We start from the raw sequence: 56,948 nt of genomic DNA on the forward strand, positions 1-56,948 counted from the left end.
CTGACCGGCGACGGCGACGCCGAGGGCCGACTCGGCGTGCTCGCGGAGCAGGCCGGGCTGCTGCACCCCGACGGCGGCAGTCCGGTGTGGTACCGGTGCCATCCGCTGCTGGCCGACCTGCTGCACCGCGAACTGGCCCGGCTGCCCGCCGAGGAACAGCGTGACCTGCACCTGCGCGCGGCGAGCTGGTATGCCGGCAACAGCCGCCCGGCCGACGCACTGCGGCACGCGCTCACCGCCGGCGACTGGTTGACCGCCACCGACCTGTTCGTGACCGGCTGGCCGGAGCTGGCGTACGAGCGGAGCGGCCCGACCGGGCCGGCGCCGCCGCCCCCGGCGGAGGCGGTGTCGCGTGACCCGGAACTCGCGCTGGCCTGCGCCGCCCAGCGGGCTCTCGACGGCGACGCCGACGCGGCCCACCACCACCTGCGGCTCGCCGCCGGGCACGCCCGCGCCCTGCCGGAACCGCGCCGCAGCCGGTTCGCCCGGCTGGTCGCCGCCGTCGAGCTCACCCTGGCCCGGCTGGCCGGCGACCCCGAGGCGATACGCGCCGCCGCCGCCCGCCTGCTCGCCACCCGCCCGACCGCCACGCCGCGCGACCCGGACGGCTCAGCGGTCCGGCCGCCGGACGAGGGCGCGGCGGTCCGCCCCGACGGGCTACGGGCGGCCGCCGGGGACGACGCCGACGTGCGGACGGTGGCCGGTACCGCCTCGGCGCTGGCCGCCCTCGACGCCGGTGACCTGGCCAGTGCGGCGGGCGGGTTCGCCGCGGCCCTGGCGGCGGCGCGGTCGGCGCGACGCCCGCGCACCGAACTCGTCTGCGCCAGCCGGTCGGCGTTGCTCGCGGCGCTGCGCGGGGAGCTGCGCGCGGCCGAGGAGGCGGCCCGTGCGGCGCTGGCCCTGCCGCCGTGCCAGGGCTGGTCGGCGCAGCTCGACTGCGGGTACGCCTACCTGGCATTGGCCCTGGTGGCGCTGCACCGGGACCAGCCCGCGGAAGCCGAGGCGAACCTGGTGCTGGCGACACCGGCGGGCCACGAGGCGGTGGCCGGCGTGGTGGCCGCCTGGTGCCGGGCGTGCCTGCGGCACGACGAGGGGGATCTCGCCGTGGCCCACCGCCTGCTGGTGGAGGCCCGGGGCCACTGGTCCGGCCGGGGCGGTGAGCTGGAGTCCTGGCTGCGGGCGGCCGAGACGGATCTGCACCGTGCCCGGGGTGACGTGGCGACGGCCCGGGACCTGGCCGGTGACCACCCGGACGCGCCGACGGCGGTGGCCGCCGCCCGGGTCGAACTACGGGCCGGTGACCCTCGCGCCGCCGCCCGCCTGCTGCCGGACTGGTCGGCGCCGTCGTCGGCCGACTGGCCGCTGCCGGTACGCCTGGACGCCGCACTGCTCGACGCGCTGCTCGCCGCCAGTGGCGGCGACGAACGCCGGGCCGGCCGGACGGTGGAGCAGGCGCTCGACCTGGCCGCACCGGACGGGTACCGGCGACCGTTCACCCGGGCCGAGCCGGGCCTGCGGGACCTGCTCGCCGCCCACCTGGACTCCGGTACGGCGCACTGGCCGACGGTCAGTGACCTGGTCCGTGCCGTCGACGTGCCGGACGGGCGGACGCCGGCGGGCGCTCCGGGGGCGGCACTGGACGAGCCGTTGACCGAGCGGGAGCTGACCATCCTGCGGTACCTGCAGAGCATCCTGTCCAACGTGGAGATCGCGGCCGAGCTGTCCGTCTCGGTGAACACCGTCAAGACGCACGTCCGCAACATCTACCGCAAGCTGGACGCCACCCGTCGCCGGGACGCCGTCCGCCGGGCCCGGCAGCTGCGCCTCATCTGACCCGCGAGCACGGCGGTGGCGGGTGGGTCGACGCCCACCGGCCACCGTCGGACCGCGCCCGGCCGGTGGTCAGCCGGTGGCGTCGTCGACCACGGTCAGGAGGGTGCCCGGGTCGAAGTCGCCGTCGTGGCGGTCGCCATTGACGAACAGGGTGGGACTGGCGTCCACGCCGCTGCGGATCGCGCCGACGAAGTCCTGCCGGATCCGGTCACCGCCGGCGTGCCGCCCGATCTCCGCCTCCACCTCGTCGACCGGCAGGCCGAGCTGCTCGACGCCCAGCGTCAGGTGCACCGGGTCGAGTTGGTCCTGGTGCTCGTAGAGCCAGTCGTGCATCTCCCAGAACCGCCCACGCCGGCCGGCGGCCTCCGCCGCCTCGGCGGCCCGTTCCGCGTACGGGTGGATGTTCGCGATGGGGAAGTGGCGATAGACCAGGCGTACGGCGTCGGCCCGCTGCCGCAGCACCTCCCGCAGATTGCGGTGGGCCGTGCCGCAGAACGGGCACTGGAAGTCGCCGTACTGGACGACCGTCACCGGCGCGTCCACCGGACCCCGGACGTGGTCGTGCTCCGTGACGGGTGTGCGGAGCCGCGCAGTGACCTGCAGTGGCGTGGTCAGCCGATCGGTCATACCCGCCAGTCTCGTGCCCGGCCGGGTGAGGGTGGGTCACCCGGCCGGGGTGGTTGCCGCCGCGGCCGGACACCTCGGCCCGGCACGGGGCGACTCAGCTCAGCACCGGGGCGACCGCGATGTGGTTCTGCACCTCGCGGATGCCGGGCGCGGACCAGACGACCCGTTCGACCTCGGCGCGTTCCGGCATCGAGTGCGCCAACCCGCTCAGCAGCACCGTGGCGCCGTGTACGCGTACCGTCACCTGCTCGGCGGCGCGGCGCTGGTACTCCCACTCGACCTCGCCGTGCAGGGTGACCCAGCCCTGCGAGACCGTCACGTCGATCTGCTCTACCGGCACGAACGCGTGCCACTGGAGGGCGTGCGCGACGGCGGCGGCGATCTCCGGGTCGGTGCGCTCCGCGCCGGTGGCCGTCCGCAGGGCGAGGTCGTTGGCGACCGCCCGGACCTGCGCCACCCGGTGGGCGGCCCGCTCCGCCGCCCACTTCTTGGCGTAGCCGTCCACCCGTCCGGTGAGCGTCACCACGCCCTCCGCGACGGTCACCCCGATCTCGTGCGGCTGGACCCGGGGCTCCCAGTCGAGTTCGTCGCGCACCGCGGTCCGGATGTGCTCGTCGGTGCGGTGGATCGTCGAGATGCCGACCATCTCCTCGCTCCTCTCGTGGCGGCGGGGTGCGGACCGGATCCGGGTCCGCCGGGACCGAGCCTGGTGTCGGCCCGGATGATCCGGCATCACCCGGCTCGGACGAGATGCCCGGAGCGATGTTAGGAAGGGTCCCCTGCTATGCACGAGGCGTTGGCAGGGGACCCTTCCTAACACATTCGCCGGTCGGGACGGCGTCGTCAGGTGAGCGGGTCGGCGGGGGAGTCCGGACGCTCGACGTCCACGAACTCGATGTCGTCGACCGCCTGGTCGCGGCTGCCGACGGCCCGCGCGGCACTGCCGGCGGCCCAGCCGATCGCGGCACCGACCAGGGCCGCGCCGATCAGCAGGGTCCAGGGCAGCGCGGGGCGGCGCCCGGTGAGCGCGTCGAAGGCGAGGCTGGCCCGGTGCCGCGCCTCCTCGGCGGCCGAGCCGACCAGGTCACCGGCGTCGTCGGCGAAGCCGGCTGAGGTGTGCCGGGCCGAGCGGGCGGCGTCCCGGATGCTGTCGCCGGCCGAGACGAGGTGTTGCCACGCCTGGTCCGTGATCTGTTCCGGCTTGCTGCGACGGGCCAGCAGGTTGCTTCCGAACATGTGGTTCCCTCCTCGACAGTGCCGAAGCCGGTGGCCGGGGCAGACCTCGGACGTCGGCGGTTCGCCACCGACGCTGTGCCCCGCCGGACGCCACCGCAAACCGCGAAGCATCGTGTCGTCCCTTCGTCCTGGTCGTCGTCGGTGATGCTGGGCACACCCCGCCATCGGCGCCCGCCGGGACGCAGGTCAGATCGTCGGCCGAGGGGCACGCCGGGTGCCGGACATCGGACGGGCGAGCCGATGCCCGCTACCCTGGTTCGTCGGTGCGGGCCTCGGCTTGCACCGAGCAATAGGACGCATAAGTCCGGATATGGGTGATTTGACGCGCCGATGTCCGCGAATTGCTCATCCCGAGGGGTGGCGACCGAGGCCGTCGGAGGAATACTCTCGGTCGCGGCCCGCGTACTGATGAGGCGCCCGTCGTACGGGCGAGTGGAGGTGCTCGCGTGAGCCTGTCGATCCTGCAGACGGTTCGGCCTGGTGGTGTCATCGAGATCGCCCCTCGGGGCGAGATCGACGTCGACACCGCGTACGAAGTGAAAGAGGCCATCGCCGAAGTGCTGGCCAAGGGGCGGCCGACCCGGATCGAGCTCAACATGCGGCTGGTCACCTTCATCGACTCGGTGGGCATTAGCGCGATGGTCGCCGGCTTCCAGACGGCAGAGGTCAGCGGCGTGAAGCTGATCGTCACCCAACCCAGTCGGTTCGTGCACCGACAGCTCTGGGTGACCGGCCTGCTCGGCCTCTTCGGCGCACCGGAGCCGTACTACGCCGGTGCCGCCGCCACCCCCGAGGTCCTCCCCGGCGGCTGACCGTCAGTCGCCGTCGAGGCCGGACAGGTTCACGTCGGCCACCTCGGTGACGGCGCGCACCGCCGTCACCGTCGCGTACCCGTCAGCCAGCCACGCCAGGTCGGTACCCGGCTGCACCGCCTGACCGGGTTCCTCCAGCGCGGTACGCACGAAACCGTGGCCGGACTCGGCGACGGTCATCTGCACCTGACCGAAGGTGGCCAGCCCGGCCCGGCGTACGCCACGCAGCCGGCCCAGCGGCACGTCCGGCGAGTTGACGTTGAGTACGCTCTCCACCGGCCCGGCGGTCAGCCGGGGGAGCAGGTCCAGGGCCACGTGTGCGGCGGTGGCCCAGTTCCGTTCGGCGTCGCGTACCCGGGCTGCGGCGGCCACCGCGGCACCCCCGCTGACGGCGGTGGCCTCACCGGCCGAGAGCACGTCCAGTGACACCGCCAACGCCCGGCAGCCGTTGGCGGCAGCCGTGAACGCCGCGCCCACGGTGCCGGAGTGCAGCACCGCCCGGCCCGCGTTCGCTCCCCGGTTGATGCCGGAGAGCAGCACCGACGGCGGCGGCCCGAACGCGCCGTGCACGGCGATCAACGCGATGAAGCCGGGCGATCCGCCGACCCCGAAGGCCGGCACCCCGTCCAGCTCCGCCAGCGGGTGCTCGCGGACCACCACCTGCCCGTCCTGCTCGATCGCGCTCATCGCGGCGCTGGTGCCGCTCGCCTCCTCCAGCGGTGCGGCGACCACCACGTCCAGCCCCCGGTCGACCGCGGCCCGGGCCAGCGCCTGGATGCCCGGCGCGGCGATCCCGTCGTCGTTGGTGATCAGCACACGCAAGGTCATGCGCCACCCACCCGCTGGGCCAACTCGTCCGGGGTGGTGCGTTCCTGCGGGCGGATGCCGGCCGGCTCCAGGCGCACCCGGTCCACCAGCCCGGTGATCGAGTCGAGCCGACCGGTGCCCAGCCCGTGCCGGGTGACGTTCAGTGCGCCGGCCGCCGCGCCGGTCCGGATCGCCGTCCGTACGTCACCTCCACGGGCCACCACGGCGGCCACGCTGGCGGTCATCGAGTCACCCGCGCCGCGTGGGTCAGCCGCCTCCAAGCGGGGCATCCGCACCTCGAACACCTCGCCGTCGACGAGTGCCAGCGCCGGCTTGTCGGCCCGGCTGACCACCACGTTCTCGGCACCGGTGGCGTGCAGGTCGTAGATCGCCCGGGTGAGCTGCTCCTCGTCGTCCTCGGCCGCGCGGCCGTCGGCGATCAGCTCCTCGTGGCTGACCTTGACGAAGAAGACCCCACTCTCCAGCACTGCCGTCAGGTGGTCGCCACTGAGGTCCACCACCACCCGGCTGCCGTTGGCGCCGAGGTCGGCGGCGAAGCGCCGGTACAGGTCGGCGGGGACCAGCGACGGGTCGTTCGGGCCGCTGAGTACGCTCACCGCCGCGCGCAGCCCCTCGCCGAGCGCCAGGTTGTAGAGCTCGTCCAGCTCGTGCCGGCTCAGCGGCTGCCCGGTCACGTCGACGATCTCCTGGCGGGTGCCCTCGCGACGGTCGTGCACGTACCCGCCGCTGCCGCCGGAGTCCCGCGCCACCACCTTGAGGTCGACGCCCTCGCTGACCAGCAGCGGCTCCAGCACCTGCCCGATCTCGCCGCCGAGCGCGGTGCAGAGCACCACGTCGACGCCGTGCGACAGCACCATCCGGGCCTGCCAGATGCCCTGTCCGCCGGGGTGCAGGTGTAGCTCCGGAGTCTCGTTGGGCTGGTCGATCGTGACCGTGAGCAGGGGCGTCGGCGCGAAGACCATCACATGTCCGGTCGTGGCGCTCATGACGCACCGTCGCACTGGGCCCGTTGCGGTCCACTCATAACCGTTCCTCCCGCTCGCCCGCGAAATGTCCGCTTCGATGTCGACGGTAACGAAGGTGGCGCGAGAACGCGCGGCGACGGGCGGGGCGCGCCCGAGGCGACCGGGCCGGGGGCGGGAACGACGACGCCGGGTGGGTCGACCCCGTGGGGGCGCTCCACCCGGCGTGCGCGGGTCAGTACACCGACAGGTGCACGTGGTTGGTGTGGTCGCTGGACGGGTCGCCACGCGCGCCGCTGTACGTGCGCCAGCCGCTGCTCGGCAGCCAGATCTGCTTGTACCAGATCACGTAGAGCACGGCGAGACGGTCGGCGTTGTTGACGTAGAACGCCGCCAGGTTGTTGCCGTACGTCCGGTCGCCGCCGGTGGCGACCCCGCCGAAGCCGTTCTTCTGCGCCGCGAAGTCGCAGGCCCGACCCTTCGGGTGCTCACCCGAGCCGCCCGCGCGGTAGCAGGAGACGTACCGGGTGAAGCCGGCCGCCTTGGCCTGGTTGAGCGCGTGCAGGGTGCGCGGGGTGATGCAGCCGTTGGCCGGTGTGGGGTCGTTGACGCTGCACGACTCGGCCGGCCAGGATCCGTTGGCGTTGCGCGGCGCCGGCTTGGCCGTGGGGCTGCTGGAACCGCTGCTGCGTGCGGGAGCCCGGCTGGCCGCCCGCTCCTCCGCCGCGGCCCGTTCGGCCCGCTCGTTGGCCACGGTCAGCGAGCGCTCGGCCTGCTCCTTGCGCTTGGCCATCACGGCCACCTGCTTGCGCTGCTCCTGCACCTCGACGTCGAGGGCCTGCTTGGTCTTGCTGACCTCGTCCCGGGTGGTCCGCAGGTCGTGCAGCGCGCGTTCCTCGTTGGCCGCCACCGCGTCCAGGGCCGCCGCGCGGTCCATGAAGCCGGCCGGGGAACCGCTGTTGAGCAGCGCCGACGCGGCACCGAGCCGGCCACTGCGGTACGCCTGCGCGGCGATCTCAGCGACCTTCGTGCTGCGTTCGGTGAGCTGACCCTCGGTCGTGGTGAGCTGCTCGGCAAGCTTCTTCTGCCGGTCGACCGAGCGGTCCAGCGCGGTCTTCGCGTCGAGGTAACCCTTGCTGGCCGCCTCCAACTGGGCGCGGAGCGCCGGGGTGCCGCCCTCGTCACCGACGTCACCGGGTGCCGCGGAGGCGGCGCTGAACGGTGCGAGCGCGGCGCCCAGGGCGAGGGCGAGCCCTGCGGCGATCAGGGCCGCCGTACGGGCGGCCGGTCTCACGGTTGCCACTGCTGGCATGCACATGTCCTTCCGTCAGCCGCCGACCGGGTTAGCTGACGGGTTCGGGACGGAAGATCCCTACCGCTGGACGCGGATGCACCCCTGGAACATGGTTCCCCGGTTCGCCCTCGCGGGCGATTAGGCGGCGATCACCGCCGGCACCGGTGGGTGCCGCCTGGCGGAGACCGGGTACGAGCCTACCGGTGCTGGTGGGACCGGCGCAGCCGGTGTGACTCGTGGTGTTCGCCTGGTCACCAGTAAACCAGACATAAGGGATTCTTGTCGCTTTTCGCTTCAGTGGGGGTCGGCGGTCCGGGTCAGCCGATCGGGTCGATCGTGGTCAACCGCTGGGTGGCCCGGGACAGGGCGACGTAGAGCGTGCGGACGCCGGAACCGGGATCGGCACGGATCTCGCCGGGGGCGACCAGCACCACGCCGTCGTACTCCATGCCCTTGGCCTCCAGGCTGGTCACCACCTGGAGACGCTCGCCGCCGAGCCCGCCCAGCCAGGCCGCGACCTCGTCCCGGCGCGGCACCGGAGTGATCAACCCGACGGTGCCCTCGACCTCGCCGAGCAGCGCGCTCGCCGCGGTCAGCACGCTGGTCTCCAGCTCCGCCGCCGGCACCACCAGCTCCACCGGGTCGACCCCGGTGGCGCGCACCGCGGTGGGCAGGGCCAGCTCCGGGTACGCCCGCCGGATCTCGGCCGCCGCCACGGCGAAGATCTCCGCCGAGTTGCGGTAGTTGGTGGTGAGCGTGAACCGGTGCCGACGGCGGCGACCCAACGCCTGGTCCCGGGCCCGGGACAGCTCCTGCGGATCCCCCGTCCACGCGGTCTGCGCCGGGTCGCCCACCACCGTCCACGAGGCCAGCCGGCCGCGCCGGCCGATCATCCGCCACTGCATCGGTGACACGTCCTGCGACTCGTCCACCACCACGTGCGCGTAGTCCCGGTAGTCCTCGGGCCGTTCCCGGGCCGCCTGGCGAGCCGCCCGCTGCCGGTCGGCGAACGTGCTCAGCTCGCGCACCCCACCGGCGAGCTGGAACGGGTCGCGCTTCGCGCGGGCCGGACGGACCGGTTTGCCGAGCAGCGCGTCCAGCTCGTCGAGCAGCGCCACGTCGGCGACGGTCGGCCCCTCGGCGGCCAGCCCCCGGTACGCCTGCTCCAGCAGCCGGATCTCGGCGCGGGACAGCAGCCCGGCGGCGTACCGGCGCAGCCGCTCCGGATCGGCCAGCCAGCCGAGCACGTGCCGGGGATGCAGCCGGGGCCACCACGCCTTGAGGAAGTCCCGGAAGTCCGTCCGGTCGATCAGTTCGTCCTCGAAGGCCCGCTGCTCGGGCAGCCGGGGAATGCCCAACCGGCGGGCCTGCGCCCAGAGCGCCGCCAGTACGCCGTCGAAGCCGGCCCGGCGCACCTCGTTGCGCCGTGCGCCCCGGGACAGCGCCCGCTCCCGGACGGCGTCCAGTTCGGCCCGCTCCAGCCGCAACAACTGCCCCCGGTAGAGCAGCCGCAGCTCGGCCGGGGAGTCGGGCACACCGTCCCGGGTCGCCCGCTCCAGCAGCCGACGCATCCGCAGCGACCCCTTGACCGCCGCCACCTCGACCGGGTCGGTGCGGGTGGCGACCAGCCCCGGGAAGAGGGTGCCCAACGAGTGCAGGGTGGCGGTGTCCTCACCCAGGGACGGCAGCACCGAGGCGATGTACTCGACGAACACCGAGGACGGGCCGACCACCAGGATGCCGCCCCCGGCGTACCGGCTGCGGTCGGAGTAGAGCAGGTACGCGGCGCGGTGCAGGGCCACCGCCGTCTTGCCGGTGCCCGGACCGCCGGAGACCAGGGTCACCCCGGAACCGGGGGAGCGGATCGCCTCGTCCTGCTCGCGCTGGATGGTCGCCACGATGTCGCGCATGCCCCGGCCGGTGGTCCGGGACAGGTTGGCCAGCAGTGCGCCGTCACCGACGACCGCCATCTCCGCCGGGGCGGTGTCCGGGTCGAGCAGGTCGTCCTCGATCCGGGTGACCCGCTCCCGGCTGGACTGGATCGTCCGGCGGCGCACCACACCCAGCGGCTCGGTCGGGGTGGCCTGATAGAACGGGGCGGCGGCCGGAGCACGCCAGTCGACCACCAGCGTCGCGGCGTCCTCGTCGCGGATGCCGAGCCGTCCGACGTGGAACACCTGCCCGTCGCGCAGGTCGAGACGGCCGAAGACGAGGCCCTCGTACTCGGCGTCGAGCGCGTGGCGGCGCTGCGCGGCGTGGAACACCATCGCGTCCCGCTCGACCAGCGCACCGAAGTTGCCGACCCGGGCCAGCCGGTAGCCGTCCCGCTCGGCGCGGACCGCCGCGCGGCGCAGCTCGGACAGTCGCGCGTACACCCGGTCGAGATGCCGCTGCTCGACGGCGATCTCCTGGTCCAGGGTGCTCTGGTCCACCTCTTCGTTCTCCTCGTCACGCCGGCCCGGCCAACCGCATGAGATTACGCCCCACCTCACGGGCGTGCGGAGGCAGCGTGTCCGAGTGCGATCTCTATCGGCGGCGGGCGCGACCGGCGGCGGAGCGATGGCCGGCGGGCCGGGCGTCGGCGAGAACCTGACGCAGGACGCCGGAGAGGGCGGCGGTCACCTCCTCGGGGCGCTCCATCATCAACATGTGCCCGGCACCGGGGCAGACGGTCAGCTCGGTGGCCGGCAGCGCGGCGGCGATCGACTCCGCGCACGGCGGCGGGGTGAGCCGGTCCCGGTCGCCGACCAGCGCCGCCGCCGGCAGGTGTGCCAGCGCGGCGAGCGTGGCCAGCCGATGCTGGGCACCGAAGGAGGCCCGGAAGCCGCCGATCGAGCGCAGCGAGGCGCGGGCCACCGCCGAGGTCACCAGGCGGATGTCGGTCGGGTCGCAGTGGTCGCCGAAGAGCATCCAGCCGATGCTGGGACGCAGCGCGCGCAGCAGGGCGCGGGGTGGACGCCAGGCCCCGCATCGGGCGAGCACCCCGGCCCCGGTGGTCTCGGCCAGCCGGATGATCCGGGCGATCCGGGGCGACAACCCGTAGACGGTGTGGGTGTGCCCCTCGGCGGTGGTCGAGACGAAGACCAGCCCGGCCACCCGGCGGGCGAAGTGCCCGGGGTGCCGGTGCGCGTACTCCATGATCGTCATGCCGCCCATGGAGTGACCCGCCAGCACCACCCGCCCGGTCGGTGCCACCGTGTCCAGCACCGCGGCCAGGTCGTCGCCGAGCTGGGCCAGCGTCGCCGTGGGCAGCGTCATGCAGCTCGACCGGCCGTGCCCGCGCGCGTCGTAGCTGACCACCCGCACCGACCGGTACGCCGCGCGAAGCGCCGCCACCTGCCGGTGCCAGCTCCGTCCGTCCAGCGTCCAGCCGTGCAGCAGCACCGCCGTGACCTCGGCGTCCGCCGGCCCGTCGGCCTCCACGTGCAGACGTACGTCGTCGCCCAGTCGCACCTCGACCGGATCTGGCATCGCCACCTCCCCAGGCACACGCGGCCGCGTAACACCGGGGATACCCGGTGGTAACACCGGCTACCCGTCATGAGACCACGCGGATCGGGGTGCTGAGAAGATCCCGGAACCGGGCACGTCCCCGGGACGATCGGGTCAAGCTGAGGTCATGGCGGTGTCGCGGACAGCCCGGCCGTCGCCGGGCGGCCGGCGGCACCCCGCGTGCCGCGCTGGCCGACCTGCTCGCCGGCAACCGACGCCTCGTCAGCGGCCAGCCGGTGCACGGGCACGACGTGACCGCCGCCGCCGCGAGCGCCTCCGGCGACCAGCAGCCGTACGCCGTCCTGCTCGGCTGCATCGACTCGCCCCGCCGGAGCGCTGGCCCACCTGATCGACCGGATCGCGCCCGCGGTGACCGAGGTGGGGGGGGCGGGGGTGGGGACGCGCGAACGCCCGCCGGGTGGGCCCGGCGGGCGTTCGTGGTGGTGCGGGAGGTGGGGGCTCAGCCCTCGAAGACGCCGGCCTCGACCAGGCGCTTCTCGGTGGCGTCCCAGCCGTCGCCCGGGTGGGCGGCGTTGAGGCCGTTGATCTCCGCCCGGATCTTGGTGGCGTGCCCGGCGGCAGCCAGCACCCGGATCTCCTCGACGAAGGCCTCGGAGTCGGTACGCAGGTGCGCGGTCTTGCCGTTGGTCAGGTTCCGCACGTAGGCGTGCTTGCCGCCGTTGAGCGGGATGAGGTACTTGAACTCGCCCAGCACGCTGAGTGCGCCACCCTGGCCAGCCTGGCCGGCCCGGACTGACGCGCGCGCGGTCTTAGAGGTGTTGCTCGCCACGGAGGTACTCCTTGCAAGACGTACGGAGGACGGGGAACGTCCGGGGGCTGGTGCGGGCGGTACCGAACGGGTGACCCGCAGAGGCTGTACGCGGCACAGGCCGCCGATGGAACTGTACACGAGCCACGATCCCGGCTGGTCGTCGCGGCGTCACGAGGTGGAACCGCAGTCACCTGTCCGGGTATTCCGACCGGCGGATTTCCCGATTCGCTGGCGCACCATCCGTCACAGGAGTCATCATGTGTTCCTGCAACGCACCCGGTCCGGGTCGAGGTCGTAGGGGAAGACGCACCTCGCTCTCCGGGAGGTCACCGTGCCAACGCGTGGCGTCGTATACGTCCATTCGACCCCGCTCGCCGTGTGTTCACACGTCGAGTGGGCGATCGCGCGCGTCCTTGCCGCGCCGGTCAACCTGCAGTGGACGGCTCAACCCGTCGATCCCGGCGTCCGCCGGGCCGAGTGCGGGTGGTCCGGTCGCCCGGGGACGGGCGCCGAGCTGGCTGCTGCCCTCCGACAGTGGCCGATGATCCGTTTCGAGGTGACCGAGGAGGCCAGTCCGGGCGCCGACGGCGAACGTTTCATGTACGTGCCGGGGCGCGGGTTGTTCCGGGCCACGGTCGGCGCCGCCGGTGACATCCAGCTCGGCGAGGACCGGCTGCGCAGCCTCATGGCCGCCGCCCGGGGGCCGGAGGCGCTCGCGCACGCGCTGGACAAGGCACTCGGCACCGCCTGGGACGCCGAGTTGGAGCCCTACCGCTATGCCGGTGACGGCGCGCCGGTGACCCTGCTCACCCGGGTCGGCTGAGCGGCCGGGTCCCAGGCCCGCCACCTCCGGCGGCGTACCCGCACGCCTGTCCACCGGCCGACGTTCGAGTTGCCCCGACACGCGGTGAGCTGGTGGGATGGGCCGCGTGTCGACCACCCCTCGGCGCGTCGTCGCCGCGTTCGTCGCCGTGACCGCGTTACTCGTCACCGGCTGTTCGGGAGCCGGGCAGCGACCGGGGGCCGCCCCGTCGTCGGCCCCGGCGACAGCACCGGCGCCCCCGTCGAGCGCACCGCCGGACGACCCGGCCACCCGGGCCGCCGCGCTGGTCGCCGAACTCGCCGACGAGGACCTGGTCGGCCAGGTGCTGATGCCGTACGCCTACGGCGACCAGGCCACCAAGGTCTCGGCCGGCTCGGCCGCCGGCAACCGGAACCTCGGGGGTGTCGACACCCCGGCCGAGATGATCGAAAAGTACCGGCTCGGTGGCCTGATCCTGGTCGGCTACAGCGCCGACGACCCCACCCAGAGCAACCAGGCGACCACCAACGTCGACAACCCGAAGCAGGTCCGCCAGCTCACCACCGGCCTGCGGGAGGCCGCCGGCAAGCTGCCCGCCGGCACGGCGCCCTTCCTGATCGGGACCGACCAGGAGTACGGCGTGGTCACCAGGATCACCGACGGGGTGACCATGCTGCCCAGCGCGCTCGCCGCCGGTGCGGCCGACGATCCGGCGTTGACCGAGGCCGCCTGGCGGGCCGCCGGCACCGAACTCGCCGCGATGGGGATCAACCTCGACTTCGCGCCGGTCGCGGACGTGCTGGTCACCCGCAGCACGGTGATCGGGTCCCGGTCGTTCGGCGCGGACCCGCGCCGCGCCGCCGGGCAGGTCGGTGGCGCCGTGCGCGGGTTGCAGGCGTCCGGGGTGGCGGCCACCGTCAAGCACTTCCCCGGGCACGGGCACAGCGCCGTGGACTCCCACGAGGACCTGCCGGTGCTCACGCAGTCACGCAAGAAGCTCGCCGCCGAGGCGTGGCCCCCCTTCACCGCCGGCATCGAGGCGGGTGCCCTGGCCGTGATGTCCGCCCACCTCGACGTGGCGGAGGTCGATCCGGGCGTGGCCGCCACCTTCTCCCGCAAACTGCTCACCGACGTGCTGCGCGGCGAACTCGGGTTCCAGGGCGTGGTGATCACGGACGGGATGAACATGCCGCCGGCCCGCCGGTGGGGGCCGGGTGAGGCGGCGGTACGCGCCCTCAAGGCCGGCAACGACCTGATCCTCATGCCGCCGCACGTCGGTCAGGCGTACGACGGGCTGCTGACGGCGTTGCGGGACGGCTCGCTGCCCCGGGCCCGACTGGTGGAGGCGGCCACCCGCGTACTGACCATGAAGTTCACCCTGGCCGACAAGCCGGTGCCGGAGATGTCCACGCTGCGCGCGCCGGCACACCGCGAGGCGGCCGGTGACCTGGCCGCCGCCGCAGTGACCGTGTTGAAGGGCCGGTGCGACACCAGCGGGGTGAAGGGCCCGGTCACCGTCACCTCCTCCGGCGGGCGGGAGCACACCCGGGCCGCGCTGACCGAGGCGCTGACCGCAGCCGGGGTGCAGGTGGTGCCCAGCGGCGGCACGGTGGTGCACCTCGTCGGGTACGGCGACGGTGCGGCGGACCTGCGGTCCGGTGCCGCCGTCACCGTCGCCATGGACACCCCGTACGTGCTGGCGCGGGCGAGCTCGCCGACGCTGCTGGCCACGTACTCGTCGAGCCGGGTCTCGATGACGGCGCTCGCCGACGTGCTGGCCGGCAAGGCCGCCCCGCGCGGTCGGTCCCCGGTGAAGGTCTCCGGGCTGCCCGCCACCACCTGCGGCTGACCCGCCGACGACCGGCCCGGAACACGCCTCGGCCCCGCCGACGCCACCACGCGTCGGCGGGGCCGAGGCGTGGTGCCGCGGCGTGCGCCGCCGGGGTGTCTCAGGCTCGGGTGAAGACGAGTGCCACGTTGTGGCCGCCGAACCCGAACGAGTTGTTCAGCGCGGCGGGGATGTCCATGTGACGTGCCTTGCCGGCGACAACATCGAGGTCGAGTCCGTCGTCCGGGTCGTCCAGGTTGATCGTCGGAGGTACCACGCTGTCGCGGATCGCCAGGATGGTGGCGATCGACTCCAGCGCGCCGGCCGCGCCGAGCAGGTGCCCGGACATCGACTTGGTGGCGGTCAGCACCGGGTGGTCACCCAGCGCCTGGTGCAGGGCCTTGATCTCGGCCATGTCGCCCACCGGGGTGGACGTGGCGTGCGCGTTGACGTGGCTGATGTCGGCCCGGTCCACGTCCGCGTCGGCGATCGCCTTCGCGATGGCCCGGATCGCACCGGCGCCCTCCGGGTGCGGCTGGACGATGTCGTAGCCGTCGGAGGTGATACCGGCGCCGGCAAGCCGCGCGTACACCCGGGCGCCCCGGGCGGCGGCGTGCTCGGCGCGCTCCAGCACCACGATGCCGGCGCCCTCGCCGAGGACGAAGCCGTCGCGGCCCTTGTCCCACGGCCGGGAGGCCAGCTCGGGTTCGTCGTTGCGGGTGGACATGGCCCGCATCGAGGCGAATCCGGCGATCGGCAGCGGGTGGATCACCGCCTCCGTGCCACCGGCCACCACCACGTCGGCCCGACCGGACCGGATCATGTCCAGGCCGAGCGCGATGGCTTCCGCGCCGGTGGCGCAGGCGCTGGCCACCGAGTGCACGCCCGCCTGCGCGCCGAGTTCCAGGCCCACCCAGGCGGCCGGGCCGTTGGGCATCAGCATGGGCACGGTGTGCGGGGAGACCCGGCGAGGGCCGGATGCCTCCAGGATGTCGTCCTGGGCGAGCAGGGTGACCGCGCCACCGATGCCGGAGCCGATACTGACCCCGATCCGCTCCGGGTCGGCCCCGGCGTCGACCAGGCCGGCGTCCGCCCAGGCCTGGTGTGCGGCGATCAACGCGATCGCCTCCGAGCGGTCCAGCCGGCGGAGCTTCACCCGGTCCAGTACGGTGGCCGGATCGACCGCCAGTTCGGCGGCGATCCGAACGGGCAACTGGCCGGCCCACTCCTGGGTGAGCGCACCCACCCCGGAGCGGCCGGCAAGCATGGCGTCCCAGGTCGACGCGACGTCCCCGCCCAGCGGGGTGGTCGCGCCGAGCCCGGTGACGACGACGTCAGGACGACTCATGTCAGGACTGCGCCTCGATGTAGCTCACGGCGTCCCCGACCGTCTTGAGGTTCTGGACCTCGTTGTCCGGGATCTTGACGCCGAACTTCTCCTCGGCCGCCACCACGACCTCCACCATGGAGAGCGAGTCGACGTCCAGGTCGTCGGTGAAGGACTTCCCCTCGGCCACGTCGTCCGGGTTCACCCCGGCAACCTCTTCGAGAATCTCGGCGAGGCCGGTGGTGATCTCGTCACGGGTCATTGCGGTGGGTTCCTCTCATCGGGTTCTCTCGACAGGCGGCGACGCCGCCCGTCACACCTCTGCGCCTGCGCGCCGAGGGGGTATCAGGGGCAGCGGACGACCTGACCGGCGTAGGTCAGGCCACCGCCGAAACCGAACAGCAGCACCGGCGCGCCGGAGGGCACCTCGCGGCGCTCCACCAGCTTCGACAGGGCCAGCGGGATGCTGGCCGCCGAGGTGTTGCCGGACTCGATCAGGTCCTTCGCGATGATCGCCTGCGGGATGTTCAGCCGCTTCGCGATGCCGTCGATGATCCGGGTGTTGGCCTGGTGCGGGACGAACGCGGCCAGCTCCGACGGGTCGACCCCGGCCCGCTCGCACGCCTGCAACGCCAGCGGCGCCAGGGCGGTGGTGGCCCAGCGGAACACCGTCTGACCCTCCTGCGCCACGTACGGGCGCCAGCCCTCGATGCGTACCGCGTCGCCGCGGTCGGGCACCGAGCCCCAGACCACCGGGCCGATGCCGGCCGGCTCGCCCTCGGGTGCGGCGGTGACCACTGCGGCGCCCGCCCCGTCACCGAAGATGATGCAGGTGGAGCGGTCGTTCCAGTCGACGAAGTCGGAGAGCTTCTCCGCGCCGATCACGATGGCGTTGCGGCTGGCACCGGCGCGGACCGCGTGGTCCACGGTGCCCAGCGCGTACGCGAAACCGGAGCAGGCCGTGTTGAGGTCGAACGCGCCCGGTGCGTCGATGCCCAGCTTGGCCGCGACCCGGCAGGCCACGTTCGGGCTGCGGTCGATGGAGGTGCAGGTGGCCACCACCACCAGGTCGATGTCGGAGGCGGCCAGGCCGGAGTTGGCCAGCGCCTTGTCGGCGGCGGCGGCAGCCATGTCGGCGACCGTCTCGTCACCGGCGATCCGCCGGCTGGCGATACCGACCCGGTCCCGGATCCACGCGTCGTTGGTCTCCACCAACTGGGCGATCTCGTCGTTGGTCACCACCCGGGACGGCTGGTAGTGCCCCAGGGACAGGATGCGACTGCCGCTCATGACGAGCCCTTCCTACGGTCGATCTCGGCACGAGACTCGGACGGACTGAGGCGGACGACGCTCACGCCTGCCCTCCGGCGACGCGGGCGATCAGGTCGCGGGCGGCGGGCAGCTTGTCCGGGGTGTTCAGGGTCACGATCTCCGGCAGGCCGGGGCCCTTGAGCTCGCGCTTGACCAGCCCGGCGAGGGTGCCGGCGGGCGGCAGCTCGATCACGCCGGTCACCCCGAGGTCGGCGAGGGTGGCCATGCACAGGTCCCACCGGACCGGGGCGGTGACCTGCCGGACCAGCCGCTGGAGCATCTCCGCGCCCTGCCGGACCGCGGTGCCGTCGAGGTTGGAGAGCAGGATCCGCGTCGGGTCGGCGGTGGTGACATCGGCGGCCACCGTGGCCAGGGCCGCCTCCGCGGGAGCCATGTACGGGGTGTGGAAGGCGCCCGCCACCTGGAGCCGGATGACCCGTGCCTGGGCTGGCGGCTCGGCGGTCAGCTTCTCCAGGCCGGCGACCGCACCGGCGGCGACGACCTGCCCGGTGCCGTTGCGGTTGGCGGCGTGCAGCCCGTGCCCCTCGATCGCGGCGAGCACCTCGTCCGGGTCGCCGCCGAGGACCGCGGCCATGCCGGTCGGCTCCAGCGCGCAGGCGGCGGCCATCTCCCGGCCGCGTACCCCGGCGAGGGTGATCGCGGCGTCCGCCGGCAGCGCGCCGGCCAGCGCCGCCGCACCGAGCTCGCCCACGCTGTGTCCGGCGGTCAGCGCCACGTCCTGCATCGGCAGGTGCTCGGCGGCGAGCAGGGCCGCGGCGACCAGCAGCGGTTGGGTGCGGGCGGTGTCCCGGATCTCGTCGGCGTCGGCGTCGGCGCCCAGGTGCACCAGGTCGACGCCGGCCAGCGCGGACCAGTGACGCAGCCGCGCCTCGGCGCCGGGCAGTTCGAGCCAGGGAGTCAGGAAGCCGGGTTTCTGAGAACCCTGGCCGGGGCAGAGTACGGCGAGCACGTCTATGACTCTCCCGGATACCCACGGGTTGCGCTGTGCGGACCGGCACCAAACCGCACTAGGACCTTTGGAGGGATCCTACAAAGATTGGTGTTTGTCGTCGCCGCCCTGTGATCTTTTACCGGTCGGTGGGGCCAATGTCGGGGTCGGCACCACCGGATCCAGCCGGCCCACGGTCAGGGCCACCCGCAGCGCGAAGGCGTCCCGGGGCGACAACGGGCTGAACCCGGTGACGTCGGAGATCCGCCGTAGCCGGTACCGCACCGTGTTCGGGTGCACGTACAGCGCCCGCGCCGCGCTCTCCAGCGTGCCGCCCGCGGCGAAGAAGGCGTCGAGGGTCTCCAACAGCTCGCCGCCGGCTCGCACCAGCACCGCGTACACGTCGTGCCGCAGCCGTCGCCGGGCCTCCGCGTCACCCGCCAGGGACCGCTCGGGCAGCAGGTCGCCGGCGCAGACCGGCCGGGGCGCGGCAGGCCACGCCGGGGCCGCACGGTACCCGGCCAACGCGGCCCGTGCCGACTCGGTGGCCTCGTCCAGGCTCGGCACCGAGGGGCCGACGACCACCGGACCCGTACCGAAGGCGGACAACAACCCGGCGGTGGCCGCCACCGGGTCCGCCGCGCCGCCCAGCACGATCACCAGGCGGTCGCCGTGCACCCCGCCGATCACCTCGACCCCGACCCGCCGGGCCTGCCGGTAGACCGTGTGCAGCACGGCGGCGACCTCGCCGCCGGGGGAGGGGCCGACCGCCACCGCCACCGGTGGCGCGTCCGTCCAGCCCAGCGCGGCGGCCCGGCTGGCCAGCACGTCCGGCGAGTCACCCCGCAGCAACGCGTCCACCAGCAGAGCCTGGAGCCGGGCGTCCCAGGAACCGCGCGACTCGGCCGCCCGCGCGTACACCCGGGCCGTGGCGAAGGCGATCTCCCGGGAGTAGCGCAGCACCGCCTCGCGCAGCTGCGCCGCCTCACCGGGTGCGGCCAGGTCGTCGACCTGCTCCTCGACCACGTCGATGGTCACCTTGATCAGCGCGACGGTCTGCTGGAGGGTGATCGACCGGGCCAGCGCCTGCGGCGCGGTGGCGAACACCTCGTCGGAGACCTCCTGGGTGCCCTCGTGGGGGCCGCCGGCGGAGCGCAGCCACTGCACCAGGGAACGCGCGCCGGCCTGCGCCACCACCATCACCCAGGACCGCTGGTCGGCGGGCAGCTCCCGGAACCAGGGCAGGGTGTCGTCCATCCGCGCCACGCTCGCGGTGGCCAGCGCACCGGCCGCCCGCTCGATCCGGCGCAGCGTGGCCGACAGGTCCGTCCCGCCCGACTCGCTCACCCGCCTAGCCTGACATGTCCTGAGCTGGCCCTCGACGGCAGGCGTCGGCGGCACCGACGGCGCCCATCCGGTACGCGCTGCACGGTCCGTCGGAGCCGGCCAGTACGGTAACGAGGCACGTCGGGTGGGCACCGGCGGGTGAGGGCGAGCGTGAGGAGACACCGATGGCGCACGGGGAGGCTGAGCACGGCCGCGCCCAGGGAGAGCCCTGCCGGTCGGGGCCGCACGAGCAGCCGGCCGCCGCCAAGCACCACCGCCGGCTCATCAGCCTGGCCCACCCGGGCGAACCGGCGCCGGGACGGGCGGCCGAGCGTCCCGAGGAGGACGTAGCGCCGGCACGTCCGCGCCCCGTCGACCCCGTGGTGCCGCGTCAGCGTACGGGCGAGACCGCCGTGCCGGAGCTGGTCGCCGGCGGCTGCCGCAGCGACCTGCCCGGCTGGGCCGGTGCCCACCGGCACGGCCCGGTCCGCCCGGCACTTCGCGCGGTACGCCGGGAGCGCCCCCCGCGTCGCTGGTGCTGAGGCTCAGCGGGTCCGGCGGCGGACCAGCAGCGCGATCCCGGCCAGCCCGAGGGTGATCACCAGCATCACCGCGACGTTCAGCAGGAGCAGGCGTTGCAGGTCGCCGAAGGCCTCGTTGATGTCCTGAGCCGGGTTGAGCGCGTCCTCCGGGATGATCCGTTCGCCCCCGCCGACCCCGCCGCTGACCGACTCGTACGTCCGCTCCAGCGGTACCCCGACGGTGCGCAGGGTCTCCGACATGCTGATCCGCCCGAGGAACCAGGCGGCGCTGGTCTTGCGGGAGTCCGGCTGCTTGGCCGGCCGGTAGACGCGAGGCCCGCCGACCGCCTTCGGATAGAGGTCGTAGGTCTGCTTCGGAGTGTCACCGGCCAGCACCACCACCGTGTACTTCGGACCGAGGTCGGCCTCCTTCGGCGCGCGCGCCCGCGCCAGGGAACGGCTCACCTGGTCGATGACGGCCGCCACCTGCTCCGGCTGGTTCTCGTGGCGCAGCCGTAACGGCTCGGCCAACCCGTGGCCGGTGATGTCCACGCCGGCCGGCGGCGCCTTCGGCGCGGCCTTGACCGGCTCGACGAAGGCCAGCGACAACAACACCGCAGCGACCCCACCGGCCGCTATCGCGACCCGTCGCCTCATCCGTCGGACCATGCCGCCTCCTCGCCCCGTCGATGGTCGGCTGAGCTGCAGGGGGTCACGCGTTGGAGGACCGACGGCGGACCGTGCCCACAGGACGGGTACCCACCTCAAAGACTCCGCGGAACGACGATCGGTTGCAGCTGGTGAAACATTAATTGGAACTATCTGCGATCGCGAATCGACCAATGACCAGCCGTGGACACGCGGAGCGGATCCTACCGGCACGGAGGCCGTGATGTGGGGCAGGGTAGCGCGCGAGACGCGGTCCTGGGCAGTGGTGTTCGGCGTGGCGGTCGGCGTGTCGTTGCTGCTGCCGCTGGCCCGGATGTAAGGAGGGGTCCCCTGCTATACACCAGGCGTTAGCAGGGGACCCCTCCTTACATCCGACAGCCCTAGAACAGGCGGGCTCGGGCGGCGCGTAGCCGGGTCAGGGTGCGCTCGGGTCCGAGCACCTCCAGCGACTCGAACAGCGGCAACCCCACCGTCCGGCCGGTGACCGCGACGCGTACCGGTGCCTGGGCCTTGCCGAGCTTGAGACCGCGCGCCGCGCCGACCTCCTCCATGATGTTCTTGAGTGTCGCCGCGTCCCACGAGGTCACCGCCGCAAAGGCGGCGACGGCGTCGTCCAGCAGCTCCGCCGAGCCCTCCTTCATCGCCTTGGCCCAGGCCGCCTCGTCGATCAGCGGCGAGGCGAGGAAGAGGAAGTCGACGTTCGGCACGATCTCGCTGAGCACCGCGATGCGGGTCTGGGCCAGCGGCGCCACCGCGGCGAAGGTGGCCGGGTCGAACTCGTCGGGCTGCCACGGCGGCGGCGGGATGCTGCCGGTGCCGGTCAGCCACGGCCCGCAGACCTCGACGAACTCCTCGACCGGCAGCGCCCGGATGTACTCGCCGTTGAACGCCCGCAGCTTCCTCTCGTCGAAGAAGGCCGGCGACGGGTTCACCTCGTCCAGCCGGAACTCGTCCTCGATCACCGACCAGGGCACGATCTCCCGGTCGCCGGAGGGCGCCCAGCCGAGCAGCATCAGGTAGTTGCGCATCGCGGCGGCGAGGTAGCCCTCGTCCCGGTACGCCTCCAGGGCGACCTTGTCCCGACGCTTGGACAGCTTCTGCCGCTTCTCGTTGACCACCACCGGCACGTGCGCCCAGATCGGCGGCTTCACCCCGAGCGCGTCCCAGAGCAGCTGCTGCTTCGGGGTGTTGGGCAGGTGTTCCTCGGCCCGGATCACGTGGGTGATCCCCATCGTCATGTCGTCGACGACGTTGGCCAGCAGGAAGACCGGAGAACCGTCGCCCCGGGCGATGACGAAGTCCTCGATGAGCTTGTTCTCGAAGGTCGGCTCGCCCCGGATCAGGTCGACGACCACCGTCGAGCCCTCGTCGGGCGTACGGAAGCGCAGCGCACGGCCCTCGCCGGGCGGCAGGCCCCGGTCCCGGCAGTACCCGTCGTAGCCGGTGTACTGGTTGCCGGTCCGGGCCTGCACCGCCTCCCGGGTGCAGTCGCAGTAGTACGCGCGGCCCGACTCGTGCAGCCGGCGGGCGGCGGCCCGGTGCTCGTCGGCGTTCGAGGACTGGAACCAGGGGCCCTCGTAGCTGCCGCGCTCGATGCCGATCCAGTCCAGCGCCGACAGGATGCCCTCGGTCCACTCCGGCTTGTTGCGTGCGGCGTCGGTGTCCTCGATACGCAGGACGAACACCCCGCCCTGCTGCTTGGCATAGATCCAGTTCTGCAGCGCCGAGCGGGCACCGCCGACGTGGAACATACCGGTCGGGGAGGGGGCGAATCGCACACGTACCGTCACGGCCCTCAGCCTACAGATGTAAGGAGGGGTCCCCTGCTATCGCCTGGTGTCGTACAGGGGTCCCCTCCTTACGTCACAGCCTGTCAGGGGACGGAGCGGATCTTCAGCACCAGGAGGCTGCCGAGGACGGTCACGACGGCCGTGGTGGCGTACAGGGCCGGGTAACCGCCCAGGTAGACCACGATCGGGGCGGAGATGGCCGGCCCGAGCACCTGCGGCGCGGAGTTCGCGATGTTGATCACGCCGAGGTCCTTGGCCCGGTCGGTGGCCCTCGGCAGCACCTGGGTGATCAGGGCGGCGTCCACCGACAGGTACACCCCGTAGCCGGCACCGAGCAGCAGCGCGGCGACGATCGCCATCGACCAGGTGGGGACGGCGGCCAGCAGCAGCGCCGCCACCGCCATCACCATCCCGGCGGCGATCACGAAGATCTTGCGTTTGCCCGAGCGGTCCGACAGCCGCCCGGCGACCACCGTGGTGGCCATCAGCCCGGCGGTGTAGAGCAGGATCAGCACCAGCAGGCCACCCTCGGGGTCGGCCACCCGGACCTCGTCGGTGAGGAAGTACAGCAGGTAGAGGGTGCCGAAGGCGTTGCCGAGCTGGACCAGGAACCGGGTGATCCAGGCCCAGCCGAAGTCGGGGTACCGGCGTGGCGACACCCACATGCCGGCCAGCAGTCCGCGCAGTGCCGGTCGGTGCGTACGCGGCAGCGGGTCGTCGGTGGTGCGCAGGGCGAACGGCAGCGCGAACAGCAGCACTGCGGCGGCGATCACCAGGTACCCGGCGGCGTTGCCGGTGACCACGGCGGTGACCAGCACGACGCCGAGCACCAGCCCGAGCGCCTGCGGGATGCCGACCCAGCCGGAGACGCCGCCGCGCTGGGCGACCGGGACCCGGTCCGGTACGGCGGCGGTCAGGCTGGCCAGCATCGCGTTGAAGCAGGTCTGCGCGGCGATCCAGCCGACGACCACGCCGAGCACGGTCTGCGCCTGGGCGAGCAACGCCAGCGACAGCGCGCCGAGCAGCGCGCCGCCGAGGGTCCAGATGTGCCGGCGGCCGAACTCCCGGCCGCCGATCCGCAGACAGCTCCGGTCCGACAGCGCCCCGGCCAGCGGGTTGACGATCACTGCGGCCAATGCGCCGAAGCCGGTGACCACCGCCAGCATGGTCTCCTTGTTCGTCGGCGCGATCTGCCCGAGCTGCTGCGGCAGCAGCACCTGGATCGGCGTGAAGAACGCCATCCAGACGCCGAGGTTCGCGGCGAAGAGCAGCGCGATCCAGCCGCTCCGCACCGGCACCGTCGGTTCCGCCAGCGCCGCCGGCAGCGAGGCCGGCGTGGGGTCGACGGTGGTCACCGGGGTGGTTCCCGGCGGGCCGCCGCGATGACCTCGCGCAGCCAGGAGTACGACGACTTGGGCGTACGCGCTCCGGTGGCGAAGTCGACGTGGACCAGCCCGAAGCGCTTGGTGAAGCCCTCGGCCCACTCCCAGTTGTCCAGCAGGGACCAGACGAAGTAGCCGGTCACGTCGACTCCGTCGGCCATCGCCGCGCGCACCGCCCGCAGGTGACCGTCCAGGTAGGCGATCCGGTCCGGGTCCGGCACCCGGCCGTCGGCGTCCGGGGTGTCGTCGTACGCGCAGCCGCTCTCGGTGATCTGGATCGGCGGCAGGTCCGACCCGTACTGCCGGTGCAGCCAGCCGAGCAGGTCCCGCAGCCCGTCCGGCGCCACCGGCCAGTCGAAGGCGGTGCGCGGGTACCCGGTGAGGGGCACCAGTTCGAAGGGCAGCGGCGAGCCCTCCTCGGGGGCGCGTACGCCGGTGGGGTTGTAGTAGTTGACGCCGAGCACGTCGAGCGGGGCGGCGATGACGTCGAGGTCGCCGTCGCGTACCACGGTGGTGTCGAAGCCCAACTCGGTCGGGTAGCCGCGGCCGAGCAGCGGGTCGGTGAACAGCCGGTTGTGCAGCGCCTCGTAGGCGTGCCCGGCGGCTCCGTCGGCGGCTCCGTCGCCGAGTACCCGGACCGGCGAGTAGTTGTTGGCGATGGCGACCGGGCTGCTGCTGCGGGCGCGCAGCGCGGCGACCGCGAGGCCGTGGCCGAGCAGTTGGTGGTGGGCGACGGGGAAGGCGTCGAAGAGCAGCGTCCTGCCCGGGGCGTGCTCTCCGGTGCCGTGGCCGAGGCTCATGTGGACGAACGGCTCGTTGAGGGTGATCCAGAGCTTGACCCGGTCCCCGAGGCGGGCGGCGACCACGTCGGCGTACTCGGCGAAGCGGTGTGCGGTGTCGCGGTTGAGCCAGCCGCCGGCCTCCTCCAGTGGCTCCGGCAGGTCCCAGTGGAACAGCGTGGCGACCGGGTCGATGCCGTGGCCGAGCAACTCGTCGACCAGCCGTTCGTAGAAGTCCAGCCCAGCGGCGTTGACCCGTCCGGTGCCGGCGGGCAGCACCCGGGGCCAGGCCACCGAGAAGCGGTACGCGGTCACCCCGAGCCCGGCCATCAGCGCGACATCCTCGGCGTAGCGGTGGTAGTGGTCGCAGGCCACGTCGCCGGTGCTGCCGTCGAGGACGCGCCCGGGGGAGTGGGCGAAGGTGTCCCAGATGGAGGGTCCGCGACCGTCCGCGTCGGCGGCGCCCTCGATCTGGTATGCGGAGGTGGAGACGCCCCAGCGGAATCCGGTGGGGAAGTCGGGCATCGGAGCGGTCTGCATGCGCCCTCCCGGCGAAACGCGAAACGTGTTCGGAACTCTAGGGGTCGTGGGAGCGCTGCGCCATAGGGTGTCGAGCCGTCGATGGCAACACTTTTCGGCGTGTCTTCGTAAATCCGTCCGCATACGTCCGTTTTCGCGCATACAGTTCCGAATATTGTGGGATGTCCTCACTGGAGGAAGACGGAAATGATCCTCGTGGAACGCAGCGCGCACGTGTCGGCACCGGTCGAAACGGTCTGGGACGTGGTACAGCGCGCTGAGCAGTTGCCGGCCTGGCTGGCCGGGGTCCGTGCGGCCGAAGTCCTCTCCGGCGAGGGTTTTGGCAGACGGCAACTGGTCCAGGCCGGACGCGGTGCCGCGCACGAGGCCGAAGTGATCGCCTTTCAGGAACCGACCCTGATCGGCTGGCGAGAACGCGCCAAGGGCGCCGGTGCCCGAGCGGAGGCGCGCACCGAGATCTACGTCCAGCTCACCCCGGACGAGGACGAGGGTGGGACGGTCGTGCGGCTCATCGTCGTACGCTGGCCGGCCGGCCCGGTCAAGGCCGCCCTGCTCCGGCTCGGCCTGCGTCGGGTCGGCGCCGATCTGGAGGACTCGCTGGCCCGGCTGACGGACCTGGCCGCTGTCGGCTGACCAGTCCTGGCGTCACCCGCGACGGTGGCGGCCCCGGTGTCCCCACCAGGTACACCCGGGCCGTCACCGCTTTCGCGCTGCCGGCCTTCACACGACCACGGTGAACGCGGCGACGTGTACCTGGTCGAGGTGCCGGAACTCGAAGAACAGCCGATAGGTGCCCGCCGACGGGACGGTGATCCCGAACGCCACCACCGAACTCGGCTGGCTGGCCGCCGCCGGGTGTACGTGGAGGTACGCGAGGTCGCCCTGACGCAGCGCCACCAGATGCCCGTACGCGCCCAGGTGCCGTTGCAGGTCGTTCACCGGCAGGCCGTCTCGACCGAGCCAGACCAGCACCTGGTTGGACTCGCCTGCCCGCAGGCCGCCGTCCAGGGTGACCGTGTAGTCGTCGACCAGTACCGTATCCTCGGGCGGCACGAGTGGTTCGGCCGCGTACCGACCGGGGATCGGAACGTCCACGCCCAGGGTGACCCCCGCAGGTGCGCCCACCGGCCAGAAGTCGGCGATCGCCCGGAGCGGGCCGGGCGCCGCCGGGGTGACCGTCACCCGCCAGGTGCCGTCGGGCGACATCTCCGGATGCACGTGCTGGTATCCGGAGAGGTCGCGGCCGACGAGGATCAGGTGCATCCGTCGTTCGTGGTTCTCCTGGAACGAGGTCAGCGTGGCGCCGGCCGGGCCGGTGATCCGGAAGGCCAGTTCGCCCGGCTCGCCCACGGTCAGCGTCGGCGTGTCCAGGGCCAGGGTCCAGCCGCCCCGGGACACCTCCAGCCCGCCCGGGCCGTGGTTCGCGTGCGCGTCCGGTCCGGAGACGGCCGATCGGGTCGGGCCGCCGGCCGGACCACCGGCCCGTCCGGCGAAGAAGCCGACCACCAGGGTCAGTGCGAGCACCAGCGCGGCGGCGTACCGCGTCCCCCGGCCTGCCGTCGGTTCCGGGACGGGTGGACCGTCGGGGTGGGGGCACCCCGGGTCGGGCGCCCCGACGGCGCGGCCGGCGGAGGTCGCCGCCGGCCGCTGGCTGGTCGTGGTCACGACAACCGGGGCTGCAACACGAACAACCCCTGTTCGATTCCGCTGACCACCACGATGCCGCTCGGGTAGTACGGGTAGGTGCTCCAGGCCCCGTTCATCGAGGCGCTGTTGCTCGACGGGTAGATGTCGAAGTACCCGGCCTCGGTGGCGCGGCCGCTGGCCACGTTGGCGAGGTCCAGGATGCGTAGCCCGGCCCGGTAGTTGGCCTGGTAGCTGTACCGGCCCTTGACGTACTGGTTGTGGTCGGTGGCGGCCACCCCAGCGGGGGCGCTGTAGGTGCCGATGTGCCGGGGCGCGTCCAGGTCGGCCAGGTCCCAGATGTACGTCTGGGTGTTGACCCCGCGCCGGGTCTCGTCCAACTCGTCGTCGAGCAGGAAGTACCGCTGGTCCTCGGTGAACCAGCCCTGGTGGGTGTACGCCCGACCGGTGTACCCGATGCGCGCCAGCTGTCGCGGGGAGGACTTGCTGGTCACGTCGACGACGGTCACGGTGTCCTCGTTGGAGCTGACACAGATCTCCCGGCCGCTGTGGGCGGTGTCGGGGCCGCGGTAGACGACGCACTGGGTGTCGTGGGTGTATCCGTCGTTGCTGACGCAGCCGGCGGAGGCCGGAGACTTCGGGGTCCGGATGTCGACCATGTGCAGGCCGCCGCTGCACGTGTTCGTGCCGACCGCGTACGCGAAGCCGGTCTGCTCGTTGATGGCGATGTTGTGCGAGTTGCCGAACTGGTTGTAGTGGGCGTTGGCCGTCCAGGTCTGCGGTGCGGTCACCCCGCGCAGCCGGGTCAGGTCGAAGACCTGCATACCGTGCCCGGAGACGTCCGCCACCACGTACGCGTGGTCACGGTAGACCTTGATGTCCCGCCAGACCGCCGTGCGGTTCTGGTACGCGGGCAGGTTGCCCAGGTAGACCGGAGCGGTCGGGTTGGACACGTCCACGAACGAGGTGCCGTTGCGGCGGCCGACCAGCGCGTACTCCTTGCCGGTCTGGGGGTCGGTCCAGCCCCAGATGTCGTTGGCCTGGCTGCCGCCGATGCTGGACAGCGGCATGAACGACAGCAGGTCCACGTTGCGGCACGGGTAGCCCGCCGCCTGGCCGTTGGTGCAGGTCGCCGCAGCGGCGGCAACCAGTTGCTGGCTGGGTTCGCGCTGGGCCATGAACTCCTGCGCCGACTCCCGTCCGGCGGGGGTGGCGGGATCGTGGGCCACCGAGGGTGAGCCCGGCCCGAGCGTCGACACCGCCAGGGCGCCGGCGGCCAGGGCGAGGCCGATCCGAGCGATTCGCATGTGCACTCCCTCCCGTCGCGCCCGGGGCGATTGAGTTCGGGCCGGCGGTGGAGGGCGCGACGGGTGGTCCACCGGGCCGGCGGTGCCCGTGCGGACCGGACTCCTATCGAAGAGTGTGAATTCTGCGTGTTACGGGAGGAAGGCGTCCGTTGATACCGTCTGTGTCATACCGCGACGCGAAGGGGTCTGGCACGGTGTCCACCCGCGCCAGACCCCTTGTGGGCCGAGCTTCGTTAGCTGTCGCCGCCGGTCTCGCCGACCGGGGCGGCGTTGACGTCGTCGATGGCGTACTTCTTGGCCGCCTCGGCCGGTACGTGGGCCGGTACCGCCCCCCGCAGCGCGAGCTGCCGCAGCGTGGCGACCGCGATCGACTCGGCGTCGACGTGGAAGTGCCGGCGCAGCGCGTGCCGGGTGTCCGACAGGCCAAAGCCGTCGGTGCCCAGGGAGGTCCAGTCGCCGGGCACCCAGCGGGAGATCAGGTCCGGCACCGCGCGCATCCAGTCGCTGACCGCGACCTTCGGTCCGTCGGCGTCGGCCAGCTTCTGCTGGATGTACGGCACCCGCTGCTCCGCGCCCGGGTGCAGGAGGTTGTACGCCTCGCACTCGACCGCGTCCCGCCGCAGCTCGGTCCAGGAGGTCACCGACCAGACGTCGGCGGACACCCCCCAGTCCTGGGCGAGCAGTTGCTGCGCCTTGAGCGCCCACTGCATGCCGGTGCCGGAGGCGAGCACGTTCGCCCGGGGGGCGTCGCCCTCCACCGACGGGGCCGCCGCGTAGCGGTAGATGCCCTTGACGATGCCCTCGACGTCCACGCCCTCCGGCTCCGCCGGCTGGTGGATCGGCTCGTTGTAGATGGTGAGGTAGTAGAAGATGTTCTCCTGCTCCTCGCCGTACATCCGGTGCAGGCCGTTCTCGACGATGTGCGCGATCTCGAACGCGAACGCCGGGTCGTACGCGACCACGGCCGGGTTCGTGGCCGCGAGCAGCAGCGAGTGGCCGTCCTCGTGCTGGAGTCCCTCGCCGTTGAGCGTGGTGCGACCGGCGGTGGCACCGAGCACGAAACCGCGGGCCATCTGGTCGGCCGCCGCCCAGAAACCGTCGCCGGTGCGCTGGAACCCGAACATCGAGTAGAAGATGTACATCGGGATCATCGGCTCGTCGTGCGTGGCGTACGACGTGCCGGCGGCGGTGAACGAGGCGACCGAACCGGCCTCGTTGATCCCCTCGTGCAGGATCTGACCGGTGGTCGACTCCTTGTACGACAGGAACAGCTCCCGGTCGACCGAGGTGTACCGCTGGCCGTGCGGCGAGTAGATCTTGGCGGTCGGGAAGATCGAGTCCAGGCCGAAGGTACGCGCCTCGTCCGGGATGATCGGCACCCAGCGCCTGCCGAACTGCTTGTCCTTCATCAGGTCCTTGAGCAGCCGGACGAAGGCCATCGTGGTGGCCACCTTCTGCTTGCCCGAGCCCCGCTTCACGTCGGCGAAGCGCTCGCTGCCCGGGATGGCCAGGGACTTGACCTCGGTCCGCCGGCTCGGCAGGTAGCCGCCGAGCTGCTTGCGCCGCTCGTGCAGGTACTGCATCTCGTCGGACTTCTCATCCGGGCGGTAGTACGGCGGCAGGTACGGGTTCTCCTCCAGCGCCGAGTCCGGGATGTCCAGGTAGAGCCGGTCGCGGAACGTCTTGAGGTCGTCCAGCGTCAGCTTCTTCATCTGGTGCGTGGCGTTGCGGCCCTCGAAGTGCTGACCGAGCGTCCAGCCCTTGATCGTCTTGGCCAGGATCACCGTCGGCTGCCCGGTGTGCTCCGTGGCCGCCTTGTAGGCCGCGTAGAGCTTGCGGTAGTCGTGCCCGCCCCGCTTCAGGTTCCAGATCTCGTCGTCGCTCAGGCCGTCGACCATCTTGCGGGTCCGCGCGTCCCGACCGAAGAAGTGCTCCCGGACGTACGCGCCGGACTCCGCCTTGTAGGTCTGGTAGTCGCCGTCCGGCGTGGTGTTCATGAGGTTGACCAGCGCGCCGTCGGTGTCGGCGGCGAGCAGCGGGTCCCACTCCCGGCCCCAGACCACCTTGATGACGTTCCAGCCGGCGCCCCGGAAGAACGCCTCCAGTTCCTGCATCACCTTGCCGTTGCCGCGGACCGGACCGTCCAGGCGCTGGAGGTTGCAGTTGATCACGAAGGTGAGGTTGTCCAGCTCCTCCCGGGCGGCCACGCCGATCGCGCCCAGGGTTTCCGGCTCGTCCATCTCGCCGTCGCCGAGGTAGGCCCAGACGTGCTGGTCGGAGGTGTCCTTGATGCCCCGGTGCTGCAGGTACCGGTTGAACCGGGCCTGGTAGATGGCGTTCAGCCCGCCCAGCCCCATCGAGACGGTGGGGAACTCCCAGAAGTCCGGCATCAGCCGTGGGTGCGGGTACGACGGGAGCCCGCCGCCGGGGTGCGACAGCTCCTGCCGGAAGCCGTCGAGCTGGTTCTCGCTGAGCCGGCCCTCAAGGAACGCCCGGGCGTACATACCGGGGGAGGCGTGCCCCTGGTAGAAGATGTGATCGCCGCCACCCGGGTGGTTCTTGCCCCGGAAGAAGTGGTTGAAGCCCACCTCGTACAGCGAGGCCGAGCTGGCGAAGGTGGAGATGTGCCCGCCGACGCCGATCTCGGGACGCTGCGCACGGTGCACCAGCATCGCCGCGTTCCACCGTACGTACGCCCGGATCCGGCGCTCGATGTGCTCGTCACCCGGGAACCAGGGTTCGCGCTCCGGCGGGATCGTGTTGAGGTAGTCGGTGGTGGTCAGCGACGGTACGCCGACCTGGCGCTCACGGGCGCGCTCCAACAGGCGCAGCATCACGTAACGCGCCCGCTTGGTGCCACGATCATCGATGACACCGTCGAGCGACTCGACCCATTCGCTGGTCTCTTCAGGGTCGATGTCCGGAAGCTGGCTCGGCAGTCCGGCCGTGATCACCGGGCGCTTGCGTTCCGTAGCCACAGGCGTTCCCTCGGTTGTGTGTGGGATAGGTCTCTAGCGCCATCCTGCCCCGTGGTGGCACTCGGCGTCACGTCCACCCGGCCCAAGGGCGATACGCGACACACGTACCGACCAGTAACTTCAGGTCACCGCGCAGGCCGCGACGGGTCGTAGACGATCTTGCACCGCCGCCGCCGGCCGGAACGTAGAATCCGACCATGCCGCGACCACCCGTCACCCTGGCCGGCCCGGGTCGGGCCGACCGGTCCCGGGTGGCTGGCGACACGGTCCGGCGGATCATGCACGTGGCCGGCGCCCTGCGGTACCACCAGGACACCGAGATCGCCGCGCTGGGGCTGACCCCGGCGGTCGCCCGCGCGCTCTACGAGCTGGACCCGGATCGCCCGCTGCTCGCCCGCGAGCTGGCCGAGCAGTTGCGCTGCGACCGGTCCAACGTGACCGCGCTGGTCGACAAGCTGGAGCGGGCCGGGCTGGTGGAGCGCCGCGCCGACCCGGCCGACCGGCGGCAGCGGACGCTGGTGGTGACCGAGGCGGGCCGGCGGATGCGGGACCGTGTCCACGAGGTGCTGTCCGACTCACGACTGCTGGCCGGGCTCAGCACGGAGGAGTTGACGGTCCTCGGCGAGCTGGCCTGGAAGGTCTCTGACGGCGGCTGCCCGGAGCGGTTCGGGGCGTAGTGGGGTCAACGGTGGGGCAGGTGCGTGAAACGTGCTCAGGTGGGCGAGGCGTGCCTCGGTCGGTAATGCTGTCGGACGTGACCACCCCGCAGGATCTCGACGATCGGTTCCGGGAGGCCCTGGCCGCCCTCGCCGCGCCGGAGCGCCGCGCCGACCCGGCACAGCCGGTGGCCGACGCTGCCACGCTGACCGGCGCAGAGCTGCTGGACCTCTTCGACGCACAGGTCACCAGCCGTCAACTCGACCTCGCCGGACGCTGGCTCTGGAGCTTCGGCGAGGGCTACTACACGATCGGCTCGGCCGGGCACGAGGGCAACGCCGGGGTCGCCGCAGCGCTGCGGCCCACCGACCCGGCCCTGCTGCACTACCGCTCCGGTGCGTTCTACTGCGTACGGGCCGCTCAGGCCGCCCGCAACGCGGATCCCGACACCGACCGGGCGCCCGGCGTGGACCCGGCCGCCGACCGTGACGGCCTGACCGCCGACGCGCCCGCGCCCACGGTGCCGTCTCCGGCGGCTGGGCCGGTCGAGGACGCTGGACAGGCCGAGGACGGCGGGACGGACGTCTCCGCTGCGCCGGGCGGCGCGGGCGGGCGGCGGCCGGTGGACCCGGTGTACACGGACGCGGCCCGGGACGTGCTGCGCGGGCTGGTGGCCTCGCGGGAGGAACCGGGCGCCGGCGGGCGGCACAAGGTCTTCGGCCGGGCCGACCTCGCCGTGGTGCCGACCACCTCGACGGTCGCCTCGCACCTGCCCCGGGCGGTCGGCATGGGCCTCGCGGTGGAGCGGTTGCGTCGGCTGGACGCGCGGCGGGAGCCGATCCCGCCGGGCGAGGCGTCCGCGGCGGCGACGTGGGCACCCGACGCGATCGTGGTCTGCTCGTTCGGGGACGCCTCGATCAACCACGCCAGTGCCACCGCCGCCTTCAACACCGCCGGCTGGTACGACCACACCGGCCTGCGCATTCCGGTGCTGTTCGTGTGCGAGGACAACGGCCTGGGCCTCAGCCTCCGTTCCCCGCAGGGCTGGGTGGCGACCGCGTTGCGCGCGAAGCCGGGTGTCCGGTACTTCGCCGCCGACGGCACGGACCTGGTCGAGACGTACGAGGCGGCGGCCGAGGCGGCGGCCTGGGTACGCCGGCACCGGCGACCCGCCGTGCTGCACCTGACCACGGTGCGGTTGATGGGGCACGCCGGGGCGGACGCCGAGAGCGCGTACCGGTCTGCCGGGGAGATTCGTGCCGACCTGGACCGGGATCCGGTGGTGGCCACCGCCCGGCGGCTGGTCGAGGCGGGCCTGGCCAGCGGCGCGGAGCTGCTGGACCGCTACGACGAGATCGGCTGGCGGATCCGCCGGATGGCCGAGGGGGTGCTCGACGAGCCGAAGCTGTCCAGCCCGGCAGAGGTGATCGCCCCGCTGGCCCCTCGCCGGCCGCTGCGGGTGGCCCGGGCGGTGGCCGAGGCGGGCGGCCGGGCGGCCGGTTCCGGCGCGGGCGTGCGGGCCGAGGCGTTCGGCGGCAAGCCGCCCGAGCTGGTCGGCCCGCTGACGCTGGCGCAGAGCATCAATGCCGCGCTCACCGACGGGCTGCTCGACCATCCGCAGATGGCTGTCTTCGGTGAGGACGTGGCCGCCAAGGGCGGGGTGTATGGGGTGACCAAGGGACTGCGGGACCGGTTCGGTGCCGCCCGGGTCTTCGACACGTTGCTCGACGAGACCTCGATCCTCGGCCTGGGGCTCGGTGCCGGGCTGGCCGGGATGCTGCCGGTGCCGGAGATCCAGTACCTGGCGTACCTGCACAACGCCGAGGACCAGTTGCGCGGCGAGGCGGCCACGATGGGGTTCTTCTCCCAGGGCGCGTTGCGTAACCCGATGGTGGTGCGGGTGGCCGGGTTGGCGTACCAGGAGGGCTTCGGCGGGCACTTCCACAACGAGAACTCGGTGGCGGTGCTGCGGGACGTACCCGGACTGGTGATCGCCGTACCGGCGCGGCCGGACGACGCGGCGGCGATGCTGCGCACCTGCCTGGCGAGCGCGGCGGTGGACGGCAGTGTCTGCGTGTTCCTGGAGCCGATCGCGCTCTACCACACCCGCGATCTCTACACCGACGGCGACGGGGAGTGGTTGGCCGCCTACGCCGAGCCGGGGGCCTGGGCGGGCGGGCACGTGCCGGTCGGACGGGCCCGGGTGTACGGCGTGGGCTCGGCCGGGGACGTCACCATCATCACGTTCGGTAACGGCGTCCGGATGTCGCTGCGGGCCGCGTCAGCGCTGGCCGACGAGGGCCTCGGCACCCGCGTGGTGGACCTGCGCTGGCTGGCCCCGCTGCCCGTGGCCGATCTCATTCGGGAGGCCACCGCGACCGGCCGGGTGCTGGTGGTGGACGAGACTCGGCGTTCCGGCGGGGTGGGTGAGGGAGTGCTGGCCGCCCTGGTCGATGCCGGTTATGTCGGTGCGGCACGACGGGTGGCAGCAGTTGACTCATTTGTACCATTAGGTCCGGCTGCCCGTCAGGTGCTGGTGTCCGAGGAGGCCATCACCCAGGGTGCCCGTACGCTGCTGGCACGGTAAATTTCGTTCCACCCGGTGCGCCACTTGCGCCGGAGGGCACAACTGTGTGGACTTTGCCTGACGGCGTTCGAGGGGACGCCGCGAACTCGCCACGAGATGAGGAGGCACGCGACAGTGAGCGCGACCGCTGGTCAGGCTGCCGACGGGGTACGCAGCCTGGCGGACCGGTTCGGCATCGAGCCGGGGATGGTCGTCATGGAGATGGGCTACGACGACGACGTCGACTCCGATCTCCGGGACGCCCTGACCGACCGTTGTGGTGATCTGGTCGACGAGGACACCGACGAGGTGGTCGACGCCGTGCTGGTGTGGTATCGGGACGGCGACGGTGATCTCTTCGAACTTCTCGTCGACGCCCTCGGCCCCCTGGCCGACAACGGGGTCGTGTGGCTGCTGACGCCCAAGGCCGGCCGTGACGGGCACGTGGAACCGAGTGAGATCGCCGAGTCCGCACCCACCGCGGGCCTTCAGCAGACTTCCACCATCAACGCCGGTAAGGACTGGAGCGGCGCCCGTCTCGTGCTGCGCCGCGGCGCCAAGGGCAAGAAGTGACCCTGCCCGGCGATGTGACAGGCTGAGGCCCACCCGACCTGACTCCCGAAGGAGCTCGCATGCCGATCGAGGTTGGCGCCGAGGCGCCGGACTTCGTGCTGAAGGACCAGAACAACCAGGAGGTACGGCTCTCCGACTTCCGTGGCCGGCGTACCGTCCTGCTGGTCTTCTACCCGCTGGCCTTCACCGGCATCTGCCAGGGCGAGCTGTGCGAGGTGCGGGACAACCTCGACGAGTACGTCAGTGACGACGTCCAGGTGCTCACCGTCAGCGTCGACTCGGCGTACGCCCACAAGATCTGGGCGGACCGCGAGGGCTTCCAGTTCCCGCTGCTGTCGGACTTCTGGCCGCACGGTGCCGTCGCCCAGGCGTACGGCGTCTTCAACGAGGTCGCCGGCATCGCCAACCGGGGCACCTTCGTCATCGACAAGAACGGCGTGGTCCGGTTCGCCGAGATGAACATGCCCGGCGAACCGCGCGACCAGCACGGGTGGCGCAAGGCCCTGGCCGAGGCCAGCGCCTGACCCGTCCCGAACGGTGGTAACCGTCCGGTCGAGCCGGTGGGCGGCAGGGTAGGCTTGCCAACCGCCGGCTCGCCGTACGGCGTCCCGGGCGCGTAGCTCAGCGGGAGAGCACTCGCCTTACAAGCGAGGGGTCGCAGGTTCGAAACCTGCCGCGCCCACCAGCACACATCACGGCCCGGAGATCAGTTCTCCGGGCCGTCGGCGTTGAGGAGTGCTCGGGTGCACTGGCTGGTTGGTCAGCTACGACGTCGGCGGCGAACGCTGGTTGTCTCCTCCGGCGCCTGTCGAGCTGAACCGTTTGCGCTATCGCATCTCCGGGCGCGGAACGCCGCAGGCTGGGACCATTCCACGCGATCCGTCAACGCTCTCAGCTCGACAGGCGCCCGACGTGTTGTCGACCAGGTCCCGAGCGCCAGCCGGGCGCGGGCGCGGGCACGGGCGGATCACTCGCCGACCGCGTGATGACAGGGGTGCGGTCTCGGGCAATCGGAGCCGAGACCGCGAAGGTGCCGCGTACCGTCGTTGTCGGGTCGGTGCCGACGCGGACGGGGAGGGGCGCGAGTGGGCTACGCCGAGGTCGCCGACGTGCGGTTCTGGTACGAGACACACGGCAGCGGGCGGCCGTTGGTGCTGCTGCACGGCGGGTTCGGCGCGGTGGAGACCTTCGCCGCGATCCGGCCCGCGTTGGCGCAGCGCCGCCGGGTGATCAGCGTCGACCTGCCGGGTCACGGACGCACCGCCGACACCTCGCCGACTTGCCCGGTGAGTCCCCTCTACCGGGTGTAGCGCAGCATGACCACGCCCGCGCTTGGGGTGGCGTCGACCAGGGCGAAGTGCTGCAGGTCGAACGAGCGGTCGGCGAGCGGGATGCCGCTGCCGGCGAGGATCGGGTTGACCTTGACCATCAGTTCGTCCACCTCGGGCATCAACTGGCCGCCGGCCTGCCCGGCGGCGCGTTCGAGGTGGCCCTGCTGCGCTACGCCGTCGACGGGCTGCTCCTCGACCTGCTCATCCCCTCGATCGACGCCGGTTTCGACCCCGACGACGTGGTCGTCGCCCTGGTGTCCCGGCTGTCCGCCGAGCCCTCCTGAACACCGGCAGCCACTCGGGTGGCGCCCCGGGCGAGGACTGTTCGCCGGTGCAACGGGAAGACGCCGATGCGGACGCACCTGGGGAGGAGCGACGGATGACGCGTGCCGGACTGACCATCGGCGTGCTCGGCTCGTACGGGGGGCGCAACCTCGGTGACGAGGCCATCCTCACCGGCCTGCTGGCCGACCTGCGGGAACAGGAACCGAACGCCCGGATCATCGTCTTCTCACGGAACCCGGCGCACACCGCGTCGGCCCACCCGGACGTCGAGGCGGTGCCGTGGGAGGGGGTCAGCCGTACCGACTCCGCCCTTGTGCTCTCCCAGCTCGACCTGCTCATCCTGGGTGGCGGCGGCATCCTCTACGACAAGGAGGCCCGCCGCTACCTCCGCGTGGTGCGGGTCGCCCAGGAACGCGGCCTGCCGCTGCTGACGTACGCGGTGGGGGTGGGCCCGCTCAGCGAGATGGTGGACACCGGAATGGTGCGCGAGACGCTGGCCGGCGCCACCCAGGTGACCGTACGCGACCAGGAGTCACGGATGGTGCTGGAGGAGGCCGGACTGCTCAACCCGATCACCGTCACCGCCGACCCGGCGTTCCTGCTGGAACCGGAGGACTTCCCGGCGGAACTGCTGCGCGAGGAGGGCGTCCCGGCGGGCAAGCGGCTGGTCGGCATGAGCGTACGGGAACCCGGCCGGGCCGCGGAACGACTCGACGTGGACGGCTACCACCGGCTGCTGGCCCAGATCGGCGACTTCCTGGTGCACCGGATCGACGCGCACGTGCTGTTCGTGCCGATGGAACGCGACGACATCCGGCACTCGCACGGGGTGCTCTCGCACATGATCGCCGCCGAGCGGGGTCGGATCCTGCACGGCACCTACTCGCCGCAGCAGGTGCTCGGGCTGATGCGCCACTTCGACCTGGCCGTCGGCATGCGGCTGCACTTCCTGATCTTCGCCGCGATGATGGGTACGCCGTTCCTGCCCCTGCCGTACGCCGGAAAGGTCTTCGACCTGGCCCAGCGGCTCGGAGTGCCGGCGCTGCGTGGCGTGGAGCGGGAGGTGGAGGGGCCGCTGCTGGCCGAGGTCGACCAGTTGTGGGACGAGCGTGACCAGCGGCGGGAGACCACCGCCCAGCGGGTCGCCCAGGTCTGTGAGGAGGCCCGGGGCACCTCGCGGGTGACCCGGTCGGTGCTGGAGAGCCTGCGCACCCGCTCCCTCGTCGAGGTCGGCGCCTGACCCGCGCCCGCCCGATGCCCGCGCGGCGGCCCGGGTCAGCGGCCCGGACGGGGTCAGACGGCGGGGCCACGCCAGCAGTAGCGCCACTGCTGGCTCTCGGCGTCGATCGACTCCAGCTCGTAGATGTCCGCCTCGGCCAGGCCCCCCGAGCCCAGGCGGTGGTGGGTCAGCGGGGGACGGCCGTTGGGGTCCAACTCGACGGTGACCTGCTGTCCATCCGCCTCGCCACCGACCAACGGGATCTCAACCGAGGATGCCATGCGCCCATCCTGCCCCGACCACCGCCGCCGCGCAGCGGATAGCCCGGCGCGGGCGGGGCAGCCGACGGGCCGGGCTGCGGTCGGCAGGCCCGGCGCCGACGGCCGATGCCGTCAGGGCGGGGGGAGCAGCCCCGGCGGGTACTCCATGCCGTCGTAGGTGCAGGCGGCGGCGGCCACCCGGGCCGCGTACCCGGCCGCTTCGACCCAGGTCGCTCCACGCGACCGGGCCGCGACGATCCCGGCGGCGAAGGCGTCCCCGGCGCCGTTGGTGTCGACCACCGGGCCCGGCGGTGTGGCGGCCGGCACCCGGTGCACGCCGTTCCCGAGGTACAGCTCCGCGCCGTCCGCGCCCCGCGTCACCAGCACCGGGCGCGGCGCCAGGGTGGCCGCTGTCTCCGCCGCCCGGTCGCCCAGGGCCGCGCCGCTGACCAGGACCAGCTCGGCGATCTCGGCGAAGGGCGGATGGTAGGGGTCGCGTCCGTCCCAGTCGTGCAGGTCGGTGGAGCTGCCCACCCCCTCGGCGAGGCTGTCGGCCAGGGTGGGCAGCAGGTCCCGGACCCAGCCCATGATCGACAGGTGGACGTGGGTGGTGTCCCGGATCAGCGCCGCCACCCGGTCCGTGCGCAACGGCGCGGGACCGTCCGAGGCCCGGGGGTCGTACAGCGCCATCCGGCGCCCGGCGGGATCGACCAGGTTCACCGAGCGGCGGGTACCGGCCGGATCCTCGGCCAGCACGGCGTGCACGCCGGCACGGGCCAGAGCGGCCCGCACGACATCCCCGGCCGGGTCGGCGCCGACCGTGTCGACGACCGCCACCCGCAGCCCGAGCGCGTGGGCGGCGAGCAGCACCCCGGCACCCGTGTTGCCGATCCGCAGGTCGATGGGGTCGACGGTGACCGAGTCGAGAACCGGCAGCGGCAGGCCGGGCACCCGCACCCGGACGTCCACACCGAGTCCACCGAGCACCAGTAGGTCGTACATGGCGTCGACGGTAGCCGCCGGATGACGCCTTAAGCTGACCCGGTTGTTAGCAGGGGACCCTTCCTCTACCGGAGGCGTTAGTAGGGGACCCTTCCTTACCAACCGAGGGGGAGTGCGTGCTCGTCGTGCACGCGGTGTGGCTGCCCGGGCGAGGGCTCGCCGTCTGGGCCGAGGACAGCATCCGGCCGCCGGACGCACCGCGCCGGCCGGGGCGGGCCCCCCGGGAACGGCAGCACCCGTTCGCCGCCGACCACGCCGTGCTGACCGCCGTGCTGGGCGAGGCCGCCGACCCCGTCGACCTCGGCAGCGCACTGCTCAGCCTGCCCACCCGGGGCGGCTCGCCGGTGGAGTCGCCGGAGCTGGTCCGGACCACCGTCGTGACACCGGCCCGAGGTCGGGTCACGTTGGCGGGGTGGCGGGTGCCGGTGCTGGCGTACGCCCCGGACGCCGCGCTGGCGGTGCTGCGCGGGCTCGACGGCGTGTCCGCCGTACCGGGTGCGGCACTGCGGCATCTGGCCGAGGTGGCCGCCTTCGCCGTCGACCTGGCCGCCCGGGGCCGGGTCCTGCCCGGCCTCGCCGATCCCGCGCCCGCCGCCCCACCGGCCCCCGGCGCGGCCCGGCGATCGACCTCTGACCGGGCCAGGCGGGCAGCTGCCGGAGCCGGACGACCGGAAGACGACGTACCCGCCCGCGCGGTGTGGCGACCGCTGCTCACCGGCACCGACGCCGCCTGGGCGCGGTCGTTGGCGCTGGCCCTGCCGCCGGCCGCCCGTGCGGTGGTCGAGACGGACCTGCCCGCCCTGCCGACGCCCGCCACCGGCACCGGCATCGTCACCCGTTCCCGGACGAACGGATCGTCCCGCGCTTCCCGGCACGGACGTGAGGAAGGGTCCCCTGCTATACCCCAGGCGTTAGCAGGGGACCCTTCCTTACTCGTCGGGGACGCGCTGGATGTGCTGACCGACGCGGCGGTGCGGGCCACCCTGCCGGAGACCGCGCTGGCCCGGGGCGTACGCCCCGGCGCGGCGGTGGCGTCCTGGCTCGGCGCGTTGACCGGGCCGCACCGCGAGTTCGCCGCCGAACCGGAGGCGCTGGACACCCTCCGTACCGAGCTGGACGCCTGGCAGCGGGACGCCGCGGGCGGGACGGTGCGGGCGAGCTTCCGGCTGGTGGAGCCGTCGACGGAGGAGGTGAGCGGCCCGGTGACGGTGGTGCCGCTCGACCTCGACGCCGCAGTGGCGGACCCGGGCGGGTGGCGGGTGGCATTCGGGCTGCGGACGGCCGACGAGTCGGGCCTGCACGTCGCCGCCGGTCAGGTGTGGCGCGGTGAGGGCGGCGCCGTCGCGGGTGCCCAGCCGCAGGAGACGTTGCTGGCCGAGTTGGGGCGGGCCAGCCGCCTCTGGCCGGAGCTGGACGCGGCGCTGCGCACCGCCACCCCGGAGGCGCTGGAGTTGGACGCCGACGGGGCGCACCGGTTCCTGCGCGAGGGCGCGCCGATGCTGCACGCCGCCGGTTTCACGGTGCTGCTGCCGTCCTGGTGGCAGCGTCCCGCGTCGCGGCTGGGCGCGCGGCTGCGCGCGGGCTCGCGGGCCGCGCCCGGCACGGTGAGCGGCTCGACCGACCGGGTCGGGCTGGACGCCCTGGTCGACTACCGCTGGGAGGTGGCGCTCGGCGACCAGCCGTTGACCGAGGAGGAGCTGGCTCGGCTGGCGGAGGTGAAGACGCCGCTGGTGCGGCTGCGCGGGCAATGGGTGGAGCTGGATCCGAAGCGACTCGCCGCCGGGCTGCGGCTGTTGCGGTCCACCGGCGAGCTGACCGTCGCCGACCTGCTGCGGCTCGGGCTCGTCGACGGTACGCAACCGGACGCCCTGCCGGTGCTGGAGGTGACCGCCGACGGGGCGTTGGGCGACCTGCTGGCCGGTTCGGTGGAGCGGCGGCTCACGCCGCTGGACCCGCCACCGTCGTTCCACGGCACGCTGCGGCCGTACCAGCGGCGGGGGCTGGCCTGGCTGGCGTTCCTTCAGTCGCTGGGGCTGGGCGGGGTGCTCGCCGACGACATGGGGCTGGGCAAGACGGTGCAGTTGCTGGCTCTGCTGGCCGGTGACCCGGCCGAGGCCGGTGCGACCCTGCTGGTCTGCCCGATGTCGCTGGTCGGGAACTGGCAGCGGGAGGCGGCCCGGTTCGCCCCGGGGTTGCGCGTACACGTGCACCACGGCGCGCAGCGGGCGCGGGGAGACGACGTCGGTGCCGCCGCGCAGGAGGCGGACCTGGTGCTCACCACGTACTCGGTGGCCGCGCGGGACGCGGTGGACCTGGCCGGGGTGGACTGGCACCGGGTGGTGCTGGACGAGGCGCAGGCGATCAAGAACGCCGCCACCCGGCAGGCCGAGGCGGTGCGGGCGCTGCCCGCGCGGCACCGGCTGGCGGTGACCGGTACGCCGGTGGAGAACCGGCTCGCCGACCTCTGGTCCATCATGCAGTTCGCCAATCCGGGGTTGCTCGGTCCGGCCGCGACCTTTCGAAAGCGTTTCGCCGAGCCGATCGAGCGGCACGGCGACGCCGACACCGCCGAGCGGCTGCGCCGGATAACCGGCCCGTTCGTGCTGCGTCGGCTCAAGACGGACGCGTCTATCATCTCGGACCTGCCGGAGAAGCTGGAGATGGAGGTCGTCTGCAACCTCACGGCCGAGCAGGCGGCGCTCTACCGGGTGGTGGTCGACGACATGCTGGCCCGGATCGAGTCCTCCGAGGGCATCGAGCGGCGGGGTCTGGTGCTGGCCACGATGACCCGGCTCAAGCAGGTCTGCAACCATCCGGCGCAGCTGCTGCGTGACGGTTCCCCGTTGGACGGACGCTCCGGCAAGCTCGCCCGGTTGGCGGAGATCCTCGACGAGGTCCTGGCGGCGGGGGAGAAGGCGCTGCTGTTCACCCAGTACGCCGAGTTCGGCGGGATGCTGCGCGGCCACCTGGCGGCCCGGTTCGGCCGGGAGGTGCTGTTCCTGCACGGCGGGGTCGGCAAGGCCGACCGGGACGAGATGGTGACCCGCTTCCAGTCCGACGGCGGACCCGCCCTGTTCGTGCTCTCCCTCAAGGCCGGCGGGACGGGGTTGACGTTGACCGCCGCCAACCATGTGGTGCACGTCGACCGGTGGTGGAACCCGGCGGTGGAGGACCAGGCCACCGACCGGGCGTTCCGGATCGGGCAGCGCCGCCGGGTCCAGGTCCGCAAGTTCGTCTGCGCCGGCACGGTGGAGGAGAAGGTCGCCGCGCTGATCGCCGAGAAGCGCGGCCTTGCCGCGTCGGTCGTCGGCACCGGCGAGCAGTGGATCACGGAGCTGTCCACCACCCAGTTGCGGGAGCTGTTCGTGTTGGAGGCCGGGGCGGTGGCCGAGTGAACGAGGGCAGGTTCGCCGACTACGGCCGGCCGCGTCGGGTCGACGGCGGGCTGCGCGCCCGCAGCACCCGGGGCGCCATCGGGGTGTCCTGGTGGTCGCGCCGGTTCCTGGAGGTGCTGGAGTCGTTCGCGCTCGGCACCCGACTGACCCGGGGCCGCGCCTACGCGCGGGCCGGCCAGGTGGTACGCCTCGACGTCCACCCCGGACGGGTGGACGCGGTGGTGCAGGGATCACGACCCCGGCCGTACGAGGTCCGGGTCGCGTTCCCGCCGTTCCCGGCCGACCTCTGGGCACGGATCGAGACCGAGTTGGCCGCCCAGGCGTTCTTCAGCGCCCGGCTGCTCGCCGGTGACCTGCCGGCCGAGTTGGAGGAACTGCTCGCCACGGTCGGCGCACCGCTGTTCCCCGCCGCAGTGACCGACCTGGCACAGCACTGCTCCTGCCCGGACGCGGCGGTGCCCTGCAAACACCTCGCGGCCACCTTCTACCTGCTCGCCGAGGCGTTCGACGCGGACCCGTTCGCCCTGCTGCACTGGCGGGGCCGCAGCCGGCCCGATCTGCTCGCCAGACTGCGCGAGCTGCGCGGCACCGCGACCGGGTCCGTCGGTGAGTCGCCCGAGGCGACCGACGCCGGCCCGTCCGCAGCCGGAGCGTCCGCAGCCGACCCGGCGGCACGCGGTACGGCCGACCGGTCGTCCGGCGGCGGCGCGAGTCTCCCGGCGGCCGGTGCGGCACGAGTCCTCACCGGTCTGCCGACCGCGCCGCTCGCCGAGACGGTCGACCGGTTCTGGTTGCCGCCGGTGCCGCTGCCGGACCGCCCACCGAGCCTGGCGAGCCGGCCGGACCTGTTGTTGCGGCAACTCGGCGCGCCCGCACCGGCGATCGGCGGGCCGGGCCTGGCCGAGCGTCTGCGACAGGCGTACCGGCAGCTCGGCGAGTGAGCGGACCGGTGGTCAGACCCAGCGGTGCCGGTACCTCCACATCAGGGCGGTGTTGGCCACCAGCAGGACGGCGTAGACCGCCCCGGCGAGTCGGCCGGCGAGTACGGTGGTGGCCGGCAGGGCCGCCCACAACACGATGGTCAACAGCAGCAGCATCCGGCCGCGTCGCATCCGGGAACGGTTGTCGAGCCGGGCGAAGAACGCCGGATCGCTCTCCCGGAGGTTGCGGGTGATCTGCTCGAATCGGCGCTGGTCCTCTTTGCTGAGCATGTGCCTTCCCCTCACGCGTTCAGCAACGGCGCCGCGGAATACCCACTGCCGAGAGGGCTCACGCTCTCCTGCTGGTGCTACTTTGACCGGTCCGGCCGCCCTCAGCGGCGGGAGCGCTGCCGGCGTTGACCAGGCAAGTGGGAATGTCACGAACGGTAGGCGCCTGGTGTCGTCTGCGCTGTTCGTGAGGTCCGTGCCCGGCTGATCGGTGCGACACCCGACGCTCGTTTGGCTCGCCAACGCGGCGGTGGACATGTGACCCCCACCCGCATGCGTACACCGGCCGGCTAGACCCAGCGGCTCGGCCGGTGCAGGGTCGCCGGTCGGGAGCCGAGCGGCCGGGGACGCCCGGGGCGTGAACCCGGTGGTCGGGTGGCCGCCCAGCGGCGTCCGGGCCGGTGTCGGCGAGGCGGTTCGGCTCCGCCCGGGTGCTGCTCCGTGTGGTCGGTGGACATCGGATCCCCGCTCCCGGCGCGGGCGCGCCGTCGTGGTGCTCAACGAGCACCGCCCACTCCGCGACGCTGTCGGTACCCCACCGACTCGCCGGGCAGGTGTCTCAGCGACCGCGCCGGGGCAGCGGCAGGTGGCCGGGGACCAGCGCGGAGGTCAGCGTGACACCGCTGGCCCGTAACTCGTCGATCAGGGTGTTCTGCACCAGGTACGAGTCGGGGAGCTGCCAGCGTGCCTGCTCCGGCGCGACCGCCCAGCGGACCGGCCCCTCGGGCAGCCGGGTGGGTGGTGCCGGCACCCACGAGCCGGGGCCGTGCCGCACCACGTGGAAACAGTGCTCCAGCTCGGGGCGCAGCGGATCGCCGGGACGGACCAGGAACATCCAGCGGCCGGTCGGGGTGACCAGCACCGGTCCGCGTACGCCGGGGCCGACCGGGTGAGATCGGACCGCGTCGAGCATCCGCCGGCCCAGGTGGGCGGGGACCTCCAGCACGTCGAACGCGCGGCCGGTGGGCAGCAGGATGCCGTGCGGGCGGGACCGCCACCAGGTGGCCACCCGGGCCGGGTCGGCGCTGGCCGCGTGCTCCCAGTCCTCCAATGCGGGATGGCAGCCGACCGTCGGGCAGCCGGCCCGGCCGCAGACGAAGCGGCTGCGCGCGAGGCAGGCACCGGGCGTCACCTCCCAGCCGTGCAGCGCGTACCGCACCGCGACGCGGCGCAGCCGGACCCGCTCCAACGGCGACAGACGTGCCACGCTCGGTGCGACATTCCCCCACATTGGTGCCATCTCCCCTCGCTGGAACCGACCGGCACCAGCACATACGTCGAACAGCGTCACTGCCGTGGGCTGCGATCGTTTATTTGACAAAGTGGCCGATGCAACTTGCACGAAAGGTACGAGGATCAGCCGTACGGCTGACGTACAAGCAGTGCGACCAGCGAAAACCTGAAGTACACATGGATGACCGCACCCGCGGATCGGCCCCCGGCCACTGGCCAGGGCTCCAGCGGCAAGGGGAGGACCGGGGACATGGACGAACTGCCCATCGGGCGGCGGGTGGCCTACTGGCGCGGGCGGCGCAAGATGTCGCAACAGGTCTTCGCCGACCGACTGGGCAAGTCCAAGAGCTGGGTCGACAAGATCGAGCGCGGGGTGCGGCGGCTGGACAAGTTCTCCGTGCTCTACGAGATCGCCGACATCCTCCAGATCGACGTGCAACTGCTGCTCGGCAAGGACCCGGAGCGGCGCACCGACACCATGAACTGCATCGATCAGGTCGAGGTCGAGGAGATCCGGGCCGCCCTGGAGCGGTACGACTCGATCAGCGCCTACTTCGACGCCAAGCCGGACCCGCCACCGCTGGCCGACATGGGCAAGGCCGTCACCCACGCCTGGCTCACCTACCAGTACGGCCGCTACGGGATGCTGACCCGGGCGCTGCCGAAGCTGCTGCGCGACGCCCAGGCCGCCGACGCCGCGTACGGCGGTGAACAGGCCAGGCGTGCCGCGAACCTGCTTGGGCAGGTCTACCAGATCGCCTCCTCGGTGCTGCGCAAGCTGGGGGAGTCCGACCTGTCCTGGCTCGCCGCCGACCGCTCCATCGCGGTCGCCCAGCGCGCCGACGACCAACTGCTCGCCGGGATCGCCACCACCCGGGTCTGCAACGCCCTGCTCGCCATGGGACGACCCCGCTCCGCGCTGGAACTCAACGTCCGGATCGCCGACCGGATCGAGCTGGGCGGGGGCACCGACAACCGGGCCGACCGGCTCTCGGTCTATGGGATACTGCTGTTACAGGGCGCGATGGCCGCCGCCCGGACCGGCGACACCTCCACCGTCGTCGACCTGCTCGCCGAGGCCTCCGACGCCGCCCGCGAACTCGGCAGCGACCAGAACCACTACTGGACGTCGTTCGGGCCGACCAACGTCGAGCTGCACCGTGCGGCGGCCGCCGTCGAGTTGGGTGACGGCGGGCGGGCCGTCGAGATCCACCGCACCAGGATCGTCAACCTGCCGTTCGACGCCATGCTGCCCGAACGCCGGGCCCACCACCTGCTCGACCAGGCCCGCGCCTACTCTCAGATGGGGGACATGGCCAACGCCGGGGAGATGCTGCTGCGCGGCGACCGGCTGGCGGCGTCCGAGATCCGCTGCCGGCCGATCGCCCACGAGGTCATGTCCGAGGTCCTGCGTCGCACACGGGGTGCGCCGCCTTCTCCGATCGCGGAGTTGGCTGAGCACATGGGAGTAGGAGTATGAACTCGGAGCCGGTATGACCGGTTCGCACCGCCACGACGGGCACCAAGAGGTGCTGTACATCATCGCCTGCGGTTCGCCGTTGGCCCGAGACGTGGGCCGGCTCGTCGAGCTGGCCCAACAGGACGGCTGGGACGTCTGCGTGATCACCACGCCGGACGGCGCCAAGTTCGTCGACCGCACCACGCTGGCTCGCCAGACCGGCCACCCGGTGCGTACGCACTACAAGAACCCGGGGGACCCGGACGTCCTGCCGTCGGCCGACGCCATCATCGTCTGCCCGGCCACCGTCAACACGGTCAACAAATGGGTCGCCGGCATCGCCGACACCCTCGCCCTCGGGTTGCTGGTGGAGGCACAGGGCCGGGGCGTACCGCTGGTCGCCGTGCCGTACACCAACGCGGCGATGGCCGCACACCCGGCCTTTCAGTCCGGGATCGCCCGACTGGCGGAGTGGGGGGTGACCGTGCTCTTCGGCGAGGACGTCTTCCCCCTGCACCCGCCCGGGACCGGAGAACGCCATCAACACGCCTTCCCCTGGGCCCTGCCGCTGACCGCCCTGCGCGACCAGCTCTGCCGGACCGGGTGAACGCCGGGCGGCACGCCGGGTGGTCCGGGTGAAAGGAAGGGCACCTTATTAACGCCTCCGGTAGTACAGGGGTCCCCTGCAATCACCCCACCACCCCGGATGCCGCAGCCCGGGCCGTGGCCACCGCCACGGCCCGGGCACGTCTCCGACAACAGGCTGTCGGCAACGCCGACGCCGGTAGCGCCTGCGGGTGCGGGTGAGGTGTCCGGGGTCGGCCGGGTGACGTCCCGGAGTGCCGCCGACGCCGGTAAGCTGGCCCGCCGTGAGCACAACCGCAGCCGTGCCGACCGTCGCCGACGTCGTGGCCGAGCTGGAGCGGCGCTATCCGCCCACCTGGGCCGAGGAGTGGGACAAGGTCGGGCTGGTGCTCGGCGAGCCCGGCGCCCCGGTCCGCCGGATCCTCTGCGTCGTCGACGTGGTCCCGGAGACCGTCGCCGAGGCATTCGCCGCCCGTGCTGACATGATCATCGCGCACCACCCGCTGCTGCTGCGTGGCGTCTCGTCGGTGGCGCCGACCACGTACAAGGGCCGGATCATCCACCAACTGATCAAGGCCGACGTCGCGTTGTACGTCGCCCACACCAACGCCGACGTCGCCGTACCCGGGGTCTCCGACGCCCTCGCCCACCGGCTCGGCCTGACGGACCTGCGCCCGCTGCAACCGTCCCGGCCGGGCAGCCCCGCCGCCGGCGAGGGCCGGGGCGTCGGGCGGATCGGCCGGCTGCCACAGCCGCTGACCCTGGCCGAGCTGGCCCGGCACGCCGCCACCGTGCTGCCCACCACCGCCATCGGCGTACGCGCCGCAGGCGACCCGGACCGGATCGTGCGTACGCTGGCAGTCTGCGGCGGCGCGGGGGACAGTTTCCTGGCCGACGCGACCGCCGCCGGGGTGGACGCCTACCTCACCGCAGATCTGCGTCACCACCCGACCGGCGAACACCTCGCCACCGGTGGACCGGCGCTGCTCGACGCCACCCACTGGGCCACCGAACGGCCCTGGCTCGACGACCTGGCCACCGGGTTGCGCGCCACGATGCCCGATGTCGAGACCCTCGTGTCCGACCTGGACACCGACCCGTGGACCGTACACGCCGCCTCACCCGCCGCTCCGGAGCGATCCGCAGCGGACGACAAGGAGCCCCGACCGTGAAGGCTGACCCCCAGGTCCAGCGCCGCCTGCTCGACCTCCAGGCGATCGACACCGCCCTCGCCCAGCTCGCCCACCGCCGCCGGGCGCTGCCCGAGCGCGCCGAACTGGAGGCCCTCGCCCGGGAGTTGTCGTCGCTGGAGGACGAGCGGGTCCGCGCCCAGGTGGCCGTGGACGACCTGGACCGGGACATCGCCCGGCTGGAGAAGGACGTCGACCAGGTACGCGCGCGCAAGAAGAAGGACGAGGACCGGCTCGCCGCCGGTGGCGGTCCGGCCCGCGAACTGGAGGCGCTCCAGCACGAACTGGTCTCGCTGAACCGCCGGCAGAGCGACCTGGAGGACGCCGAGCTGGAGCTGATGGAGCAGCGGGAGACCGCCCAGTCGGTGCTCGACGGGGTGGAGCAGCGGCTGGCCGAGGCGCGCGAGCGGCGGGCCGCCACCGAGCAGCGCCGCGACGACGCCCTGGCCGATATCGGCCGCGAGGAGGAGTTCAAGCGCTCCGCCCGGCAGCCGCTCGCCGGTGACCTCCCCGCCGACCTGGTGCAGCTCTACGACAAGATCCGCACCGACACCGGGCTGGGCGCCGCGCTGCTGACCACCGGCCGCTGCGGCGGGTGCCGGCTGGACCTCTCCGGCGCCGACCTGGCCCGGATTCGCAAGACCGACCCCGACGAGGTGGTCCGCTGCGAGGACTGTCGCCGGATCATGGTCCGCACCAACGAGTCCGGGCTGTAGCCGGTGGCGCCGCGTACCGTGCTGGTCGAGGCCGACGGCGGCTCCCGGGGCAACCCCGGCCCGGCCGGCTACGGCGTGGTCGTCCGTGACCAGGCGACCGGCGAGGTGCTGGCCGAACGCAGCGAGTCGATCGGCACCGCCACCAACAACGTCGCCGAGTACCAGGGCATGATCGCCGGGCTGACCGCCGCCGCCGAACTGGGCGCCGCCGAGGTCGAGATCCGGATGGACTCCAAGCTGGTGGTCGAGCAGATGAGCGGCCGGTGGCAGATCAAGCACCCCGGGCTGCGTCCGCTCGCCGCCCAGGCCGCCCAGATCGTCAGCCGGTTCGACGCGGTCCGCTTCACCTGGATCCCCCGGGACCGCAACACCCACGCCGACCGGCTGGCCAACGCCGCGATGGACGCCGCCGCCATGTCGGGCACCGCCACTCCGACCGTCACGCCACCGCGTACCGTCGAATCACCGCGCCGCCTCGGCGGCCCGGAACCGGCCGGCGGCGGCGCGAGGCAGGTCGCCGCCCGCGCCGAACCGCCCGGCACCGACCCGAGCAGCGCCCCGGTCTCCTGGGAGCCGCGCCCCAGCTTCACCGCCACCCGGCTGATCCTGGTCCGGCACGGCGAGACCGAGTACACCGAACAGGGCCGCTACTCCGGACGCGGCGACATCCCGCTCTCCGCGAAGGGCAAGGCCCAGGTGCGGGCCACCGCCGCCCGGGTCGCCGCGCTCGCCCCCGACACCGCCGCCGTGGTCAGCTCACCGCTGTCCCGGTGTACAGCGACCGCCGAGGCCATCGCCGCCGCCGTCGGCGACATCCCGGTACGCCGCGACGACGAGCTGATCGAGTGCGACTTCGGCGCCTGGGAGGGCCGGACCTTCGCCGAGGTACGCGAAGGATGGGCCGGTGAACTCGACGCCTGGCTCGCCTCGCCCCGGATCGCCCCACCCGACGGCGAGTCCTTCGACGAGGTAGCCCAGCGCTGCACCCGCGTGGTGGAGCGACTGCTCGCTGCGTACCCCGGTCAGACCGTGGTGGTGGTCTCGCACGTCTCGCCGATCAAGCTGATGCTGCGCGACGCCCTTGCCGCCACCGACGCCTTCCTGCACCGCCTCTACCTAGACGCCGCCGGCATCTCCATCCTCGACCGCTGGCCCGACGGCGGCATAGCCGTCCGCTCCGTCAACGAAACCCCCTACCTCCCGTAGACACGGCCGGGGTCGGCCTGCGCGGTCGGCCTGCGCGGTCGGCCTGCGCGGTTGATCAAGAGCTTTTGGTCACCGTTCGTCGGTGAAACACGACCAAACCTCTTGATCAACCCCAGGAGGTACGGGGGTGGGGGTGTTACTCGCCGAGGGGGCCGTGGGCTAGTTCGGTGACGATGTCCAGGTGGCCCAGGTGGCGGGCGTACTCCTGGACCAGGTGGAACAGCACCCGTTCCAGGGATGCCGGTTCCGCGCCGTTCCAGCGGGGGCCGGGGGCACCGACGGTGTCCAGGTCGGCGCTCTGCACGACTGTGCGGGTGTGTGTGCCCTGCGCGCGCAACTCGTCTGCCAGCTCCGCCACACTCAGCTCCGGGGGTACGTGCCAGCGACCGTCCCGCCAGTCGCCCCACGGCTCGGCGACGGGCTGGCCCTGGAAGCCCCACTCGATCCAGCGCAGCTCGACGAAGCGTAGGTGCCGCAGCAGCTCCAGCGGAGTCCAGCCCGACGGCAACCGGCTCGCCCGCACCTCCGCCTCGGGCAGCGCCGACACCTTGGCCAGCACGCTCTCCCGGAAATAGTCGAGGTAGCGCAGGAACACCTCGGCCCGCCCGTCGGCCGGGGCCGTGGGCTCGGGAAACGGCGGCAGCGTCGTCACCGGCCCATTATGCGTACCCCCGGACGACCCGGCCTGCGGTCCTGCCGGCGCAATAGGCGGCGACCCGGTGTCGTTAGGATGAGCGTGCGACGGACGAGTCGACCGGGCGGTCGCGTCGGCGGGCTGCGGCCCGCCGCCGAGGAACGTCCGGACTCCACAGGGCAGGGTGGTTGTTAACGGCAACCCGGGGCGACCCGCGGGACAGTGCCACAGAAAACAGACCGCCGACCCCGCAGGGGGACGGTAAGGGTGAAACGGTGGGGTAAGAGCCCACCAGCACCCCGGGTGACCGGGGTGGCTCGGTAAACCCCACCCGGAGCAAGGCCAAGTAGGGCCGTCACCGCAAGATGACGACCCGCGCAGACGCTTGAGGGCGGCCCGCCCGATGTCTGCGGGTAGGCCGCACGAGCCTGTCGGCGACGGCAGGCCGAGATGGATGGCCGCCGCCGGTGCGAACCCCGCAAGGGGTACGCACCGCGCACAGAATCCGGCGTACAGGTCGACTCGTCCGTCGCCCACCAGCTCAGAGCCGTGATCAAGGCTCTGAGCTGGTTCTATGTTGGGGCGTCGATGGTCGTTCTGGGTCAACATTGGGCGGCGTTTGACGCCCTGACGACGCCCTGACGCCCTGGAGACGCCCTGAGCGTGGGCTCACTTGGCTTGCCTAGTACGGCAGCCGGTGCGTCCAGTGATTGAGAGACCGTCGGGTAACCAGGTGACTACGTGGCGATAAGTCGTTCAGCGTTGATACGTCGGGCGGCTTCGCGTTCGGTAGTGTTGCTCCACCGGACCGCCTGCCCGGCCAGACGTATCGTCATGAGTCGAATCATCGCTACCTTGATCATGGCCTCAGAGTTGACGGTCAACCGCTCGTAGTCCCGGGCCAGACGCCGATTACGTACCAGCCAGCCGAACGTCCTCTCCACCACCCACCTACGCGGCAGGACCTTGAAGCCCTTGACATCGTCGGTGCGCTTGACGATCTCCAGCAGGATTCCGAGCTTGTCCTTTGCCCAGCTCAACAGGCTGGAGTCGATGCTGTTGGCGTAGCCGCCGTCGGCCCACACCAGCGCGACGGTGGCGAATGCCTCGGCCAGTCGTTGCAGGATCCGCCGGCCTCCAGGACGGTCGTTGACGGAGGCGGAGGTGACCATCACCACCAGGATCAACCCCATCGTGTCGACAACCAGATGCCGCTTACGGCCTGTCGTCTTCGTAACTGGATAGGTGTCGTTGATCTTTCAGAGGTGTTTGGCCGGGGTGGGTCGTTGACCGTTCGTGCCCGCCGATCCTTCGCAGCCGTCGTATGAGCAGCTGCTTGCGCTGAACGCGGACCTGTTCGCCCGGTTGGATCAGGCGCTCGGGCGGATCGCGGAGCTGGAGGCTGACCTCAGTACGGCGAAGTGCCGGATCGCTGATCTGGAAGCCCAGCTGAAGCAGTCGTCGAAGAACTCCTCGAAACCGCCGTCGACGGACGGGCTGGCCAAGCCGGCACCCAAATCTTTGCGCGGTAGGTCCGGGCGGGGGCCGGGGCGCCCGGGCCGGGCAGCCCGGCACCACTCTGGAGCAGGTCGCCGACCCCGACGTCATCGTGCGGCACACCCCCGAGGTGTGCGCGGGCTGCGACAACGATCTGGCCGGCGCGGCCGAAGTGTCCGTGACCCGGCGGCAGGTGTTCGACATTCCGGAACCGACGGTCGTGGTGACCGAGCATCAGATCGTCACCCTCGCCTGCCCGTGTGGACATCGCACCACCGGCATCGGGCCCGCCGAGGCCACCGCGCCTGCCGTGTACGGGCCGCGGATCGCCGCGATCGGGGTCTACCTGTTGCACGGGCAGTTCCTGTCGATCGGCCGTACCGCCGACGCGCTGCGGGACCTGTTCGGCCTGCCGGTCGCGGCGGCCACGGTCACCGCCTGGGTCAAACGCACCGCCCTCGGCATCATCGAGCAGGTGCTGCCGGTGATCCGCGACCGGATCCGGCAGGCGCCGGTCGTGCACTTCGACGAGACCGGGATGCGCGTCGAAGGCCGTCTGGCCTGGCTGCACTCCGCGTCCACCGGCACCGACGTGCTCCTCACGGCGCACCGCAGACGCGGCGCCGCCGCCATTGACGACGCCGGTGTCCTGCCCGGCTTCACCGGTGTCGCCGTGCACGACGCGTGGGCGCCATACGACACCTACACCAGCGCCAACCACGCCCTGTGCAACGCCCACGTGCTGCGTGAACTGGTCTACGTCACCGACACCGCCACCGGCCCCACCGCCGACCTCGCCACCCAAGCCATCAACGCGCTGCGCCGGCTCAACCGCCTGGCCGACGACGCCCACACCGGGCAGGACACAGCGAACCCGGACGCCCTACGCGAGCAGCAGTACCTGCTGCGCTCCGCCGTCGTGCTCGGCGCGCAGGCCACCGCCGGCCGCGACGGCAAACTCCAGCGCAAACACCACGCCCTGTTCGTCCGGCTCCGCGACCGCCGCGACGACTACCTACGATTCGTCACCGACCCGGCCGTCCCCTTCGACAACAACGCCGCCGAACAGACCATCCGTATGCCGAAACTACGGATCAAGGTCTCCGGAAGCATGCGCACCATGACCGGCGCCGAACACTTCGCCGCCATCCGCAGCTACACCGCCACCGCCATCCGCCAAGGCAACAACATGCTCGACGCCCTGATCCAAGCCGTCACCGGAAACCCCTGGATCCCCGCCACCACCTGAGCCTCGATCCACCGATGAAGGTCGAACCGGCGGGAGCCCGGGTATAGAAAGTGCCCCCTGAACTGGAAGGATAGGAGTGTTGACGCTTCTATCGGTCGGTTCGAGAGGGCACTTCGCAGGTGAGATTACGCTATGACGCGCCGGTGGTGCGCGCGACGTTCGACGATCCAAATCTGGTGTCGTGTGCCGGCCTTGTTCCGGTGATGCGTCTGGCCGAGCAGGCCGGTCTGCACGATGCGGTCGCCGACCGGGTGAGTCTGCCGACGGACAAGGGCGCGAATCCGGCCGGGAAGGTCGCCACGATCGTGGCCGGGATGCTCGCGGGCGCGGACAGCATCGATGACCTTGACGTGGCCCGGCACGGCGGGATGCGGTCACTGTTCACCAGCGTGTACGCGCCCTCGACGCTCGGTTCGTTCCTGCGCACGTTCACCCACGGGCATGTGCGGCAGTTACAGGCCGCCGCCCGCGACACTCTGGTCGGCCTCGCCGCCCGGACACCGCTACTGGCCGGCGCGGACACGCTGTGCTTTGTGGACATCGACTCGATGCTGCGCCGTGTCTACGGCAAACAGAAGCAGGGCATCGGGTTCGGTCACGCCAAGGTCGGCGGCTACAACGTCTGGTTGCGCGGCTACAACCCCCTCGTGGCGACGTTGTCCACCCCGCTGACGGCGCCGGTCGTCGCTACCACGAGGCTGCGTTCGGGTAACACCGGCTCCAGCAAGGGCGCTGCCAGCATGATCGCCGAGACGATCACCACCGCCCGTGCCTGCGGCGCGACCGGCGAGATCGTGGTGCGGGCCGACTCCGCGTTCTACGCCAAGGCGGTCATCAGCACCTGCCGGCGCCACCAGGTGCGGTTCTCGGTCACCACCCGCATCGACACCAAGATCCGCGCCGCCTGCGACAGCATCGGCGATGACCAGTGGATCAACATCCGTTACCCGCAGGCCGTCTGGGACGACGACGAGCAGCGGTGGATCTCCGACGCGCAGATCGCCGAGACCACCTACACCGCCTTCGCCGGCACCCGGCACGCCGTCACCGCCCGGCTGATCGTGCGCCGCATCCGCCGCGACGACCCTACCCAGGCCCCGGGCCAGGAAGAACTCCTACCGAACTACCGATATCACGCGGTGTTCACCGACAGCCCGTTCACCCTCGTGCAGGCCGAAGCCCAGCACCGGCAGCACGCGGTCATCGAGCAGATCAACGCCGACCTGATCGCCGGCCCTCTCGCGCACCTGCCGTCCGGCCGGTTCAACGCCAACGCCGCCTGGCTGACCTGCGCCGGCATCGCCCACAACCTCACCCGGGCCGCCGGTCACCTCGCCGCCGGCGCCTGGACGACCGCCCGGACCACCACGATCCGGACCCGGATCGTCACCGTCGCCGCCCGCCTCGCGCACCGGGCCCGCACCATCCACCTGCACCTACCCGAGCACTGGCCCTGGCAACCCGCGTTCGAGAATCTGTTCACCGCCATCCGTACCGCACCCGACTGACCGCCGCATACCGACCGGAACCAGGCGGCCCGACCACAAGCCACGAACCCCACCCCACTCCAGCACAACCTGCCCAGAGCAAGCCGACCACGTAATCGGCAATTCCGCCGTACCCCAAAACCACCCGATATCAGAGCTATTCAAACGCGACCATCACGAACCGCGTCGGTGGATCGAGGCTGAGCAAATCGGCGTACACGCATACCCGATGTTCCAGCACCTATCCAGTTACTCGTCTTCTTGCCCATATCGAACCCACGGCATTCGCCACCCTCGCTGGATTTGATCGACTGGGCGTCCAACACCGCCGCGGTCGGCTCCGGCCCACGACCCGCCGCCACCCGTACCTGCCGGCGAAGCTCGTCGTGGATCGCATCCCACGTCCCGTTTCTACGCCAAGCGGTGAACCAGCGATGCGCCGCATCCGGCGGCGCCAGATCACGCGGCATCATTCGCCACGCACAGCCCGACCGCAGCACGTAGAAGATCGAGTCGAGGATCAGCCGGTCGTCCCACTTACGGGGCCGGCCGCCTCTACGCAGGTCACGCACCGGCATGAGAGGGGCCAGGATCGCCCACATCGCGTCGGTCAAGCTCGACGGATAGCATGAGCGGGCGTCATCCCCGCCAAGGTCTACGTTGCACACACAACCCGATCATGGCGGGGATGACCTATTTGTCGAGCGTCCCGCATCGACGTGTCTCGCCGTCACACAACGCCCCGAGCCGGTTACCCGACGGTCTCTAAGAGGGCGCGGAATGTTGAGACAGTAACGACGGGAACTGGAGAGGCCCTCCCCGGCCGAAGCGCCCTGCGATTTGGCGCGGACGGCCCGTCCTATAACCGGTGTGGAGCCGGGAAGTGGATCGGGTGCCGGGAGGGAGTCGGAGGCGGTCGTAGTACCGATCGAGCCGTGCGGACAACATAACCGCCGGTGAGGGAAGGGCCGCTGCTTCGTTCATGCGTGGTGTCTGGGGGGGGAGGGCCCGGTGAGTGCCGATCAGGCTAGTTCCACCGCGTCGGGGTCTATAAGGGACTCGGTTCGTGCCTTGCGGCATGCGCTGTGCCGGTCGGCCAAGGTTGATCCGGGACGACGGTTTCATGCGCTGCGAGACAAGGTCTATCGCAGAGACGTCTTGTGGCGGGCGTGGGTCGCGGTGCGCCGTGATGGTGGCGCTGCGGGTATCGACGGAACCACCCTGGCCGATGTCGAGGAGTACGGCGTTGAACGGCTCCTGGCTGAGGTCGCCGAGGAGTTGAAGGGCGGACGGTGGCAGCCGTTGCCGGCGCGGCGGGTGTTGGTCCCCAAGCCCGGTACGGGCGAGCGGCGTCCGTTATCGATTCCTTCGGTCCGTGATCGTGTCGTGGAGGCCGCGGTGAAGATCGTGCTCGAGCCGATCTTTGAAGCGGATTTTCTGCCGTGCAGTTTCGGGTTCCGCCCGAGGCGCTCGGCGCACGATGCCTTGCAGGTGCTTATAGATGAATTCTGGCAGGGCGCGCGGTGGGTGGTGGAGACGGACATCGCCAACTGTTTTACGGCGATTCCGCATGAGAAGTTGATGCAAGCGGTTGAGGAACGCATCAGCGACCAGGCGGTTCTGAAGCTTCTGCGTGTGATGCTGCGGGCGGGAGTGATGCAGGAGGGGACGGTGCGCCGCGAGGTGTCCGGAACCCTGCGGGGCGGTCCGGTGATCCTGCTGCGCGGTCACCTGGAGTTCTCCCGCGACGAGGCATCCCGGGCCAGCCAGTGGGACCAGGTCGAAGACCTCGACGAAGCCATCCGCGAAGTCGAAGAAGCGATCACCGCCGAAGGACTCCGAGGTTGCGTCGCCCCGCCACACTCGACCGGCGACGAGGACCAGGGTGACGAGGACAACGGCCGCCGCCGGAAGCGCTCCACCCGCCGTCGACAGGATGCCCCGGACCTTCCTCGGCGCAAGGTCGAGCGCCGTACCGTCGGCCGCACCTACACCGCTCCGGACGGCACCGCCTACAGGCCGTCGATGTGGCTCACGCTCACCCTCGACTCCTACGGCCCGGTCCGCCCTGACGGTCGGCAGGGCAAGGGCGTGTACATTGCCAACCCGCTGCCCAGGTAGGAGTCGGCCGAGCCTGGTGCGGCCAGCCGGGGGGCCCATCGATCGTCGTCGGGTGATGAACGTGGC

Annotated in this window: 48 protein-coding genes, 1 tRNA gene, 1 other RNA gene, 7 pseudogenes and 1 riboswitch (1 of these 58 only partly in view); of the genes and pseudogenes, 27 read left to right on the top strand and 30 right to left on the bottom strand. The window is 72.2% G+C overall.

What is annotated here, in order from left to right:
* On the top strand, nt 1–1,833 hold the 3' portion of the coding sequence (locus ID554_RS22915) for a helix-turn-helix transcriptional regulator (RefSeq protein WP_117229767.1). It extends 924 nt beyond the left edge of the window; the window shows 1,833 of its 2,757 coding nt (coding positions 925–2,757); the start codon falls outside the window, past its left edge; its stop codon occupies nt 1,831–1,833.
* Between the two features lie 69 nt (nt 1,834–1,902).
* Here ID554_RS22915 and ID554_RS22920 read toward each other — a convergent pair whose 3' ends face one another.
* The 3 genes from ID554_RS22920 to ID554_RS22930 form a co-directional block, all read right to left on the bottom strand.
* On the bottom strand, nt 1,903–2,448 hold the full coding sequence (locus ID554_RS22920) for a DsbA family protein (protein ID WP_117229766.1): 546 nt from the start codon (nt 2,446–2,448) through the stop codon (nt 1,903–1,905).
* 106 nt (nt 2,449–2,554) lie between these two features.
* Nucleotides 2,555–3,106 carry a BON domain-containing protein gene (locus ID554_RS22925; RefSeq protein WP_117229751.1) on the bottom strand — a complete coding sequence of 184 codons (552 nt, stop codon included), beginning with the start codon at nt 3,104–3,106 and terminating at the stop codon, nt 2,555–2,557.
* A gap of 197 nt (nt 3,107–3,303) precedes the next feature.
* The gene (locus ID554_RS22930; RefSeq protein WP_117229750.1) at nt 3,304–3,696 is read right to left on the bottom strand and encodes a hypothetical protein; all 393 of its coding nucleotides are present in this window, start codon (nt 3,694–3,696) and stop codon (nt 3,304–3,306) included.
* Between the two features lie 446 nt (nt 3,697–4,142).
* On the opposite strand from ID554_RS22930, the gene ID554_RS22935 reads away from it, so the two are divergent.
* Complete coding sequence (locus ID554_RS22935; protein ID WP_117229749.1) at nt 4,143–4,508, top strand: STAS domain-containing protein; 366 nt, start codon at nt 4,143–4,145, stop codon at nt 4,506–4,508.
* A gap of 3 nt (nt 4,509–4,511) precedes the next feature.
* On the opposite strand, the gene surE is transcribed toward ID554_RS22935, so the two are convergent.
* The 7 genes from surE to ID554_RS22965 form a co-directional block, all read right to left on the bottom strand.
* Nucleotides 4,512–5,336, bottom strand: coding sequence for a 5'/3'-nucleotidase SurE (surE, locus tag ID554_RS22940; RefSeq protein ID WP_117229748.1), 825 nt, complete (start codon nt 5,334–5,336; stop codon nt 4,512–4,514).
* On the bottom strand, nt 5,333–6,322 hold the full coding sequence (locus ID554_RS22945; protein WP_223884212.1) for a 1-phosphofructokinase family hexose kinase: 990 nt from the start codon (nt 6,320–6,322) through the stop codon (nt 5,333–5,335). Before ID554_RS22945 ends, surE begins: the two co-directional genes overlap by 4 nt.
* A 211-nt stretch (nt 6,323–6,533) precedes the next feature.
* Nucleotides 6,534–7,610: a coiled-coil domain-containing protein gene (locus ID554_RS22950; protein ID WP_117229747.1), complete on the bottom strand. Its 1,077-nt coding sequence runs from the start codon at nt 7,608–7,610 to the stop codon at nt 6,534–6,536.
* 4 nt (nt 7,611–7,614) lie between these two features.
* A riboswitch (cyclic di-AMP (ydaO/yuaA leader) is annotated at nt 7,615–7,747 on the bottom strand.
* A gap of 162 nt (nt 7,748–7,909) precedes the next feature.
* On the bottom strand, nt 7,910–10,024 hold the full coding sequence (locus tag ID554_RS22955) for a HelD family protein (protein WP_117229746.1): 2,115 nt from the start codon (nt 10,022–10,024) through the stop codon (nt 7,910–7,912).
* Nucleotides 10,025–10,118: 94 nt separating this feature from the next.
* The gene (locus ID554_RS22960; RefSeq protein WP_117229764.1) at nt 10,119–11,063 is read right to left on the bottom strand and encodes an alpha/beta fold hydrolase; all 945 of its coding nucleotides are present in this window, start codon (nt 11,061–11,063) and stop codon (nt 10,119–10,121) included.
* 146 nt (nt 11,064–11,209) lie between these two features.
* Nucleotides 11,210–11,332: a hypothetical protein gene (locus tag ID554_RS32515; protein ID WP_263407353.1), complete on the bottom strand. Its 123-nt coding sequence runs from the start codon at nt 11,330–11,332 to the stop codon at nt 11,210–11,212.
* 212 nt (nt 11,333–11,544) lie between these two features.
* Nucleotides 11,545–11,874, bottom strand: coding sequence for a hypothetical protein (locus ID554_RS22965; protein WP_117229745.1), 330 nt, complete (start codon nt 11,872–11,874; stop codon nt 11,545–11,547).
* A 313-nt stretch (nt 11,875–12,187) separates the two neighbouring features.
* Between ID554_RS22965 and ID554_RS22970 the strand changes: the two genes are divergently transcribed.
* Nucleotides 12,188–12,679, top strand: coding sequence for a DUF3145 domain-containing protein (locus tag ID554_RS22970; protein WP_117229744.1), 492 nt, complete (start codon nt 12,188–12,190; stop codon nt 12,677–12,679).
* A 97-nt stretch (nt 12,680–12,776) separates the two neighbouring features.
* A complete protein-coding gene (locus ID554_RS22975) occupies nt 12,777–14,507 on the top strand; it encodes a glycoside hydrolase family 3 protein (protein WP_117229743.1) in 1,731 nt (576 codons plus the stop codon).
* 100 nt (nt 14,508–14,607) lie between these two features.
* On the opposite strand, the gene fabF is transcribed toward ID554_RS22975, so the two are convergent.
* From fabF to ID554_RS23000, 5 genes and pseudogenes are all read right to left on the bottom strand, one after another.
* The gene (gene fabF, locus ID554_RS22980; RefSeq protein ID WP_117229742.1) at nt 14,608–15,834 is read right to left on the bottom strand and encodes a beta-ketoacyl-ACP synthase II; all 1,227 of its coding nucleotides are present in this window, start codon (nt 15,832–15,834) and stop codon (nt 14,608–14,610) included.
* 1 nt (nt 15,835) lies between these two features.
* Nucleotides 15,836–16,075, bottom strand: a complete 240-nt coding sequence (locus ID554_RS22985) for an acyl carrier protein (protein WP_053653162.1) — start codon at nt 16,073–16,075, stop codon at nt 15,836–15,838.
* A gap of 83 nt (nt 16,076–16,158) precedes the next feature.
* Nucleotides 16,159–17,103, bottom strand: coding sequence for a beta-ketoacyl-ACP synthase III (locus ID554_RS22990; protein WP_117229741.1), 945 nt, complete (start codon nt 17,101–17,103; stop codon nt 16,159–16,161).
* A gap of 73 nt (nt 17,104–17,176) precedes the next feature.
* Nucleotides 17,177–18,094: pseudogene (locus ID554_RS22995) on the bottom strand (ACP S-malonyltransferase); the annotation flags it as partial.
* Between the two features lie 78 nt (nt 18,095–18,172).
* Nucleotides 18,173–19,474 (bottom strand): PucR family transcriptional regulator, encoded by a 1,302-nt coding sequence (locus ID554_RS23000; RefSeq protein WP_317985200.1) that lies wholly within the window; start codon nt 19,472–19,474, stop codon nt 18,173–18,175.
* 110 nt (nt 19,475–19,584) lie between these two features.
* Between ID554_RS23000 and ID554_RS23005 the strand changes: the two genes are divergently transcribed.
* Nucleotides 19,585–19,941, top strand: coding sequence for a hypothetical protein (locus tag ID554_RS23005; RefSeq protein ID WP_117229738.1), 357 nt, complete (start codon nt 19,585–19,587; stop codon nt 19,939–19,941).
* Between the two features lie 3 nt (nt 19,942–19,944).
* On the opposite strand, the gene ID554_RS23010 is transcribed toward ID554_RS23005, so the two are convergent.
* The 4 genes from ID554_RS23010 to ID554_RS23025 all read right to left on the bottom strand — a co-directional run bounded on the left by ID554_RS23010 (nt 19,945) and on the right by ID554_RS23025 (nt 25,080).
* Entirely contained in the window at nt 19,945–20,589 is a 645-nt protein-coding gene (locus ID554_RS23010) for a hypothetical protein (protein WP_117229737.1), read from the bottom strand.
* Between the two features lie 380 nt (nt 20,590–20,969).
* Nucleotides 20,970–22,379 carry a glutamate--tRNA ligase gene (gene gltX, locus ID554_RS23015; RefSeq protein WP_117229736.1) on the bottom strand — a complete coding sequence of 470 codons (1,410 nt, stop codon included), beginning with the start codon at nt 22,377–22,379 and terminating at the stop codon, nt 20,970–20,972.
* A gap of 83 nt (nt 22,380–22,462) precedes the next feature.
* A complete protein-coding gene (locus tag ID554_RS23020) occupies nt 22,463–23,734 on the bottom strand; it encodes an MFS transporter (RefSeq protein WP_117229735.1) in 1,272 nt (423 codons plus the stop codon).
* Nucleotides 23,731–25,080, bottom strand: coding sequence for a GH1 family beta-glucosidase (locus ID554_RS23025; RefSeq protein WP_117229734.1), 1,350 nt, complete (start codon nt 25,078–25,080; stop codon nt 23,731–23,733). Before ID554_RS23025 ends, ID554_RS23020 begins: the two co-directional genes overlap by 4 nt.
* A 186-nt stretch (nt 25,081–25,266) precedes the next feature.
* On the opposite strand from ID554_RS23025, the gene ID554_RS23030 reads away from it, so the two are divergent.
* Complete coding sequence (locus ID554_RS23030; RefSeq protein ID WP_117229733.1) at nt 25,267–25,713, top strand: SRPBCC family protein; 447 nt, start codon at nt 25,267–25,269, stop codon at nt 25,711–25,713.
* An 87-nt stretch (nt 25,714–25,800) separates the two neighbouring features.
* Here the strand turns inward: ID554_RS23030 and ID554_RS23035 are convergent, their stop codons facing one another.
* The 3 genes from ID554_RS23035 to aceE all read right to left on the bottom strand — a co-directional run bounded on the left by ID554_RS23035 (nt 25,801) and on the right by aceE (nt 31,009).
* Nucleotides 25,801–26,745 (bottom strand): hypothetical protein, encoded by a 945-nt coding sequence (locus ID554_RS23035; protein WP_117229732.1) that lies wholly within the window; start codon nt 26,743–26,745, stop codon nt 25,801–25,803.
* Nucleotides 26,742–28,031 (bottom strand): choice-of-anchor B family protein, encoded by a 1,290-nt coding sequence (locus ID554_RS23040; protein WP_117229763.1) that lies wholly within the window; start codon nt 28,029–28,031, stop codon nt 26,742–26,744. The genes ID554_RS23035 and ID554_RS23040 overlap by 4 nt, the downstream gene beginning before the upstream one ends.
* Nucleotides 28,032–28,264: 233 nt before the next feature.
* On the bottom strand, nt 28,265–31,009 hold the full coding sequence (gene aceE / locus ID554_RS23045) for a pyruvate dehydrogenase (acetyl-transferring), homodimeric type (RefSeq protein ID WP_117229731.1): 2,745 nt from the start codon (nt 31,007–31,009) through the stop codon (nt 28,265–28,267).
* A gap of 197 nt (nt 31,010–31,206) precedes the next feature.
* Between aceE and ID554_RS23050 the strand changes: the two genes are divergently transcribed.
* From ID554_RS23050 to ID554_RS23075, 6 genes and pseudogenes are all read left to right on the top strand, one after another.
* On the top strand, nt 31,207–31,686 hold the full coding sequence (locus ID554_RS23050; RefSeq protein WP_117229730.1) for a MarR family winged helix-turn-helix transcriptional regulator: 480 nt from the start codon (nt 31,207–31,209) through the stop codon (nt 31,684–31,686).
* 65 nt (nt 31,687–31,751) lie between these two features.
* A complete protein-coding gene (locus ID554_RS23055) occupies nt 31,752–34,253 on the top strand; it encodes a thiamine pyrophosphate-dependent enzyme (RefSeq protein WP_117229729.1) in 2,502 nt (833 codons plus the stop codon).
* A 114-nt stretch (nt 34,254–34,367) separates the two neighbouring features.
* Entirely contained in the window at nt 34,368–34,805 is a 438-nt protein-coding gene (locus ID554_RS23060; RefSeq protein WP_117229728.1) for a DUF3052 domain-containing protein, read from the top strand.
* A 59-nt stretch (nt 34,806–34,864) separates the two neighbouring features.
* Complete coding sequence (locus tag ID554_RS23065) at nt 34,865–35,329, top strand: peroxiredoxin (protein WP_117229727.1); 465 nt, start codon at nt 34,865–34,867, stop codon at nt 35,327–35,329.
* A gap of 86 nt (nt 35,330–35,415) precedes the next feature.
* Nucleotides 35,416–35,490: transfer RNA gene (locus tag ID554_RS23070), tRNA-Val, on the top strand.
* A 400-nt stretch (nt 35,491–35,890) separates the two neighbouring features.
* Nucleotides 35,891–36,073: pseudogene (locus ID554_RS23075) on the top strand (alpha/beta fold hydrolase); the annotation flags it as partial.
* 29 nt (nt 36,074–36,102) lie between these two features.
* Here ID554_RS23075 and ID554_RS23080 read toward each other — a convergent pair.
* The gene (locus ID554_RS23080) at nt 36,103–36,246 is read right to left on the bottom strand and encodes a hypothetical protein (RefSeq protein ID WP_191088948.1); all 144 of its coding nucleotides are present in this window, start codon (nt 36,244–36,246) and stop codon (nt 36,103–36,105) included.
* Nucleotides 36,247–36,291: 45 nt separating this feature from the next.
* On the opposite strand from ID554_RS23080, the gene ID554_RS32520 reads away from it, so the two are divergent.
* Both ID554_RS32520 and ID554_RS23090 read left to right on the top strand, forming a co-directional pair.
* Nucleotides 36,292–36,420, top strand: coding sequence for a hypothetical protein (locus ID554_RS32520; RefSeq protein WP_263407302.1), 129 nt, complete (start codon nt 36,292–36,294; stop codon nt 36,418–36,420).
* 95 nt (nt 36,421–36,515) lie between these two features.
* A complete protein-coding gene (locus tag ID554_RS23090) occupies nt 36,516–37,661 on the top strand; it encodes a polysaccharide pyruvyl transferase family protein (protein ID WP_117229726.1) in 1,146 nt (381 codons plus the stop codon).
* Between the two features lie 53 nt (nt 37,662–37,714).
* Here ID554_RS23090 and ID554_RS23095 read toward each other — a convergent pair whose 3' ends face one another.
* Both ID554_RS23095 and ID554_RS23100 read right to left on the bottom strand, forming a co-directional pair.
* Complete coding sequence (locus ID554_RS23095; RefSeq protein WP_117229725.1) at nt 37,715–37,921, bottom strand: hypothetical protein; 207 nt, start codon at nt 37,919–37,921, stop codon at nt 37,715–37,717.
* 111 nt (nt 37,922–38,032) lie between these two features.
* Nucleotides 38,033–38,902 carry a carbohydrate kinase family protein gene (locus ID554_RS23100; RefSeq protein ID WP_117229724.1) on the bottom strand — a complete coding sequence of 290 codons (870 nt, stop codon included), beginning with the start codon at nt 38,900–38,902 and terminating at the stop codon, nt 38,033–38,035.
* A 908-nt stretch (nt 38,903–39,810) separates the two neighbouring features.
* Here ID554_RS23100 and ID554_RS23105 point away from each other — a divergent pair.
* Nucleotides 39,811–42,297 (top strand): annotated as a pseudogene (locus ID554_RS23105) (DEAD/DEAH box helicase); the annotation flags it as partial.
* Nucleotides 42,294–43,238, top strand: coding sequence for an SWIM zinc finger family protein (locus ID554_RS23110; RefSeq protein ID WP_117229722.1), 945 nt, complete (start codon nt 42,294–42,296; stop codon nt 43,236–43,238). The pseudogene ID554_RS23105 and the gene ID554_RS23110, both read left to right, overlap by 4 nt.
* Nucleotides 43,239–43,250: 12 nt before the next feature.
* Here ID554_RS23110 and ID554_RS23115 read toward each other — a convergent pair whose 3' ends face one another.
* Both ID554_RS23115 and ID554_RS23120 read right to left on the bottom strand, forming a co-directional pair.
* Nucleotides 43,251–43,508, bottom strand: a complete 258-nt coding sequence (locus ID554_RS23115) for a DUF3040 domain-containing protein (RefSeq protein WP_117229721.1) — start codon at nt 43,506–43,508, stop codon at nt 43,251–43,253.
* A 556-nt stretch (nt 43,509–44,064) separates the two neighbouring features.
* Nucleotides 44,065–44,736 (bottom strand): bifunctional DNA primase/polymerase, encoded by a 672-nt coding sequence (locus ID554_RS23120; protein WP_117229720.1) that lies wholly within the window; start codon nt 44,734–44,736, stop codon nt 44,065–44,067.
* Nucleotides 44,737–44,988: 252 nt separating this feature from the next.
* Between ID554_RS23120 and ID554_RS23125 the strand changes: the two genes are divergently transcribed.
* The 5 genes from ID554_RS23125 (at nt 44,989) to ID554_RS23145 (ending at nt 49,894) form a co-directional block, all read left to right on the top strand.
* On the top strand, nt 44,989–46,218 hold the full coding sequence (locus ID554_RS23125) for a helix-turn-helix domain-containing protein (protein WP_117229719.1): 1,230 nt from the start codon (nt 44,989–44,991) through the stop codon (nt 46,216–46,218).
* Between the two features lie 13 nt (nt 46,219–46,231).
* On the top strand, nt 46,232–46,804 hold the full coding sequence (locus tag ID554_RS23130) for a flavoprotein (protein WP_117229718.1): 573 nt from the start codon (nt 46,232–46,234) through the stop codon (nt 46,802–46,804).
* 262 nt (nt 46,805–47,066) lie between these two features.
* The gene (locus tag ID554_RS23135; protein ID WP_117229717.1) at nt 47,067–47,954 is read left to right on the top strand and encodes a Nif3-like dinuclear metal center hexameric protein; all 888 of its coding nucleotides are present in this window, start codon (nt 47,067–47,069) and stop codon (nt 47,952–47,954) included.
* Complete coding sequence (locus tag ID554_RS23140) at nt 47,951–48,688, top strand: zinc ribbon domain-containing protein (protein WP_117229716.1); 738 nt, start codon at nt 47,951–47,953, stop codon at nt 48,686–48,688. Before ID554_RS23135 ends, ID554_RS23140 begins: the two co-directional genes overlap by 4 nt.
* A gap of 3 nt (nt 48,689–48,691) precedes the next feature.
* Nucleotides 48,692–49,894: a bifunctional RNase H/acid phosphatase gene (locus ID554_RS23145; protein WP_117229715.1), complete on the top strand. Its 1,203-nt coding sequence runs from the start codon at nt 48,692–48,694 to the stop codon at nt 49,892–49,894.
* 136 nt (nt 49,895–50,030) lie between these two features.
* Here the strand turns inward: ID554_RS23145 and ID554_RS23150 are convergent, their stop codons facing one another.
* Nucleotides 50,031–50,546, bottom strand: coding sequence for a mycothiol transferase (locus ID554_RS23150; RefSeq protein ID WP_223884213.1), 516 nt, complete (start codon nt 50,544–50,546; stop codon nt 50,031–50,033).
* Between the two features lie 94 nt (nt 50,547–50,640).
* Here ID554_RS23150 and rnpB point away from each other — a divergent pair.
* Nucleotides 50,641–51,057, top strand: an RNA gene (rnpB, locus tag ID554_RS23155) — RNase P RNA component class A.
* 208 nt (nt 51,058–51,265) lie between these two features.
* Here the strand turns inward: rnpB and ID554_RS23160 are convergent.
* The gene (locus ID554_RS23160; RefSeq protein WP_223884692.1) at nt 51,266–51,784 is read right to left on the bottom strand and encodes a transposase; all 519 of its coding nucleotides are present in this window, start codon (nt 51,782–51,784) and stop codon (nt 51,266–51,268) included.
* A 40-nt stretch (nt 51,785–51,824) separates the two neighbouring features.
* Here ID554_RS23160 and ID554_RS33200 point away from each other — a divergent pair.
* The 3 genes and pseudogenes from ID554_RS33200 to ID554_RS23170 all read left to right on the top strand — a co-directional run.
* A pseudogene (locus ID554_RS33200) lies at nt 51,825–52,067 on the top strand (DUF6444 domain-containing protein); the annotation flags it as partial.
* Between the two features lie 31 nt (nt 52,068–52,098).
* Nucleotides 52,099–53,274 (top strand): annotated as a pseudogene (gene tnpC / locus ID554_RS23165) (IS66 family transposase); the annotation flags it as partial.
* Nucleotides 53,275–53,393: 119 nt separating this feature from the next.
* Nucleotides 53,394–54,782 (top strand): IS1380 family transposase, encoded by a 1,389-nt coding sequence (locus tag ID554_RS23170; protein ID WP_191088612.1) that lies wholly within the window; start codon nt 53,394–53,396, stop codon nt 54,780–54,782.
* Between the two features lie 140 nt (nt 54,783–54,922).
* Here the strand turns inward: ID554_RS23170 and ID554_RS23175 are convergent, their stop codons facing one another.
* Complete coding sequence (locus ID554_RS23175) at nt 54,923–55,375, bottom strand: transposase (protein ID WP_191088613.1); 453 nt, start codon at nt 55,373–55,375, stop codon at nt 54,923–54,925.
* Between the two features lie 703 nt (nt 55,376–56,078).
* Between ID554_RS23175 and ID554_RS31875 the strand changes: the two are divergent.
* Both ID554_RS31875 and ID554_RS23185 read left to right on the top strand, forming a co-directional pair.
* A pseudogene (locus ID554_RS31875) lies at nt 56,079–56,408 on the top strand (reverse transcriptase domain-containing protein); the annotation flags it as partial.
* A gap of 63 nt (nt 56,409–56,471) precedes the next feature.
* A pseudogene (locus ID554_RS23185) lies at nt 56,472–56,837 on the top strand (replication initiator); the annotation flags it as partial.
* Between the last annotated feature and the right edge of the window lie 111 nt (nt 56,838–56,948).

It is taken from the genome of Micromonospora craniellae (assembly GCF_014764405.1).
Taxonomy (GTDB): Bacteria; Actinomycetota; Actinomycetes; order Mycobacteriales; family Micromonosporaceae; genus Micromonospora; species Micromonospora craniellae.

Coding starts and splice junctions, on each gene's coding strand:
- ID554_RS22925 (WP_117229751.1), bottom strand. CDS start 3,106: ATGGTCGGCATCTCGACGATCCACCGCACCGACGAGCACATCCGGACC.
- ID554_RS22930 (WP_117229750.1), bottom strand. CDS start 3,696: ATGTTCGGAAGCAACCTGCTGGCCCGTCGCAGCAAGCCGGAACAGATC.
- surE (WP_117229748.1), bottom strand. CDS start 5,336: ATGACCTTGCGTGTGCTGATCACCAACGACGACGGGATCGCCGCGCCG.
- ID554_RS22945 (WP_223884212.1), bottom strand. CDS start 6,322: ATGAGCGCCACGACCGGACATGTGATGGTCTTCGCGCCGACGCCCCTG.
- ID554_RS22950 (WP_117229747.1), bottom strand. CDS start 7,610: ATGCCAGCAGTGGCAACCGTGAGACCGGCCGCCCGTACGGCGGCCCTG.
- ID554_RS22960 (WP_117229764.1), bottom strand. CDS start 11,063: ATGCCAGATCCGGTCGAGGTGCGACTGGGCGACGACGTACGTCTGCAC.
- ID554_RS22975 (WP_117229743.1), top strand. CDS start 12,777: ATGGGCCGCGTGTCGACCACCCCTCGGCGCGTCGTCGCCGCGTTCGTC.
- fabF (WP_117229742.1), bottom strand. CDS start 15,834: ATGAGTCGTCCTGACGTCGTCGTCACCGGGCTCGGCGCGACCACCCCG.
- ID554_RS22985 (WP_053653162.1), bottom strand. CDS start 16,075: ATGACCCGTGACGAGATCACCACCGGCCTCGCCGAGATTCTCGAAGAG.
- ID554_RS22990 (WP_117229741.1), bottom strand. CDS start 17,103: ATGAGCGGCAGTCGCATCCTGTCCCTGGGGCACTACCAGCCGTCCCGG.
- ID554_RS23005 (WP_117229738.1), top strand. CDS start 19,585: ATGGCGCACGGGGAGGCTGAGCACGGCCGCGCCCAGGGAGAGCCCTGC.
- ID554_RS23010 (WP_117229737.1), bottom strand. CDS start 20,589: ATGGTCCGACGGATGAGGCGACGGGTCGCGATAGCGGCCGGTGGGGTC.
- ID554_RS23025 (WP_117229734.1), bottom strand. CDS start 25,080: ATGCAGACCGCTCCGATGCCCGACTTCCCCACCGGATTCCGCTGGGGC.
- ID554_RS23030 (WP_117229733.1), top strand. CDS start 25,267: ATGATCCTCGTGGAACGCAGCGCGCACGTGTCGGCACCGGTCGAAACG.
- ID554_RS23040 (WP_117229763.1), bottom strand. CDS start 28,031: ATGCGAATCGCTCGGATCGGCCTCGCCCTGGCCGCCGGCGCCCTGGCG.
- ID554_RS23050 (WP_117229730.1), top strand. CDS start 31,207: ATGCCGCGACCACCCGTCACCCTGGCCGGCCCGGGTCGGGCCGACCGG.
- ID554_RS23055 (WP_117229729.1), top strand. CDS start 31,752: ATGCTGTCGGACGTGACCACCCCGCAGGATCTCGACGATCGGTTCCGG.
- ID554_RS23065 (WP_117229727.1), top strand. CDS start 34,865: ATGCCGATCGAGGTTGGCGCCGAGGCGCCGGACTTCGTGCTGAAGGAC.
- ID554_RS23090 (WP_117229726.1), top strand. CDS start 36,516: ATGACGCGTGCCGGACTGACCATCGGCGTGCTCGGCTCGTACGGGGGG.
- ID554_RS23095 (WP_117229725.1), bottom strand. CDS start 37,921: ATGGCATCCTCGGTTGAGATCCCGTTGGTCGGTGGCGAGGCGGATGGA.
- ID554_RS23100 (WP_117229724.1), bottom strand. CDS start 38,902: ATGTACGACCTACTGGTGCTCGGTGGACTCGGTGTGGACGTCCGGGTG.
- ID554_RS23115 (WP_117229721.1), bottom strand. CDS start 43,508: ATGCTCAGCAAAGAGGACCAGCGCCGATTCGAGCAGATCACCCGCAAC.
- ID554_RS23120 (WP_117229720.1), bottom strand. CDS start 44,736: ATGTGGGGGAATGTCGCACCGAGCGTGGCACGTCTGTCGCCGTTGGAG.
- ID554_RS23125 (WP_117229719.1), top strand. CDS start 44,989: ATGGACGAACTGCCCATCGGGCGGCGGGTGGCCTACTGGCGCGGGCGG.
- ID554_RS23130 (WP_117229718.1), top strand. CDS start 46,232: ATGACCGGTTCGCACCGCCACGACGGGCACCAAGAGGTGCTGTACATC.